Source organism: Flavobacterium taihuense (genome assembly GCF_019351435.1).
Taxonomy (GTDB): domain Bacteria; phylum Bacteroidota; class Bacteroidia; order Flavobacteriales; family Flavobacteriaceae; genus Flavobacterium; species Flavobacterium taihuense.
This window is the reverse complement of the sequence record NZ_JAHWYN010000005.1, coordinates 1-57671: the sequence shown is the minus strand read 5'-3', so window position 1 is coordinate 57671 and position 57671 is coordinate 1. Positions and strand designations below refer to the sequence as shown.

Below are 57671 nucleotides of genomic sequence, written 5' to 3'. Positions count from 1 at the left end.
ATATGGTTTCGTATAATTTTTGCAGTTCGGGAATAGTGAACTTTTCAGGAAGTAAATTATAACCTATTGGCATTAAATTCAATTCGGTTCTTAAAGTTTCCAAGGCTTTGTCCAAAATTTCCCTGTGATCCAAGATCAATTTTGGAACTTCATGATGATCAATCCATTCCACCATTTCCCCGGGATTATCGGGTTGTGGAATTGCTTTTGAAAAATTGACTAACGCATAATAACCAATGGTCACAAACCTACTCTTATACCATTTTTCCTCCTCTAGAGGTATTCCAAAATAGGCCAAAGCATCACTGCTAAAATGGTTCTGATTTCTCTTGACAGCGCCAAAAGTGGCAAATTGCCTTAGAAAAATACCCTTAAGACCGGTTCTGGCCTGCAAGATGCTGACAGCAGCAGTATCAATATCCTCATCAATAGAAACAAATCCGCCCGGCAAAGACCAACTGTTATCATATCCTGTTTTAATCAGTAAAACTTTGAGTTGATTGTCATCAAAACCAAAGATTACACAATCAATAGACAATCCGGGCTGATACTCTTTACTGCTTTTTAGATGTGTTTTTAACATGATTTTGTGGTATTGATATTCCTATTCATTATTACGCCGCAATTTAGTTCATTTTTAGTATAGAAAATAAACTAAATAAATCTTTGCCATTGAAACTTACTTTGACTGCGAAAATTGTTTCCTGACTGATGATGAATTTCAAAAATTGATTCCAAAAAATATAAGATTATCTGAAAAAACTGATAAGTTCATGTAAATCTTTATTCAAATTCATTTTTTTTAGCAAAAAAGTTTTTTGTATTAAAATTAAATGTACATTGCGTCATATTAACACATAGCATTTTATTAAAAACCAAATACTTATAATTATGAAAAATACATTTTTGGTTATTATGGGAATTTTCATTTCTATAGCAACATATGCCCAAACGACCGATTATCGAGATAAAGCCAAAAAATTAGTTTCACAAATGACTTTAGAAGAAAAGGCTTCTTTATGTTCTGGTGAAACGGCATGGTCAACACAAGCGATTCCGAGATTGGGAATTCCTTCTATATTTATGACAGACGGCCCGCACGGTTTACGAAAAGCTGTGGGTTTTGATTTTACCAATAGTGTCCCAGCCACTTGCTTTCCTACCGCCTCAGCTTTAGCTTCCTCATGGAATCCTGCTTTGGCTCAAAAAATGGGAGAAGCTTTGGCCATAGAATCTCAAGCTAATGATGTTCAGATTTTGTTAGGACCAGGCGTTAATATGAAAAGATCTCCATTGGGTGGACGTAATTTTGAATACTTTTCGGAAGATCCAATTTTGGCGGGTAGAATCGCAACAGCATTTATAAACGGAGTCCAAAGCCAAGGTGTAGGAACTTCGATGAAACATTTTGCTGCCAACAATCAAGAATTTGAAAGAATGTCCAATAGTTCTAATGTAGATGAACGTACCTTAAACGAAATCTACTTTCCTGCTTTTGAAATGGCAGTAAAAGAAGCACAACCTTGGACAGTAATGTGTTCCTATAATAAATTGAATGGCGTTTATGCTTCAGAAAATAAATATTTATTGAATGATGTTTTAAAAGAAAAATGGGGTTTCAAAGGATTTGTCGTTTCCGATTGGGGAGCGGTAAACGAAAGACCATTGGGAGTAGAAGCAGGTCTGAATTTAGAAATGCCAGCAAGTGGAGGATATAACAATAAAAAAATCATCGAAGCGGTAAAAAACGGAACTTTGAAAGAGTCCAGATTAGATGAAATCGTAACTGAAACCCTTGCGGTTACGCTTAAAGCAAAAGACAGCCATAAGCAAGGAATTGTAGTAGACAAACCCAAACACAATGCACTGGCAAGACAAGTGAGTGGAGAATGTATTGTTTTATTGAAAAATGACAACTCTATTTTACCGCTATCCTCTTCGACTACCAAAATTGCAATTATTGGTGTTTTCGGAAAAACACCGCGTTACCAAGGTTCAGGAAGTTCACAAGTAAAACCAACCCAAATCGAAAATGCCTACGATGAGTTGCAAAAACTGTATAAAGGAACTACCTTTTCGTATGCTGCAGGGTATGCAACAGACGGAACAACTAATGAAACTTTGATTGCAGAAGCAGTACAAAACGCTAAAAATGCTGAAACTGTTATCGTTTTTGCGGGTTTACCTGACATTTATGAATCCGAAGGATACGACCGCGCAAACATGGATATGCCTGCTGGACACAATCAATTGATCGAAGCTGTTGCCAAAGCCAATAAAAATGTTGTTGTCGTTTTAATGAATGGTTCGGCAGTTTCTATGCCTTGGAAAAAAGACGTGCAGGCCATTGTAGAAGCTTATCTAGGTGGACAAGCCGGTGGTGGCGCAATCGCTGATGTATTGACCGGAAAAGTAAATCCTTCCGGAAAATTATCCGAAACTTTCCCGATGCGTCTGGAAGATACCCCAACTGCTATTGATTTTCCTTCGAAAGATGGAAACGCTAATTACGGAGAAGGAATATTCATTGGATACCGTTATTATGACAAAAAGAAAATCGAACCAAATTTCCCTTTCGGATATGGATTGAGTTATACGACTTTTGTCTATTCTGATATTAAAGCCAATACAATGCTTGCCAAAGATACCGATGACATTATCATTTCATTACAAGTGAAAAACACCGGTAAAGTGGCTGGTAAAGAAGTAGTAGAATTGTATGTGCACGAACAAGCGACTGAAACTTCCAGACCTGAAAATGAATTGAAACATTTTGAAAAAATAGCACTTAATCCAGGTGAGGAAAAAACGGTTAACTTTCATTTAACCTCTCGTGATTTTGCTTATTACAGCACAACTGCTCACGAATGGGTAATAAAATCAGGCAAGTTTGACATTCGTGTAGGATCTTCTTCAAGAGATTTACCTTTGCAACAAACCATTGAAATTCAATCGACCAAAACAGCCAAAATTGCTTTCACCCGCAACTCCATGTTCAAAGAATTCAAAAACACACAAAATAGTGAAGCTATATACGAGCAGCTTACCAAAAGTTTTACTGGTGGTAACAAAAAAGCAGTAACGGAAGAGGAGAAAAAAGCGGAATCCTTTTTGCAAGCGATGTTGGGCGATATGCCAATCAGCAAATTTATATTGCTTTCTGGAGGGAAATTCACGGAAGAAAACTTGCAAGCTATTTTAAAAAGCGCCAATGGCAATTAAAAAAAGAACCTGTATTATTTGATTATTTATTAGTTGTTAGTTGTTAATGTTTGAGGCTGTCTCTGTCGGACAGCCTCATTTTAAAAAAAAGCCAATTTATATATGAAAAAAACTACTTCATTAATTTCAAAAAAACATTATCCTATACTTGACGGCTTACGCGGTGTGGCGGCAATTATGGTAGTTGCCTTCCATATTTTTGAAGCTCATGCAACCAGTCATCTGGATCAAGTCATCAACCACGGCTATCTTGCGGTTGACTTTTTCTTCCTGCTTTCTGGTTTTGTTATTAGTTATGCTTATGATGATCGCTGGGGCAAAATGAGTATCACTGATTTTTTTAAAATTCGCCTTGTCAGACTGCAACCGATGGTGATTATGGGAATGATTATTGGAGCCGTTTGTTTTTATTTTCAGGATTCGGTGCTGTGGCCAACGATTCACGAAGTGCCCATTTGGAGAACCTTTATCGTCATGCTTATCGGATTTACGTTGATTCCTTTGCCAATATCAATGGACATAAGAGGGTGGCAGGAAATGCACCCATTAAATGGCCCAGGTTGGTCGTTGTTTTTTGAATATATAGGCAATATTCTTTATGCATTATTCGTACGCAAATTTTCGAATACAGCACTTGCCGTTTTGGTATTTTTGTCGGGTTGTCTTTTAATCCATCTTGCGGTAACAAGTCCAAATGGCGATGTCATTGGTGGTTGGTCGCTAGAACCTGCACAACTTCATATTGGTTTTTCACGTTTGCTATTTCCTTTCTTTGGAGGGTTATTATTGCATCGCATCGTAAAACTGACAACTATTAAAAATGGTTTCTTTTGGGCTAGTTTATTGACGATTGCTGTGCTCGCAATACCAAGAATTGGCGGAAGCGAAAATTTATGGATGAATGGTTTATACGATTCTTTGAGCATCATTATCATTTTTCCATTAATAGTATTTATAGGAGCAAGTGGTGAAGTAACGGGCAAGTACTCTACAAAAATCTGTAAATTTCTAGGTGATATATCCTATCCCATTTATATAACTCACTATCCGTTGATCTATATTTATACGGGTTGGGCTGTTGGCAATAAACCTTCCTTTCAAGAAGCATTTCCCTTTGCTTTATTGACATTAACAGGGGCTATTCTACTTGCTTATGCGTCTTTAAAATTATATGATGAACCGACAAGACTTTGGCTAAAACAGAAAATGCTAACGTATAAATCAGCATTCATCACAGTCAAATAGTTATATACTACCATTGGCAAAAAAGTTCTTTATAAATACCACATTATCTCCCCCGATACTATCTTCAAAAGAAGAAAAAAATATTGAACTTTTTATAAACGCCAATGGTAACTTTTTACAAAAAAGCGATACGATTCGGAGGAATTGTATCGCTTTTTTGTTTAACAAGGTTAGAGGCCACTTTGATTAGTATATCTTTTGCAACCAATACTAAATAAATTTATAATATAATAGCAACATCATTGACAACAATAAAGAACTTAATATTATTGAATGTAAGCGATTTCTTTTATTTGAAAGATATAATGAAATTGAAAAAACAACAATTGAAATATAAACTGTTATTATATCAATATGTGAACAAACAATTGTATAAGGCAATCTAGATAAAGCTAAGGACACAGAATCATTGAGTACTAAATCTGAAAGTTCATCGTCCAACAATATCCATAATAAAGAAAACTTAGCTATTCCAAAAATAATATCAACCGCTAATAAATTTACCCACGCTCTAATTAAAAAAGAATAACCAAAATCATCCTTAAAGAGTGCAATATATAAAAATGTAAATGTCATCGATAACAACACTACTATAAACATAAATATTGTGGAGAAAAATAAACTAAATCCATTTATAACATTTGATATTGATTGGTAAGATTCTGGAAGAATTTTTGAAATCATATAATTTCTAATAATACCATCAACCAATAACAATAAAATATATCCAACAAGAACTATTGTCAATTCTTTCCTTTCATTTTGCATAACAAAGTATTAAATGGCTTCAATTAAAGCTGCTATAAACAGTAAAATCATGGGTTTCCAAACGCTTTTAAATAGATACAAATCATAGAATAAAATCTTTTCTTTTTTCAAGAAACGCGAGAATAAAGTTGCTCCCGATAATCCAATACTTGCAAACCAAATAAGAGCAACAATTTCAAATGGGGCGTGCCAAAGCCTTGACAAAATAAAAGTTAATTTTTGATAATTAGAAACATAAAGTATTGTTGATGTAGCTAAAAATCCATTATATACAAGCACTATAATACTTAAACTACCCGCCGTAAACAAGCCTCCTATTGACAAAAGAAAAGCAACACAAAGGTTATGAATAAAAAGATCAGAAACTCGACTAAAATAAGGGTATTCTGCTGATTTATTTATATTTGCAAAAACCTTATTTTTTTTATGGTTATTAGATATTATTTGCTGGTTTTCACTAGCTTTCATAAAAGAATGGTACATATTAAATGCTATAAAGACTCCCAACAACCAAGCAAACAAGCATATTGACACCTTCATCTTTTTACTTTTTAGTCCCGATTATATTATCAATACGCTTTATAAGACTTGGATGTGTCATACCTCCTTTATCAATAAGATGTTCAGTGAAAAATGATATTTTTCTTAGCGCTTCAACCATTGAATTATTACTCGTGTTTTGGGCACTAAAAGAATCTGCATTATACTCTGCATTATGGCTTATACGAGAAAAAATTATACTAAAAATTAAGCCATAAAGTCCTCCGTAAATTGCAATTGCAAGCCCCTCATTAATTAATGGTAGTATACTTTTCAGCAACATCATAAAGTTTTCCCTGAAAAATAAAAAAAATAAGCATGAAAAAATAAGAAGCAGATAAAAATGTATTAGATCTTTGTTTTTATGATGTGCATATTCATGGAATAAAATTGCTTCAATTTCATCTTCATCACAATTGGCTATAAGCTCATTTCCCAATACAATAATCTTATTTGTTGAAAAAAAACCAATTGCGAAGGCATTAATACATTTTTTTTTAGTTGTATAAACAGGAATAACCGCGCCAAATTTATTTTGCAACAATTGACTATATTTTGGCAGTACCTCTAATCGATTGGTTTGATTTTTTAATATTATTGGAAAAAGAAGTGCAAAGAAACTATTAGCCAATGTCATAGCAAAACCTCCAAGCATAAAATATAAAACGGGGTGCTGAGTTTTAAACAAACTATTATCATCCACAATTCCTAACAATTGAAAAATGAAAATCACAATAAATAGATAAATACCTGAAAGAATAAAATCAAAAACATTAAAAAACAGAAGTTGGCTAATAATCTTTCTTTTAATTTTACCAATAAAAAGATAAGGAATATAAATCACAATGACTTGTAGAAAAGTAAAAGCGGAACTTATTTTTAACGATTTTAGTAACAAGGTTATTATTGTTTCACTCATTTTTTATGTTTTAGATGTATTGAAATAAATAGAGCGAATATTTCAAGAACCAGATTTTATTCGCTCTATCTAAGGTCTCAATTAATGAATTTTATTAATATGCCCCTGCACCAGCACCCAGGACCATGCCTACATAGCCTCCCCATGGGCCGCCAATATAAGTTCCAGCTGCTCCACCAATAAGCCAACCAGCTGCCCCTCCAGCGCCTTGCCAAAAAGAACCGCCACCTAAAGCATATGCAAGTTTTGCATTTTTTGAGTCTTCAACTAACTGATTTCCCATTTTTTGGTAATTACCCGTGGACATTTTACCCACTGCCACCAAGTTTAGCCCAAGCAATGTGGCTAATCCAATCTTTTTTAATCTGTCTCTCATTTCTTTTTATTTAGAGATTACACTTCATCTTTCTAACAAAATAGCGTTAAGGCATACAAGCAATATCCAGTTTCGTAAATATGTTTTTATGATGTAACATCAAATTGTTTATAATACATGTGTCTGATTTTTTTCCCGTCTGTCGTAATAAAACATTCTTTATTATCAACTATTTTACCAAACTCAACAGTAATGTATTGTTCCTTAATTAGAAATTTTAAGCTGTCCTCTTCATATATGAGTTTTTCCACTTCATCATTTGCCTTAACATAAATTGAGTTATCTTTTTCTAAAATTATGATTTCTGTATTGAAATTTTTATACCGCCCAATTATCTTATCCAAACATTTAACATCACTTTTTTGCATTATGGGAGTTGCTTTTTTACAACGTTTTAACCAATTCATATGGAAACTCACGAGAAAATTATATTTTTTAAAAGATCCTTTTAATCTTTGAGATAATGCTAGTAGAGAATATTGGTTGGGATAAATATAAATACCACTTTTTCCAATATAGAAGTAGTTTTTAATTACTTTTTCTTTTGATGGAATTGTTAAATACGGCTCTTTTTTGAAATGATATAAATGATAGGCTATTGTCTCTATCTGATTATTATATGTTAATATTCCATTATTCCATCTAATATCACCTATAAGAGGCTCAAGTAAGCAAAAATTAAAGAAGGCGTTTATCTCTTTAGATTCATGCTTTTTTTTGACAATATGTGTCATACTTTCTATCTCAGAAGGAATATCCTGTAAAGATTTTCCTATTGAGAGAAAATAATTCAACCCATTACATTCATCAAAAGCATAACTGTGATCTGTTGAAAAAACTTTTTTAAAATCTTGACTAGACCTATATAAAGTATTAATGTTTTGCTTGTTTTTATAAAGTGCAAAACAACCGTGTATGTAATCTTTATGCACACTTATTACATCATGATTTTCTAATACTTCTTCATCGATAAAATTTCTAATACTTCCAAATATAATATCTATGTCACCATGTCCCCAAAAATCATACTCTTTCAAGTAACTATTGAAAATTTCCCCATAAGCAGGTTTGAAATCACAAAGTTTATATGCTGATCTAAGTGATACTTCAAACCCCATTTTTTCAGTCGCTAGCTTACGAATATCTTCTAAGGATTTTTTTACCAGTTTAACATTAACTGGCAAATCATTTAAAATAGTTTCATCGGTAACTATTAAAAAATCAATTGACGGGTTAAATTTTACAGAATGCAAGAAAAATTTAAAATACCATGGCCAAGCACCATACCAACAAATTATTATTCCTATTTTATGTTTAAATTCTACATTCTGATTGATTATTTTTTGTTCGCTTTCTGCGTACTGCTGATCCATGATTTTCAACTTGTTAGATTACTCAAAATAATCACATTTACTTCAAATCATTTTATGGTTTTTATGTTAAAAAATTACGGTTTTATGTTAAAATCAAGTCAGATTAAACCTGCTTTTTTAGCCTGAATAATTATTTCTCTATCATTACCTTTGTCTTTTAATAGTCTGCTTTTAATATTAGCTTTTCTTTTCTCAATACAACTTAAAGAAATATCAATATAGTTTGTCATGTTTTTGGTTTTGATTCGCCGAGAAATCAAATCCAATATCTGACAATCTGTAGCATCAAAATTTAATTCTTTACTTATGATTTCGCTTTGAACTCTTTTAATGGTTGTGCTGTAAAACGTATTTCCGGCAAGAATAGACTGAAATACTTCAATAAATAAATCAGCCGTAAGATCATTTTTTGAAACAAATCCTTCTGGATTTATTTTTTGAAAAGCATTTTGTACTAGAACAACTTCGCTATGCATGCTTAAGAGTATTATTTTGCAATCAGGAAAATGTTTTCTGATCAAAAGTGCTAAATCAATCCCAGAATATATATTTTTTTCTTCATAAATTGGCAAGCTAATATCTAAGCAAGCAATTGCAAAGTATTTTTGATTTTTATAAGCATTTATAATCTTTATGTATGCATCCTGACAAGAAAAAGCAGTAATAACATCTATCAAAAAAGAATTGCTTTCTAATTTAGAAAGTATGCTAACATAACCATCAACAGTCATTGGATGGTCATCAACTAATAACAACTTGGTTTTTAACATTTAATGAAGCGAACAAGATTACATCAATTATTACATTTGAAATTTTATAATCAAACGACTTAATAGATTTTCTTAAAACTGTTAGTATATATCCAATGACCAATTCATAATATCTTTTAACTCATTCAAAACTGTTTCTCAACAGAATATCCGCCGAAGAAGAACCAATCATCAAATCAAAATCACCTGGTACCAAAATAAATTCTAATGCATTATTATATTTTTTTGAAAATCTTTCAATTCAAAGACTCAATTTTAGTCTTTTTTGTATTCTTATTATTCAGAAGGAAAACTGCCTTTGCAAATTCTTTTCCCAAATCAATATAACCGTCACTTTTATAATGATACTTGTCTGTATATTTATAAGTGCTTGTCGTTCGCACAATGCTTACATTTGGTTCGGTAGCGGCAAATTTTTCTTGTCCGTATTGCACCAATTCTCCAAAACCCCAAACTTTACCATCGACATCATCCCCAGAATCGGATATTTTTCCAATAACAATAGGCAAATCATTATTTCTAAATGTCGCTCTCATGAGTTCCATCAATCGTTTCAAATTGGCATAATATTGAATGGCAATTTGTTCTGTTTTATCGGAGTCGCTTTCTCCTTGCATCCAAATAATACCACTTGGAATCAAAACATCTTCAACTCCATCGCTGTTTATGTCTTGCACAGCCATAGCGCTATTTACGGTTCTTAGAAAATAATCGTATTGATTGATTCCTTTTCCTCCTCTAAAATCAGGTTCCCAAGCGCCAAAATAAGCAGTTCCACTGCTATCAATCGAAGATCCATTTCTGGCATATTTTATAATGGCCAGTTTTTGGTTTGGATATAATTCCTGCAGTTTTTTGGCAAACGAAAGCTCCACCCCAAATCGATCCGAAAGTGTATTGCTCTTTCCATCAGAGGCAAATCCAGTTCCGTTACCGGGCTGAAGTACCTCCCATTTTCCTAATCCTCCGTTTTTATCATTATCTCCGACAGGATTTCCTTGGTAAATAAATACATTTTTATTTTTTTTATTCAAAGAATCCGGAAGCTCTTTTACATAACCATACCCTTGCATATTCGACTGACCTCCCAAATAAAATACTCTGACGGTGTCTTTTTTGGCTTGTGCCAAAAGTATAAAGGGCATTAGAAGAAACATTAGAATATCTTTCATTTTACCAATTCAAAACTGTCTCTCAAACGAATATCTGCCGAAGACGAACCAATCATTAAATCAAAATCACCTGGTTCTGAAACAAACTCCAATGCATTGTTATAAAAAGACAACTTTTGATTGTCAATAGTAAACTGAATTGTTTTGGTTTCTCCGCGATTCAAAGTAATCTTTTGAAAATCTTTCAACTCAATTATTGGACGTACTACTGATCCCACTTTGTCTCTCAAATACAGTTGAACCACTTCTTCCCCTTTTACGCTTCCCGTATTTTTTATGTTTACCGAAACCGTAATTAATTCGTTGTTTTTCATTGCCTTTTGAGACAATTTCAAATCCGAATATTCAAAAGTGGTATAGCTTAATCCGTATCCAAATGGAAATTTTGGAGAATTCGGCAAATCAATATAGGCCGATTTATACACTTTATCTTCATTAATAGAAGGTCTCCCCGTACTAAAATAATTGTAATAAATTGGAATCTGTCCTTCGTTTCTCGGGAATGACATTGGTAATTTTCCAGAAGGGTTGTAATCCCCAAAAAGAACATCTGCGATTGCGTTTCCTGCTTCAGAGCCCAACCACCAAGTATACACGATAGTTGGTATATTATCGGCAATCCAATCAAAAACAAGTGGTCTTCCTGCATTAATCAAAATAACAATAGGTTTACCCGTTTTTTGAAGTTCTTTGATTAAATCTTCCTGAACACCTGGTAGATGCAAGTTGCTTTTACTTTTGGCTTCTCCGCTTTTATTGAAGTTTTCTCCGATACTCAAAATGATCACCTCAGCTTGACTGGCAACATTCAACGCATCTGCAAAACCGTCTTTGCTTTTGTCCTCGACTCCACATCCTTTGGCATACAAAATTTTGGTTCTTTTGCCTACTTTATTCTCTAAACCTTCCCATTGGGAAACGATATATGTCGAATCTGCCTCTTTTACATCCACAGCCCAAAATCCATGATTGTCTCTTTTGGGTTTTACCATTGGACCAATAAAAGCAATCGTTTTTAGTCCTTTGGAGAGAGGCAAAACATCTCTTTCGTTTTTCAGTAGCACAATACTTTTGGCAGCCATTTCTCTAGCGGCTTTGGTATGTTCTGGATTATTTAGTTCTTTTTGTTCTCGTTCTGGATTGCAAAATATATACGGATCATCAAACAATCCCAATTCAAATTTCTTGCGCAAAATTCTTTTTACGGCATCATCAATTAAGGCAACTGGAACTTTGTTTTCTTTTACCAATTGTTCCAAGTTATAACGGTAGGCATTGCTTTCCATATCCATATCACTTCCCGCACTTATAGAGGCTAGAGCCGCTTCTTTATTGTCTTTTACGTAACCGTGATTCACCATTTCGCCGATCGAACCCCAATCGGAAACCACAAAACCTTGGAAATTCCATTTTCCTTTTAAGATGTCTCTTAGCAAATAAGTATTGGCACTCGCTGGTATTCCGTTAAGGTCGTTGAACGAATTCATGAAAGTGGCAGCCCCCGCATCCAGAGCTGCTTTGAAAGGAGGCAAGTAGGTTTCCCAAAGCATTCTGTTACTCATGTCAACCGAGTTGTAATCGCGTCCTCCAACGGCTGCTCCATAAGCCGCAAAATGTTTAACGCATGCCATAACCGAATTCACATCACCCAAGTTTCCTTGAAATCCTTTGACTCTTGCATAGGCAATTTTTGAACCCAAATAGGTGTCTTCTCCTGCACCTTCCATCACTCTGCCCCAGCGCGGATCACGAGAAATATCAACCATTGGCGCAAATGTCCAATGAATTCCAGAAGCTGCTGCTTCGGTCGCAGCAATTCTGGCCGAAAGTTCAATCGCAGTCAAATCCCAGCTTGCCGCTTCGGCCAGTGGAATAGGGAACGTCGTTTTGTATCCATGAATCACATCCAGACCAAACAACAATGGAATTTTCAATCGGGATTGCATCGCCAAATCTTGGTACTGACGCGTGTATTTGGTTCCCATAATATTCAACATCGAACCGATTAGGCCTTTTTTGATTTCGCTTTGTTTGTTGGCATTAATCGTAATTGGTCCTGTAGCGGCATTGTCTCCTGTGTATTGGTTGAGCTGCCCTATTTTCTCTTCGAGTGTCATTTTCTTTAGCAAAGTTTCCACTTTCTGATCTATCGTCTGTTGCTGCGAAAAGGCAGAAAACGAAAGGAATAGTATTGCTAATGTTATTGATTTTTTCATTTTTTAAATTTTATTTAGCCGTTTTAAACTCTAAAAAATTAAGATTAAAATTTCCTCCTTCAAATTGAACGCGGATTTTATTAATTCCTTGATTCATCTTTACATTTTTTAGCACAATTGTTTCCCAAATTGTTTCTCCTCCAGTAACTGGAAGCTCTATTCTTTCCGAAATTTTATTTCCATCCTGTTCCAAATACAATTTTCCGCCCGCTTTTTCGCTGGAATACCGAACTATAACATCAAAAATGCTTTGTTTTTTTACATCAACTGTAAATTGCAGCCATTCATTATCTTCAATAAAGGAGACTTGAAAACCGTTTGTTGATTTATCCGTACAGGCTACGATATCAACAGCGTCGTTTCTTATTTTGCCTCCTTTGTTCCATTGTGTAAATTTAGTTCCATCATAATTTGCCACATCTTTATCAGAGTAGGCAAAACCATTTTGCCCTAAATCGAATTCGGTTGCAAATACTTTTCCAGGTAAACTGTGTTTTTTGTATGGTTTGACAGCTGTAGTTTGCACTTGTCTGAACATCGCATCAATCACATCGTATCTGATGGTCAGATGTTCCATTTTATAGTTCTCAGCCGTTTGCAACAATACTTTTTTGGCAAAATCTGGTTTGGGTTTTTCTCCACCATTTTTCCAATAATTCAATAATTTATCATAATCCGGAGCTTTTGTAACCGAAGTAACTCCTGCTAAATTTTCAATCTTTTTCATTGGCCAAAAAGCCCAACCAATATTATTGGATTCCATCAAAGAGATGGCTTCCCTAAACCACACATTCGAGTTTTCCCCGCTTTCGCCCAACCAAATTGGAACATTGTACTGGGTTCGGTAATTCAACATCGTTTGAATTGAAGCAGTGTCATTTTGATTCCAATATTTATGAAAACTCAATGCGATATTTTCATCCCAAAGCGGGAACATACCCTTGTAATTATTCCCCCAACAATTCCCTTCAATGATAATCATGTGATGGGTATCAATAGCTCTTATTGCATTTGTGATTCTAACCTGCAACGCTTTTAAAGGAGCGTTTGAAGTTTCGTCGCAACCGTTTTGATTGGTTCCGGTAAAATTCCAATTGGGCTCATTGATAATATCATAACCCCCAATCCAAGGATTGTCTTTGTAACGCTGCGCTAATTTTTCCCAAAGCGCCACCATTTTGTCCTGATTTGCAGCACTCTCCCAAAGTGATGGTTTTGAATCATCATAGTCGGATATTGCAGCATCTTTCCCTTGGCCTCCGGGAGTCGCATGCAAGTCAAGAATTAAATATATTTTATTGGCAGCACACCATTTTACTAAATCATCGGTCATCTCGAACCCTTCTTCTAACCAAGTATTTTGTCCGCCTTTCTCGGTTTCAATTGCTGATGTGTATAAATTGTAATGCATCGGCAATCGAATAGAGTTAAATCCCCATGCCGCCAAAGAGTCAATGTCTCTTTTGGTTATTCCGTTTGCTTTGTAGGCCTTATAGAATTCTTCCGTACCTTTTTCGCCAATTAAATCTGTAATTTTTTGTTTGATTTTATATTGAGGACCCGCAAATGCACCGGTCTGAATCATATAGCCTTCCTGAACCATCCAGCCTCCAACTCCCAAACCACGCAAAACGACATTTTTACCGTTGCCATCTACAATTTTTTGTCCGTCTCTATGCAAAAAACCTTGCGAGTAGCAATTACACACAAAAAGTAAGAAAGTAATAAGTATTGATGAGAAAAATTTCATGAAAAAAGATTTAATTTTTACAATAAAAAATTGCAATTTCATAACCCTTTGAAATTGTGTATTTTTATAAATAGTTGTTTTACTGATAAGATAATAACATTTTTTTTTTGAAAAAGAATAAAAATTGCTACTCTAATAATTGTTTATCAATTATTCTTCTTTATAATAATTGAAGATTTAACTTCCCGGTTATTGTCCAAGCGTAAAACATAAACACCATCAGATAAATTACGTGTGTCTATCGAATTTGTTGTTTCGTTTGAATCGATTTTTGTGATTGAATATTGTTTTCCAGTAAGGTCAAAAATTTGTGCAGTGTATTTGGTAAAGCCTTCTGGAACGCTAAAATTCAATTTATCAGAAACCGGATTTGGATAAACAGTAAATTCATTATCTTTTATTTGACTCTTTTCAACCGATAATTTCGCAGTAGTTGAAGCGTAATTAAAAGATTCCCAACCAGACACAGATTCTCTATTACAATTCATTCCTGAAGCTGCACCACCTTCAGAACAAAGAAATTTTCCATTAAATCCTTTTAAGGCAATTTGCTGCCCTACATTAATCCATTCAAATGACTCCCATCCATTCACAGCGGTACTGTTGGACGTAACAGGTGAAGCTCCGTTTTGCGAATTCATATATTTCCCATTACTGTCTCTTAGTGCAATTTTATTGTCTCCCGCATTAACAACGGTGAATTTTTCCCAACCCTGAGCTGTGCTTCTATCAGCAGTTACCACTCCAACACTATTGTTTGACGAAACATATTTGCCGCTATTCTGGAGTGATATTACGCTTCCAATTGGAGCAATAGGTCTGAGCCTGTCTTGTAATGAGCTTACCAAATTACAATTGGATAATAAAGATTTATTACAAATTTCATTAGTTGCCGTTACAGCATCAGCTATACTAGGTTTGGCACTTCCAAATTTCACATAATTACAAAGTGCATCCCATTTTGGAGTACCTGGAAAGGAGTAAATAGATCGATCTGTATATTGTCTTTTCCAAGCCCAAAATGCCCAGCCAACATTGGCAGCATCATAATCTATTCTGGCATCACGAATCCAATCCAATGTATTCTCTCCGAATTCTCCTGTCCAAACAGGAATATTCAATGCCGTACCTTGTCCTTTTATTAAATTTAAATCAGGATTTGGATCTGACTGACCTTGAGGTCCATAATAATGATTTTCGAATACTAGATTAGAGTCCCATCTTTGTAACATATCATAAAAATCACTCCCATAATAATTCCCTTGAGCAAAAATGAGATGATTTGAATCGACCTCTCTAATTCTTGCAGTCATTACTTTATATGACGCCATTAGACTACTTTTTTGACCATTTCCATTGTCCAAAAGAGGTTCATTAAGCAAATCATAACCTGCAATCCACTCATTACCAACAAAATTTTTATAATGATTTGCTATATGATTCCAAATACTCGCAGCTATGTTAACATTATTCCAGTTGTTCCAAAAATTTGGTGTTCCTCCGTTTGGATTGTCGCAAGTATAGCTTGTACTTTGATATCCTGGGGCTGTGTGCAAACAAAGTATTACGTGAATATTATTATTTTTGGCCCATGATACCGCTTTATCTAGCCAAGTGAACCCATCATTTGTAAGAGTACCTGTACTTTGATTCCAAAACATATTGTATGCAAAAGGGATTCTAACAACATTATAACCTAGCGCTTTTGCTTGTGCAAAATCAGAATTTGTGATATATGAATTTCTCCAATTATTTTCAAAACTTACCGTTTTCCCTTCATCATTTCCAAATAGATCTTTAAATAATCCTCTAATTTGAGTAGGTGATTTTTCTCTTACACTACCTCCAGGTTCAATATTCATCATATATCCCTCCCAAACAAGCCAATTCCCAAAATTCACACCTCTTAAGGTTATAGGGTTTCCGTCTTTTAGTATCTTGGCTCCTGTGCTTGAAACGGTTAGCCTCTGAGAATTTACTTGTATACAAAATAATAAAAGCATCGTGCAAATCGCGCTTTGCAAAAGTTTAAGTTTCTTGTTTTTTATAGTTTTTGGTTTATTATTCATGATTTTTGGTTAGTTAATATTAGATAGAGATTATACAAAAGAATTTATATCAAAAAAAAATTACTTTTTAAACAAACATCAATAGATTCAATGATAAAAATAATTAGTGTTAATAAAAATCATCTTTAAGGAGCAATCCTAAAAGGTCTTATTGACCTTTTAGGCTATATTTTGTAATTAGTTTTATACTTAAATCGATGAGAAAAAAGATCAATCTATTGACTTAATACACCAAAGTTTGAATTGCATTTGGCAAAATGGTAATTTGGGTAGCTTGAGTTCCTACACACAAATTATAAATTACGGTAGCCTCACTTTGGTTCATCACAACCGTTACCATTTTTCCGTCTTTATTCAAAAATGAAGTGCTCAACAAGCTGCTTCTGCTCACGGCAGTGCTAACTCTTTTGGCTTCAGGACGAATAAATTTTGAAAAATGTCCAATATAATAATACGAAGGAGTATAAATTAATTCTCCCGTTTTGGTGTCGGCATGAATAGGAGCAAAACAGAAGTTACCTACATGATTTGGACCGCCATTTTCATCCAAAAGAATATTCCAATCCGTCCAGCCCACTGTTCCATTATTGAAATCATTTATCATTGAAGTTCCATAACGTTCCCCATTCGCCCATAATTGGTAATTTTTGGAGTCAAATTTTTCTACACAACCCTCTGTAAACATTAAATTTTTATTAGGATAGGCTTCATGAACTCTAGCAACATTCTCAAACATTGGATTACCACCTGCCCAAGTTTCATACCAATGGAATCCCATTCCCCAGATATATTTTGATGCTTCGGGATCAGAGAAAACAATATTGGCTCTTTGTACCATCAAATCACGGTTGTGATCCCAAGCAATAATTTTTTTATCCCCCAAACCTTCCTTTTTCATAGTTGGCCCAAGATAATTTTTTACGAAATCCCTTTCTGCTTCAGCTGTATAAACACAAGATTCCCAGGTTTGTACCGCCATTGGTTCATTCTCTGTACTGATTCCCCAAATAGGAATTCCTTCTTTCTCATACGCCTTTACAAATTTGGTGTAATACGTTGCCCAAGGTTGGAAAAACTCGGGTAATAATGTACCGCCTTTCAACATGTCTTTATTGCTTTTCATAAAAGCAGGAGGGCTCCATGGAGTTGCATACACCGTCATTTTCCCGCCTGTAGCAGCAATTGCTTTTTTAATCAGTGGAATTCTATATTTTCTGTCGTGTTCAATTGAAAAAGTTTTCAATGCCGTATCACCTTCATCAATGTAAGTATAACTTGCCGAACTAAAATCAGAACTATGAATCGTAGTACGCACCAAATTGTAGCCGATTCCTTTTTCTGCACTATAATATGCATTAAGAAATTCCTGTTGCTTCTCATTGGATAATTTGGCAAAAACTTCGGCACTCGCATCTGTTATAGCTCCTCCAATTCCCATAAAAGACTGGAATGTTTTATCTGGATTCACAAAAACACAAATCTGTCTTTCGTTGGGTTGCGCCAATTCTGAAAATGTAAGATTGTCTGTTTTTGCCAATCTCAAGTTAGTACTTTCGGCCGTGGTGTACACCGCAACCGTTTTATCCTTTGTAGAAAAAGGATGCACTTGCGCTTTATTTTTTTGCTGTCCAAAGGCAAAAAAAGAGGCTAGTACTAATACTGTGGTGGTTATTTTTTTCATAATCTATAATGTGGTGGTTATTTTTAATTTTTTGAAGCTAATCAATTACCAAGTATACGTCCCTACAGCTCCAGCATCAAGAGAAGTAGTAATCCATTTCCCATTGTATTTAATATTGAACAATGCGGCAGTGTTTCCATCATTTACAACTAATAAAACTATTTTTCCAATTGGCGTTTTGAAAGCAACATTTTGCAAATTACCACTAATTGTACTGGAAATCCTAACAGATCCCATTGGAACAAATTTGGACGCATGTGCCGCTACATAATATCCCACATTTCGAACAAATGATTCAGTACTACTAACTGTTAGTGCCCCTTTACAAGTTGTACATCCTCCTGAAGTATGGGGCCCAAAAGCACCATCATTGGCCAAATTCCATTGCAATGCATTTTTACTCCAATTGCGCATCGAACCTATAATTACGTTTCTGACTTGCCATCTCAAATCACCGTCAAACGCTCCTGTAGATGATGTATATTGTTCCGTAAAGTAAACCTCTTTATTAGGGTATGCATTATGTACCGTGGAAAGAGCACTAATATCACCACCATACAAGTGAAACGCTGAACCGGTTACAAAAGGGTAAGCTGCTGCATCTTTTAGAATCGTAATTGGATATTGGGGGTTATCACAATTATGATCGTAAGTAATGATCTTTGTAGAAATACCAGCTGATTGAAATGCAGGTCCCAAATTATTTTTTATAAAATCGGCTTGCTGCAAGGCTGTCATCACCATACTCGGATTGTTACCCCCGTGTAAAGGTTCATTTTGAGGAGTAATAGCGTCAATTGTGATTCCTTCGGCTTTCATTTTTTGAATAAATTTGACAAAATATTGGGCATAAGCCTCATAATATTGAGGTTGCAAACTGCCTCCCACGAAATTATTATTGTCTTTCATCCAAAGTGGTGCAGACCACGGAGAACCCATTATTTTAATATTGGGATTAATTGCCAGAATTTCTTTAAGCAACGGAATAACATCAGTTTTATCAGGAGCTAGGCTAAAATTTGTCAAACTTACATCTGTTTGTCCAGTTGGCATATCATCATAAGTAAATGGTGTCGCATTCAAATCGGATGCGCCAATACTAATTCTTAAATAACTTAGTCCAATTGAATTATCTCCAGAACCAAACAATTCTTGCAATAAATCATTCTTTTTTTGAGTAGCCAATTGATTGATTACTTGTGCGCTTCCGCCAGTTAATGTAAAACCAAAACCATCAACGGTTTGATAGGTTTGAGCATCGTCAATTTCAATATTTGGATAAATATTTATTCCATTTGCAAAAGCTAAAATACCGGTTTGTTTTTGCAAGAGCACTGTTTGATCCCCTTTGGTCAACCAAAAATCAACTTCATTTTTTACTACAGGAGGCTTCGGGGTTGGTTTTGGAGCTGGTGAATCGCCTCCTTCATTAGAAGAAGAACAACTGATATGTATGACTGAAAAGGCTATTGCAAAAAACAGCTTAGTTACTTGATGAATATTTTTCATTATTTATTTGTAATTAATTTCGATAAAAACAGGGAAATGATCCGATGGGTATCTCAAATCTTTAGCGTCCGATATAACAGCATATTTATTAACTGTAATGCGGCTGCTTTTTGATAGAAAAACATAATCAATCAAATGTGTTGATACTTCGTTGTATTTAAAATTATTAAAAGTTCCATAGGGTCCAAAAGGTTTTTCTTTAGAAATTGTTTTGGCATCATTCATTTTATTTTTTAATGCAATAATCCGTTCTGTTTCGGGTTCTGAATTAAAATCACCCATCAAAATAACGGGGTATTTATTACTATTTAATTTTTCTATTCTTGAAAGTATAAGTTCTAATCCTTTGGTTTTTGATACTTCTCCAATGTGGTCCAAATGAGTATTAAAAACCCAAATCAATTTATTCGTTTCCTTATTTTTTAAAAGTGCGAAGCTGCAAACTCTGTTGCAAGCGGCATCCCAGCCTATTGAAATGGTATCAGGAGTTGCCGATAACCAAAAAGTATTGGATTCGATCATTTTGAATTTTTCTTTGGCATAAAAAATATTCGAGGATTCCCCCTTTCCTATTCCGTCTCTTCCTATTCCTACATAATTGTACTGCGGAAGCGCATTTGCTATATCCAATACTTGATTGGGTTTTGCTTCTTGAACCCCAAAAATATCGGGAGCATAAAATTGAATCTGTGAATTAAAAAAATCTTTCCTGTGTGTCCAGTCATTTTCTCCATCACTTTCCACATCCAACCTAATATTGTAAGTCATCACTTTCAAGGTTTGGGCATTAGAAAAAAATCCCATTAGAATGAAAATGATTGAAATTGCTATTTTTTTAGAAAGATCCATGTGTTCTTTTTTTGATTAGTTTTCGTTAGTCTTACGATAAATGTACTAAGATAATTCTTCACTAGAGCTTCTACCCAACTTAAAAAAAGCAGAAGCTGCTAATGAAGACCAAACCACTTAACTTAAACAAAACGATTCTAATTATATACTCTAATATAGTCTACCTCCAAAGTAGAGGAAGTGAAATTTGGATCTACAGGCCCTCCCCAACTACCTCCCATTGCTAAATTTACAATTAAGTAAAAGTTTTTATTGAATGGGAATTTATCTGAATTTATAAAAGTGTAAAATGGCTTGTCATCCACAGAAAACTTTATATAACTTGCTGTCCATTCTGCAGTATAAATATGAAATTCGGTATTGTCATTCGGCACGTTTATTATTCCTGTATCCGGAGTATTTCCTGAACGTCCAGGAGAATGCAATGATGAATGATTTACATTCGGCTCCTTTCCAACAGATTCTAAAATATCTATTTCTCCACATGCGGGCCATCCAACACTACCAATATTACTGCCCAGCATCCAGACTGCAGGCCAAGTCCCAACTCCAGTAGGCAGTTTTGCTCTGATTACAACTTTGCCATAAGTAAAATCGAATTTTCCATTAGATTCTAATCTGCCAGAAGTAAAATCACCTTTTCCGTATTTTTCTCTGATGGCTTTTATTTTCAAAACACCTCCTTGAACAATTGTGTTTTCAGGACGATTGGTGTACGATTGAAGTTCGTTGTTAACATTCCCAGGATCCCAAATTTGGAAAGTCCATTTGGAAGCATCTGGGGCACCATCTGCATTAAATTCATCAGACCATACTAATTTTGAACCAACAAAAACTGTTATGGAGAGTGTTTTGCTAACAAATTGTCCCGCATTATAAGCAGACACATATAACACATAAGTATTAGTACCCGATGCATTATAGGTATAAGAAAAGCTTCCATTTGTCACTTCCTTTGTTTCTCCATTGCCAAGGACTATTTTATAGGATGTTGCGTTAGTAGCCGACAGTTTAAAATTCACAACACCGCTTCCGTCTCCATTTGGATTTTGTGCATCTGTACCAACTATTTCAGAAGAAACTTTTAGATTTGTAGGTGATTGATTTACGACAGACTCTTCTGAATTTGACCCACTACAGGAAATTAAAAAAAAGTAATTCAGTACAATCAATAAATTAATTCTGGAGAGATATTTTTTCATTTATGTTTTTTTAAATACAAACTTATTGTGTCATTTTTTAAAAAATAGCCCATAATCAATAGAGAATGGGCCATTCTACCAACTCAAACCTAACTTAAGCTTAACTTATTTTTTCATGAGGACATCATTTACAATGATGGTCTCATTTCTATATTTTGAATTTTGATACCAGCCTTCATGTCTTCTCCTCCACCTCGGATTACTAAATAAGCAACGCCTGTTTTTGTAGCGGTGAATATTCCTAAATTATTTTCTGGTTTACAACCAACAACTGAAATCTTACCAGAAAAAGGAGCTGTTGCACAACCATCCCAAGTACTTAAGGCTCTCAATTTCCCGCCTTCGGAATAATCTGTTCCTGGTACCGGAACTGAGTAGCCACAATACACTTCAAACCAAGTATTACTGCAGCCTGTTGTAGATGAAGTAACCATATCAATCATGTATTTTTTACCTGCTATAACATTAACAGCCTGATACATTCCTTGTCCAGCCCATCCACTTGCAGTTAAGAGAGCATATCCATTTGCAAAAACTAGACTGGCATTCGAAGCAGGATTTGCTATTGTCCATTGTTCCCAATCTGCTGCATCTGCTAGTTTACCACCTTTAAGAAGATTACCAGCCACTGGATCTGGTGTAGCTATAACAATATTTTGAGTAGTAGTATTAACGATACCCCCTCTTCCAATAGCACCATGAGTAATGACATAAGTACCCACATCAGGAAGAAAAATGCTTTCAGTCATTTTACCAATATACATTCCTGCACCATCACCTAAATCCCATTTTGAACCCAATGCATCTTTTGTTTGAGCAACCAATGTAAATCTATTAGCTGAACCATCTACAGGTTGTATTGTAAATGCAGGATCTATATTTTCATCCGACAATCCATTATCTACGATATCTTCAGATTGACAACTTCCTAATGAACTTAATGTTATAATAGCCAACATTAAATAAATACATCTATTTAAAACTATTTTTATATTCATAATATGTTTTTTTTTTAAATATTAATAATTAGGATTTTGAACCAATTTTGTATTTTTTAATTCACCAAAAGGAATTGGGAAAATTTCATTTTTTCCAGCAATAAATCCTCTACTAGCAAGTACTGAAGCCGCTTTACCAGTTCTTACCAAATCATACCAACGGTGACCCTCACCTGCTAATTCCAATCTTCTTTCATTCATAATTGCTGTTTGTGAAACAGGCACAGACGGCAATCCTACTCTAGTTCTTACTGCATCTAAAAGTGCTTGAGCTCTAGCTCCAGTTCCACCCAGAGCTTCTGCCTCCAACAAGTAAGTATCAGCCAAACGAATTGCATAAGTGTCTTGCTTATAATTTAAAGGCTGAGCTCCAGTACCTGTTGTTACATCTGCCTGTCTTGGTAAAAATTTATTTAGAAAATAACCTGTATCCTGATATCCTGCAATGTAAGCATGAGTTGGAGGGTCTTGCGCCTGAGCTTCAGCCTCATAAGGTAGTACATCAAAAACAGTAGCGTTAAAACGAGGGTCTGTTTTAATAAAATTATACAAATCGACCGTAACTGGATTAAAACTCCATCCAGAAGGTAAATCTGGTGCTCCTGTCATTCTGTTATATCCTCTAGGCCCTACCATTACATTCACAGTATTCCCTTCATCTCTTCCAGATCCCCAAAATCCCCAATCCGAATTTCCTTCACTTGTATGTGAAATTTCTAGTATAGACTCTGAATTAAATTTGTTACTTACAACCCATAAATCACTGAATTTTGACAATAATTTATAACCATAAGGACTTGTTGCCCCTGGTGTAGGTCCGTTAACTAATGCCAATTGTGCAGCAGCTTCAGCATTTTTTTTCTCATACAAATACACCTTACCCAACAAAGCTGTTGCAGCACCTTTTGACAAACGACCAGACTCTTTAGAAGTTATTGTTATTGGCAAATTTGGAATTGCCTCAGTTAAATCTTTTTCGATTTGAGCATAAACCTCTGAAGGAGCCGCCTGAGTTACTGTATATACTTCTGAAGTAGTAATAGGAGTTAATATCAATGGTACATTCCCAAACATTCTTACTAAATCAAAATAATAATACGCACGCAGTCCTTTCAATTCCGCAATGTATCTCGTTTTTGTAGCTTCATCCAGTGGAATATCCGGTAATTTTACTAATAAGATATTAGCATTAAAGACCCCTTGGTAAGGAACACTCCAAAAACTACCTGGAATATTGTTTGCATCTAAAGTATATTTTGAGAAAGCTTGTATTCCAGCACCATCTGTTGCTGATCCACCTCCTGCATAATGATCATCAGAACCTGCATTCAACATCGTTATATAATTTTCAAAACCTCCAGAATTTTTTCTGATAGGATCATACGCACTAACAAGAGCTGCATAAGCATCCTCTGGAGTTTTATAGTAATCATCAACAGATACACTCCCTGATTTGTCTACATTCAAAAAGTCTTCGGAACAGGAAACCATTGTAAGTACAATTGCAGTAGCAATTAATATATACTTATTTCTATTTATTTTCATAATTATATTTTTTATTAAAACTGTAAATTAGCACCAAAGATGAAACCTTTAGCTTGAGGATAAAGTCCTTTATCAACACCTGAAATATCACCACCAATTTCTGGATCATATCCCGTGTATTTCGTAAAAGTCAATAAGTTTTGACCCGTAACATACATTCTTATTTTTGTAGCTCCAATTTTACTAATCGCATTTTGTGGCAATGAATACCCTAAAGTCATTAATTTTAGACGCACATAATCACCATTTTCCAAATAGAAATCAGAAGATTTTTCAAAATTTCCATTAGTATCACTGATAGTTAATCGAGGATAATCATTAGATGTTCCTTCTCCTGTCCAACGCCCTAGCGCATCTGTTTGATAATTTGCATTTCCTACATCCAAACGACGAAGTCCTTGAAAGATTTTGTATTTTGAAGCTCCTTGGAAAAATACTTGAAAATCAAACCCTTTATAATCTAGATTAAGTGTTAAACCATAATTATAAGCTGGCAAGGAATTTCCAAGGAAAGTTTTATCGTCATCATTTATTTTTCCATCATGATTATTATCTACCCAACGGAAATCCCCTGGTTTAGCTCCTGGTTGAATTGGTGTTCCAGCCGAACCTGTGTAAGCATTTACTTCTTCCTGTGTCTGGAAAATTCCAGCTGTTTGATAGCCATAGAATGAATTATAAGATTGCCCTACAGCAGTTCTTGTAATATCACCCATTGATTGAAAAGTAGCAGTTCCATTTGATATAAAAGCTTTTCCATTACCTAGGAAAGTTACTTTATTTTCAAGATAGGATATGTTCCCATTTGCCGAAAAATTTAACTCTCCAAATTTATGATGGTATCCCAATTCAAATTCAATCCCTTTGTTTACCATATCAGCAACATTCCCAACAGGGTTTTTTATTGCTCCTACATAACCTGGAATCTCAACTACTTGCAATATATCAGTAGTTTTTTTATTATAAAGACTAAGGCTCAGATTAAAATCATTAAACATTGTAGCATCAAATCCTATATCGGCAGAGGCTGTCGATTCCCATTTCAAGTCAGGATTGGCTGGTGAATCTGGACCATAACCAGAAACAATGCTGCCTGGATTACCCATGTAATAATTACTCCCTCCAATAATATTAGATTCATATCTATTTGATTCAATAGCATCACTACCATTTATCCCATAATTTGCACGTAGTTTGAAGATATTAACAATTGAATTCTCTTTCCAAAATCCTTCTTTAGAAACTACCCAACCTCCAGATACAGAAGGAAAATTACCATACTTGTTATTTCCCCCAAAATTGGTAGAACCATCACGACGAATTACCCCCGTAAGCAAATATTTTTCTTTATAATTATAATTCAAACGGGCAAAATAAGAAACTACACGATGAGGATCATTTGAATAAGCAGATCCCGTTTTTTTACTAGCTGGAATATCCCAGTTAAAAGATGCATCTTGAAAATTGTTCACTGGCAATCCTTGATAAGTTACAGTAGTACCGATGTTATTATTGTCTTCATATACACCTTGTCCTAACAATGCAACAAAATTATGTTCTCCCAATTGTTTTGTATAAGTAAGTGTGTTTTCCACATTCCAACCAAAACTTCTATTATTTGTACGATATAAACTATTCTCTGTAACGTTATTATTAGAGTTTAGGAACGCTTTTGGAGTAAAAGTTTCTTCTCCCCAAGTAGACAACTTGCCACCAAATGAAGCCTTAAAAACCAAATCATTAATAGGTTTAATTTGCAAGTAGGCATTCCCCAATAAATTATCAGACCATCTATAGTTTCCTAATCTAGTTTGGATATAAGCTAATGGGTTTGTTATTTCCTGACCCACTACGCTTGAAATTCCATAAGGGTTTCCGTTTGCATCTCTTACCACTAGATTAGTACTATAGGGTGAAGTATTAGCAACTGTTGGATCTGTAACTACTGTTGGAGTCGTTGGATCCAAATTGATAGCAGAACTCAATGGCCCTCCAAACTCACTATTTGTATTACCAATTCCTTGAGATTTATCATGGGCATAGCCAACAGATTCCCCAATTGTAAAGATTTTTGATATTTTATGAGTAGAGTTCAAGCGCATATTCAATTTTTTGTAATTCGAAATATCCGTTGCAACAATTCCTTCTTGATCTTGATAACCAATAGAACTGTAAAAGCTCGAAACCTCATTTCCCCCACTAAAACTGATCTCATGAGAAGTACGAATAGAACCTTTATTGAAAATAGTAGATTGCCAATCTGTTCCCGTTCCCAAAGCAGCCGGGTTTGGATAAATTAAACCTCCACCTCCGGCAACAGATTTCTCATTCATAATTGTTGCATATTGAGTTGCATTCAATAAGTCTAATTTTTTTGCTGGAGAAAAAGAACCTGCAAAACCAGTATAAGCAACATTAATTTTACCTTGCTTTCCTTTCTTTGTTGTTATCAAAACAACTCCTGAAGCAGAACGAGAACCATAGATAGCCAATGAAGCTGCATCTTTAAGAACCTCAAGAGATTCAATATCCGATTGATTGATTGAACCAATACCACCATTATCAACAATGACACCATCAACAACCCAAAGAGGATTATTTCCTCCTTTGTCACTATTAAAAGTAGTTATACCCCTAACTCTAATTGTTGATGCAGCTCCTGGTTCTCCAGAATTAGCAATAACTGTAACACCCGAAACCCTTCCTTGCAAAACTTGTCCAATACCAGTGTTTGGATTATCTGTCAGAGCTTTTGCCTTAAGACTAGATATGGAACCTGTTACATTAGACCTTTTTTGAGTACCATACCCTACGACTACAACCTCATTTAAGTCTTGTGTTGCAGAATACATTTTTACCTGTAAATCTGTTTGACCGTTAATAGGCATTTGAACCGTTTTATACCCCATAAAACTGATCGCTAAAATTCCATCTTTTGGAGCTTTAATTTGAAACTTACCATCAAAGTCTGTCGCCACTGATGATGATGTTCCTTTTAATACTATGGTTGCCCCTGGAATTGGCAAACCTTTTTCATCAACTACTTTTCCATTTATGGAAGCTTCCTGTGCATACCCATAAACTGAGAATAAGATTGACGAAATACAAAAAATAAATACTTTTAATAATTTCATTTTTCTGATTATTTTGGTTAATTAATTAGTTATTTACTGCAATAGTAAGCCTAAAAATTCTACATCAATAATTTAAAACTACTACAAAAACACATCAAAAACGTTGTAGTGATATTACAAAAACACATCAAAAAAAAATTAAAACATTATTTATCAACAATTTAAAAACAAAAAATTATTACTTAAAAAATTATTAATTAAAAAAAACCACTACAATTGTGATAAATTAGATACTTTAGCTTAAAATACATCAAGAGCTACTAAAATTCAGCTTTAAAACCCGCATACTAACAAAAAAGCATACCAAAAAAAATTGTGTATCCCTATAAAAAAACACACAATTACATACAATCAATAAAGAACAATCCATGAAATTAATTAGACTATTTACGCTATTTGTTTTAATCACTATACCTTCCTGTTTTTTGGGACAGGTAAAAAAAATTGGACTGCCTCATATTAAAAACTATAGTCGCTCTGAGTACAAAGGAGGGACTCAAAACTGGAATATTGATCAAGATAAAAATGGAAATTTATATTTTGGAAACAATGATGGTCTTTTACAATTTGATGGCTCAACATGGAACAAGTACAAAGCAAAAAACTCAAATGCAATCAAATCTTTAAAAGTAGATTCTACAGGAAAAATATACGTAGGTTGTTACAATGAGTTTGGTTATTTCAAAGCCAATTCAAAAGGGAAGCTTGAATACTTTTCTATTGCTGATTTATTAGATAAAAAAACAATAAATACTATTGACTTTATTTGGAAAATACATCTTTTTAAAGACGAAGTTATTTTTCAATCCTTTAATAGAATCTTTATTTATAAGAATAATAAAATTAAAATCATAAATGCCCCTAAAAGATTTCAGTTTTCATTTATTTCCAATTCACGGCTGTATATTCAGGACATTTTTTCTGGAATTATGGAGTACAAAAATGGAAAACTTGTTTACATTAACGGAACTAATAGTTTGAACAATACCGAGGTTTGGGGCATTATTCAATTACAGAAAAATACAACCTTGGCAGCTACTTTAGACAAAGGATTATTTCTACTTATAAATAATGAAGTAGTACCCTGGAATACCGAAGCCAATACATTTATCAAAAAAAATGGCTCTCTGGGATGTATTCTTTACAAAAACAAATACATAGTAATAAATACGGTACTTAATGGAGTTATTGTTTGTGACTTAAATGGAAATATTATACAACACATAAATCGAAGTAAAGGGCTTCAAAACAATACTGTGCTTAGCTCGTTTATTGACAACAGCAATAACCTATGGTTGGGACTGGACAATGGTATTGCTTATGTAAACGAAAATTCATTTTTAACCTATTTCGGATTTAGCTATAATTTAGGAACTGTGTATTCCTCCGTTGTATATAAAGGCTACTTGTATGTTGCCACGAATCAAGGCGTGTTTTATCATCCATGGAATACCGATTTCAAGGAAGGCTCATTTAATCTTGTCGAGGGAACTACTGCGCAAGCTTGGAACGTACAAATAATAAGCGGAGAGTTAATATGTGCCAGCAACAAAGGAGCGTTGGTTATACAGGATGGCAAAATGATTAAAAATATAGACCCTAAAGGCTACTTTGCATTTAAAGCAATCCCTAGGCATTCCCGCTTTTTTATTGGCGCAAATTACAATGGCTTTTCAGTTTTTGAAAAAACTAATTCAGGAATGAAATTCAGGAATAAAATAGAAGGCATCGATAAATCTTCAAATTCATTTGAAATAGATAATGGTTATTTATGGCTAAAAAAAGATGCCTATATTTATCAAATCACTATAAGCGATGATTTGAAAAAAGCAAAGTCCATAAAAATATTCTCACGCTTTTCAGAAGATAACCTAGGTATTGGAAGCCTTCAAAAAATAAATAGCAAAATTTATTTTCAATCCAATAATATATTTTACACCTACTCTACAACTCAATCAACATTTATAGAAAATCCGGCCTTAACCCATATATTCAAGACAATTCCAAAAATAAAGGAATTAACGCAAGACACTAATGGAAACCTTTGGTACATCTTTAATGAATCTATGGGAGCATTAATGAAAACAGGAAGCAACAAATACAAACATGTCGTAGCTCCGCTATCTAACTTGACCGGAAATCTAGTAGCAAATTACATGTCGATAAACACAATCGATTCCAAAAACACTTTCATCGGACTAACTGATGGACTGGCCCACTATGACTCCACCATCGAAAATAGATCTCTTTCTAAACCAAAAGTCCTCATAAGAAGTTTTTCCTTTCCGGGAGATACCATACATCTGGGTAATAGTCAGAATATAAATGAGGAGTATAAATTACCTTATGCATCAAATCAAGTAAAATTTACATTCTCTTCTCCTTCGTATGAAAATCTTGAAAACCTAGAATTCTCATATCAGCTGGAAGGCTTTGAAGAAAATTGGAGCGCATGGTCTATTAGCTCCATAAAAGAATATACCAATCTAAAAGAAGGTAATTACACAATGAAAGTAAGAGCGAGAAACAGTTCAGGAATTGAATCAGACGAGACTTCAATTGCCTTCAGAATCTATCCTCCTTGGTACAGACATTCATTAGCGTACTTGTTCTACCTATTATTAGTCGCAGTATTTGTGTATTATATCCGATTGCGAATAAAAATAAAAATCAGAAAAAATAAGCATTTTGAAACACTTGAACAACGAAGGTTGTATTTAGAAAAAGAAACTAAAATTAGACAGGAACAATATGAACTTGAAAAAGAGATTGAAAAATTAGAAAATGAAAAACTGCAAATAAAAATCCTTTCTAAAGACAAAGAATTAGTAAACAACACTTTGCAGGTAGTAAAAAAGAATAAAATATTAAACGGAATTATCCATAAATTAAAAGATATCAATAGCAATTCATTTGATGAAGCTACGAAAGTACAATTCACTAAATTAAACAGAAGTATTACCAAAGAAGTGCATACTGACAAGAGCTGGAAAGACCTTGAAAAACACCTAAAGAACGTACATTTTGATTTTCTGAAAAAATTAAAAGAAAAACACCCCACAATTTCACCCAGAGAAATGGATCTTTCCACTTATTTATTAATGAATATGTCTACCAAAGAAATTGCCGAATTTATGAATATATCAACAGGAGGCGTAGAACTAGCCCGGTATCGATTAAGAAAAAAATTAGAATTAAATAAAAAAGAAAATTTAATTGGGTACTTGATGAGTATTAAATAAAATAGCTCCTTCAGAAATACTGAAGGAGCTATCAAATTCCAAAGAATTTATTTTATAAATTCCAAAGTTCGTTCTAAAGCCATACCTCTAGATCCTTTAATAAGAATCATGTTTTTTTCAAATTTTTCATTTTTAATAGAAGCTGAAAAAGCATCAAAACTTTCAAAGAAAAAGAAGTTTGCTCTTGCTTTTTTATTTTGATAAAAATCTTTACCAATAAAATAACAGGCAATATCATTTTCATTGATCAATAAATCTACAATCCCTTTGTGTTCCATCAAACTTTCCTCACCTAACTCAAACATATCACCCAAGAAAACAATTTTGTTTTTCTTATCTAAAAGAATAAAATTTTCGATAGCCACTTTCATACTGCTAGGATTGGCATTGTAAGCATCCAGAATAATTTCGTTCGTTCTTATTGTCATTAATTGAGACCTATTATTTTCAGGAACATAGCTTTCTAATGCTTGTTTAATGGCAAGTTCTTCCACACCAAAAAAAGTTCCCATTGCGATTGCAGCATTAATATTATTGGCATTATACAAACCTATCAAATGAGTGGAAATACGAACCTGAGAATAAGATATAACAACAAAAGGGTCAGCTTCTATTTTATTTATATTGACATTGGCCCCAATTTTATTTACTCCAAAAGAAAACGATTTTATACTTGCTGTCTTTTCAACTTGAATAGGATCTTCAAGATTTACAAAAACTAATTTCTCATTATTTGAAAGATAGTGATACATTTCGCTCTTACCTTCTATAACACCTTTAATTCCTCCAAAACCTTCAAGATGTGCCTTCCCAAAATTAGTGATATATCCATAATCCGGTTGTGCGATTTCACAAAGAAATGCGATCTCTTTTTTGTGATTAGCACCCATTTCCACAATTCCTATTTCAGTTTGCTCATCAAAAGACAATAGTGTCAACGGAACACCTATATGGTTGTTTAAATTTCCAATGGTAGCTTTCGTTTTGAATTTTTCCGAAAGTACCACATTGATTAACTCCTTTGTTGTTGTTTTTCCATTACTCCCAGTTAGGGCAATAATAGGAAGTTTCAAAAAGCTTCTGTGAAATTTGGCTAATTCCTGCAAGGCAACTAAACTATCGTGGACCAAAATAGTTCTGTCATCGATATAATATTCCTTGTTGTCAATAATTACATAAGATGCTCCTTTATCCAATGCTTCTTTGGCAAAAGTATTTGCATCAAAATTATCACCTTTTATTGCTACAAAAAATGAGTTAGCCTCAATTTTACGAGTATCTATTGAAACCGAATTGCATTTCAAAAACAAACTATGAACGTATCGAATATCCATAATAAATATAGTTTAAAAAATAAAAGCCCTAATGAAAGGGCTTTTTATTTGTATGGTTTAAAAAATCTAATTTCTTGGTGATCTTTTAGTATTTGATTTAGAACCAACTCTAGACATTGCACATCTGAATCCAATGTAGTCAGTTGCCATATCTTGAGGAAAGAATCTTCTTTGCGCAGGATCCAACCAGTAAGCTCTGTCTCTCCATGAACCTCCTTTGTATACACGAACAGCGTCATTTATCATAGTAGTTCTTTTGCTAGACTTGTCGTATTTTCTTTCCATGTTCCCTAAGCTGTCAATTTTGACATTGTGAACAGGAGCGTTATACATAACTTCTTTTTCCGAAGTTTTACCTTTTTCAGCATCAGATCCTCCAAATTTATAATACTTACTAGACTGCTTATCGCCATCTCGATAGTTGATATTGTCACTTGTACTAAAATTTTGTCTCAAATAAGTCTCATTTTCATCTACCGGAACTTGAGCTATTTCACCGGCTAGGTATTTAGGAACTAACTTACCATTACTTAAAGTATCATAAACGATGTCTTTATTAGTTATGATTTCAATTTTTCCGTCTTTTCCAATTTTATTTTTAGTGTAAACGTTACCTCTAAAGTAGTTAAAATCATTTGTTTCAACATCAACAATAGGTCTGTAAACATCTGCAACCCACTCAGATACGTTGCCTGCCATATCATAAAGACCAAAATCATTTGCTGGATAGCTTTTTACAGCATTAGTGATATCAGCACCATCATCTGACCAACCTGCAATTCCGCCATAATCTCCATTACCTTGTTTAAAGTTGGCTAACTGAAAACCTTTATTCGATCTTTTTCCAGAACGAGTATAACTTCCTGACCAAGGATATTTCTTTTGCCCTTTATAAATATTGTATTCTCTTTGACCTACATCTGCTGCAGCGGCGTATTCCCACTCAGATTCAGTAGGAAGTCTGTATTCTGGCAATAAAATCCCAGAAGATCTTTGCGCGTACACATTTTTCTCTTCAATAACTTTTCCGTCTTTTCCTGGTTTTGGCCCTTTTTTAGATGCCCCTTTTCCTTTTAGAAGAATTTCTTCATTTCCTCCATAAGTCATTGTAGGTGCTGCTAAATATGTTTCAGTATTAAAATTACTTTCGGCAGAAACATCAAGTGATTTAGCATTTTTCTTTAGATATCCATTTTTTTCCAAAACAGCTTCATTTACACGATCAGTTCTCCATTTACTGAATTCAACTGCTTGAACCCAATTAACCCCAACCACTGGATAGTTGGCATATGCTGGATGTCTCAAATAATTATTGGTCATAGTCTCATTATAACCTAATCTATTTCTCCAAACTAGAGTGTCGGGCGAAGCTCCTTCATAAATGTTTTTATAATTTTCTTCAGTTGGAGGATATACTTTTTTTAACCATTCAAGATACTCAAGGTACATTAAATTGGTAACTTCAGTCTCATCCATATAGAAAGACATAACATGTTGCTGATTTGGCACATTATTCCAATCATGCATTACATCATCTTGAACTAATCCTTTAGTAAAAGTTCCTCCTTCTACAAATACCAATCCTGGCCCTGTCTCTTGCGTTTTATGAGTTGATCCTTTTGCAAAACCTCCTTTAGAACTGCTTACATTCCATCCTGTGCCCCTCGAAGCGCTATCGGATTTAGATTTTTTGCTACAACTAGCTAGTCCCAATATTAATGCTAATGACAACATTATTTTTAAGGGGATAGTTTTATTTACTTTCATAGTTTCTAGTAGGTGATTATTAAAATTTAGGTCGTGCAATGTAATAATTAAAGATTAAATCACAAAACCCTTTCCAACTTAATTTTTAACGTTTTTTTTAGATATTATAAAAACGCAAAAATATATTTTTTATTACACAAAACAAGAAAAAAGACTTTTAATATTTTTTATATACTTTTAGCAAATATTTACACTACATAGCATTATCATTTTCCATGAGAAATATACTTCTATACTTTATTGTACTCTTTCCAATTTTAACTTTTTCACAAATAAAAGGAGGTATTACTTTAGATTGGATTGAAAATGGCGGAATTTCTTCTGGAAACCCAAAACTACAAATTCCTTTTTTTAAAGGAAATAGCTATTTTTATGACTCTTACCAACGCTCTCTATATTGCAATATAAATTTGAACACCTCCAATGAACTTGATGAAAAAAGCCTTCAAATCACTAATGTAATTTATGAGCCTCTTTCAATGTCTGAATTTGGAAATTTAAATCCAGCTACCATCCCTTCCACAATAAAAGCAACTCTTTATGCTACAAAGTCAAGAAATAGCATTCAAAATTTCCTTAAAATCACTCCCATAATAAAAGACAACTCAGGGTACAAAAGATTAAAATCCTTTTTTTATGCAGTAAATAATGGATCTACAAAAAAAAATACTTCCATTAAGAACAAAGCTTCTATTGGCAATTCTGTTTTAGCCTCGGGCGATTGGTATCGATTTTACATTGAAAAATCAGGAGTATACAAAATTTCAAAAGAATTTTTAAAAGAATTAGGATTAAACTTAAATGGTGTTAACCCTAAGAAAATAAAAATTTATGGTAATGGTGGAGAAATGCTTCCACTTGCCAATACTGCATTCCACCCAAACGACTTAACCGAAAATGCAATACAAATTCAAGGTGAAAGTGATGGCGTTTTTAACGATGATGATTATATACTGTTCTATGGAAAAGGTGTTTTTAATTGGAATGATGAAAGTCTAACCAATCTTAACCTATACGATACAAAGTCTTATTACTACATAACAATAGATGGAGATGATGGCAAAAGAATTTCAAACACCTCACAACCTATTTCACCTAGCACTTTAAACATAAACACATATGATGAATATCAATTTCATGAAGTAGATCTAAAAAACATAGCTCAGGTAGGCCGTCAGTGGGTTGGCGAATCTTTTGAAATTAATCAAGACCACGAATTTTTCTTTAATTTTCCCAATATAGACACTACTATTCCTGTGATTTTAAACATCTCTTTGGCTGCAGCTGCCTATACTCCCACTTCTTTTATTGTTACCGCCAATGGACTTAATGTTGGAACCGTTTTATTTCCAGCTTTAAATACCAGTTCTGATATACAATATTTTAACGAAACACTTCCTAACAACACATCTTTTCCAGCTACTCCAGATATAAAAATCAAATTATCCTATAACAATAATGGGATTCCTGGTTCTAAAGGTTTTTTAGATTATATTCGCTTAAAAGCAAAGTGTAAATTGCAAGGATTTGGAAAACAATTTCAGTTTCAATATGATTTATCAAGTTCAAGCACAGGTATTGTTTCTTACAATTTTTCAAACGCAACTTCTATTTCTCAAATATGGGACATAACCGATATTTATAATGTTTACAAAATAGAGAATACAAACCAAAGTGTTTTTTCATTCAAAGCTAATCTTGGAGAGCTAAAAAAATACATCGCAATTGACCCAAATGATTACTATACTCCATTAAGGGAAAGCAGATCAAAAATATCAAATACAAATATTAAAGGTACTGTTTTTAAAAACCCACAAGGGCAGTTCCAAGATGTTGATTATGTAATTATTACTCCTGAATTTTTAAGAATTCAAGCAGAGAAATTAGCAAGTTTTCATCAAAAAAAGTCTAATTTAAATGTAAAGGTTCTCACACTCGAATCGATTTACCAAGAATTCTCATCAGGAAAACAAGATATAGCAGCTATACGAAATTGCATTAAATACATTTATGAGAATCCATCTTCTACAGAAAAAAAACTGCGATATGTAAATCTTTTTGGCGACGCTTCCTTCGATTATAAAAACAGAATTACAAACAACTCAAATATTGTACCAATATATGAATCCTTAATTAGCAATACTATTGGAGAAGCCTCTTTTGCTTCTGATGACTTTTATGGACTAATGGATGATTCCGAAGGAAATGTCACTACTTATTACGGAGGAATTGACATTGCTGTTGGCAGAATGCTAGTTAACACAACTCTGCAAGCCGATGAGATGGTTAATAAAGTTATTGAATATTACGATAAAAAATCATACGGTAACTGGAGAACCCATTATGTTGCACTTGCAGATGACTCCGATAAAATTACTGACAACACTTTACAATCGAGACAAAACGCACTTGCGGATGAAATTAGAGATCAAAAACCTTTTTTGAATGTATCCAAAATATTTTTAGACTCCTACACTCAAGAAGCTTCAGCTGGAGGCGAAAGATACCCTAAAGCAAAATCTGATTTTTATAATGAATTCGAAAAAGGAGCTTTAGTTTTTAATTATTTGGGACACGGAGGAGAAGATGGTTTGTCAAGCGAGAGACTTTGGGATAAATCAGACAGTCAAAACGTAAACAATCAATACAAATATCCTTTATTTATAACTATCACCTGTGAATTTTCCCGTTTTGACAACCCTACAAGACCTACAGCAGGTGAATATATTTATTGGAATACAAAAGGAGGTGCTATTTCTCTAGTATCAACAATTAGGTCAATTTCGCAATTTAGCGCCGAAAACTTTAATGATGTTTTTGCTAAAAATCTCCTATCCTATGGCTCTAATCAATACGTTTCCATCGCCGAAGCTTTGAGAATATCAAAAAATGAAAATCCAAATTCAGCAACTAACGTAGTCCTTTATATAGGTGATCCAGCTATATTTCTTGCAATTCCTAAACCAAAAGTCATCATTACTAAAGTGAATGATATACCCATAAACCAAACAATACCTGATTTTAAGTCATTGGCAAAAATGAAAGTAACAGGAGAGATAACCGACGAAAATAACATTTCAATAACAAATTTCAATGGTGTCTTATCGACTATATTATTTGATAAAACAACAACAAAAAACACCTTAAATAATGATGGTTATAGTCCTTCAATGAGTTTTAAAACATTAGGAGAAGCAATTTTTAGAGGAAATGCATCTGTCACAAATGGACAATTCGAATATAATTTTATTGTTCCTAAAGATATTCGTATACCATTAGACAACGGGAAATTAAGTTTTTATGCCAAAAAAAATGAATTACTAGAAGATGTATGGGGTTATGACACTACTATAAAAGTTGGAGGAGTAAATGAAAATGCTGTTGCAGACAATAATAATCCAAAAGTAAAGTTATATATGAATGATGAAACTTTTGTTTCTGGTGGCATTACAAATGAATCTCCAATTTTTATTGCCTATATGGAGGATGAAAGTGGCATAAATACTGCCGCAGGAATAGGTCATGATATTACAGCTGTTTTGGATGGTGATATAAGTAATCCAATCGTCTTAAATGACTATTATCAGACAGAAATAGATAATTACACAAAAGGCAACTTGCATTTTCCTTTTAGAAATTTAAAAGTGGGACTGCATACAATCACTTTTACTGTTTGGGACGTGTATAACAATCCGACAACAAGTGAAATACAATTTTTAGTAGTTGGAAACGAAACGGTAACTTTAACAAATGTATTAAACTATCCAAATCCCTGTGTAAATTATACTGAGTTTTGGTTCACACATAATAAGCCAAATGAACCATTAGAGGTTCAAGTTCAAGTATTGACAATTACAGGAAAAGTGGTATGGACAAAAAATCAAACCATTACAACATCAGGTTTTTTGTCCCGAGATATTTCTTGGAATACGCGAGATGATTTTGGTAATAAAATTGGAAAGGGAGTTTATGTTTATAAACTCACCGTAAAAGCAACTCTATCAAATAAGAGAGTTGAAAAAATTGAAAAGCTTGTAATTCTTTAATATTATAGTATATTTACCTTAAATTAATTTTTTTTTAAATAATGAAAAGAGCGACTCTACTAATAACTTTTTTATATACATTTAACTTTATTCATGCTCAAGAAAATGTAATTACTACTGCAGTCCCCTTTCTTTTAGTAGCTGGGGATGCTAGATCTGCAGGTATGGGAGATAACGGAGTTGCCACATCAACAGATGGATTTTCTCAACAATGGAATCCCTCAAAATATGCTTTTGCAACAGATCAACACGGGTTTGCAGTAAGTTACACACCTTATTTAACTGATTTAGTAAATGATATTTCATTGGCCCAATTAAACTATTATAATAAATATAGTGACAAAAGCGCTTTTGCTGCAAGTTTTCGCTATTTTGGTTTAGGAGACATTGAATTAAGACAAGATTTTGATAGCCAACCAATTACAGTATCCCCAAATGAATTTGCTTTAGACTTATCCTATTCATTAAAACTAAGTGAAAAATTCTCCATGGCAGTTGCAGGTCGTTTCATAAATTCGAACCTTAAAGTAGCTACTGAAAATAATGATGCCTCATCTTCAAATAGTTTTGCAGTAGATGTTGCTGGTTTTTATCAATCAGAAGAAATCGCATATAGCGATTTCAATGGCAGATGGAGAGCCGGCTTTAATTTTCAGAATATGGGACCCAAGATGAGCTATGATAATGATGATCTAAATAATAATTTCTTACCAGCCAACATGAGACTAGGAGGTGGATTTGACTTTATATTAGACGAATACAATAAGGTGTCTGTTAATTTAGAAGCAACCAAATTAATGGTTCCTACTCCTCAATATCCAGAAGATTTAAATGGTGACGGAATAATAGATGAAGCAGAAAAACAACAAAACAGTGATAACTATCAATCGATAGGGTGGTTTTCTGGAATATTTCAATCATTTACTGATGCTCCAGGTGGATTTAGTGAAGAACTAAAAGAAGTTACCTATTCAATAGGATCGGAATATGTATATCAAGATGCATTTTCATTCCGAGCTGGGTATTTTCATGAAAATCCAGATAAAGGAGCTAGAGAGTTTTTCTCCCTTGGTGCGGGTTTCAAATACACCTCCGTTAAAATAGATGTTTCCTACTTATTTTCGGCTTCTAAAGTACAAAACCCTCTTGAAAACACTTTGCGCTTCTCTTTAACATTTAATTTTGGAGAAAAATACGAAACGTTTTAGTTTTTCCTGATTCTTACAAAACAAAAATCCAAACTTCATTATTTTGAAATTGGATTTTTTTCTTTTTAACAAATTACCTAATCAAAAAAATCAGTCTATAAAAACAAAATAGATCAAAATAACTACAAAAAATATTTTAAAAAAGCAGTCACTTATGCAAGACATAACAATCACTTCACAAATAAATGTTTTTGAAAAAATCCAAGAACTACCTTCTGATATTCAGTATTTAATGGGAAAAGCTATTGAAGTTAGAAAAAATGCCTATGCCCCATATTCGAAATTCAGAGTAGGAGCAGCTATTCTTCTAGACAATGGTGAAATTGTTATTGGATCCAATCAAGAAAACGCAGCGTATCCTTCGGGTCTTTGTGCAGAAAGGGTTGCCATATTTCATGCGGGCGCTGTTTATCCAGAAGCAACCATTTTAAAAATAGCAATCACCGCCGCATCAGAGAGCAATAAAACGGTCACCCCTATTCCACCATGTGGATCTTGCAGACAATCCATCGCTGAATATGAGATTCGACAAAAAACCCCCATAGAAATCTATTTTATGGGCGAAACAGGTGCAATTCACAAATCAGCATCCCTAAAAAATCTCCTCCCTTTTATGTTTGACAAAAGTTTACTTTAAAAAAAAACTAAAAATTAGCTTTTAAATTTTAGTTCTTAGTAGGAATGTCTTATTTTTGCAACCCGACCCCTTCGGGGCGCAAATTTGTGGTGAGGAAACTATTTTGCGTTACTAGGTCATAATTGATAATACAATAACACTTAAGCAAAAGAATTATTTCAGATGAAAGAAGTTACAAAAGAAGTTTATTTAAAGTGGTATGAAGACATGTTACTTTGGAGAAAGTTTGAAGACAAACTTGCGGCATTATACATTCAACAAAAAGTCAGAGGCTTTCTACACTTATATAATGGTCAAGAAGCGGTATTAGCAGGAGCTTTACATGCAATGGATTTGACAAAAGACAAAATGATTACTGCCTATAGAAATCACGTTCAACCAATTGGTATGGGTGTAGATCCAAGGCGCGTAATGGCAGAACTTTTAGGGAAAGCAACTGGAACTTCAAAAGGAATGGGTGGGTCAATGCATATTTTTTCCAAAGAACATCGTTTTTATGGTGGACACGGAATTGTAGGTGGCCAAATTCCATTGGGAGCTGGTTTAGCTTTTGGAGACAAATACAATGGGACAGGCGGAGTTACTATGACCTATTTTGGTGATGGTGCAGCCCGTCAAGGTTCATTGCACGAAGCTTTCAATATGGCTATGTTGTGGAAACTACCTGTTGTTTTTATTGTTGAAAACAACGGATATGCCATGGGAACTTCAGTTGAAAGAACTGCAAATCATACTGATATTTGGAAATTAGGTTTAGGATATGAAATGCCTTGTGGCCCAGTTGACGGAATGAATCCTGTAAAAGTTGCCGAAGCAATGACCGAAGCAATAGACAGAGCAAGACGTGGTGACGGACCAACATTCCTTGAAATGAAAACCTACCGTTACAGAGGACACTCTATGTCTGATGCACAATTGTACCGTTCTAAAGAGGAGGTTGAAGAATACAAAAAAATAGATCCAATCACCCAAGTTTTGGATGTGATTTTAGATCAAAAATACGCTACAGAAGACGAAATCGAAGTAATTGATCAAAGAGTAAAAGATAGAGTTGAAGAATGTGTTCAATTTGCTGAAGAATCTCCATATCCTGAAATTCAACAATTATACGACGTAGTGTACGACCAAGAAAACTATCCATTCACACCTCATAAATTATAAATCAATATGGCAACAATTGTAACAATGCCTCGCTTGAGCGATACTATGACAGAAGGAACGGTAGCAGCTTGGCTTAAAAAAGTAGGAGACAAAATAAGCGAAGGTGATATCCTTGCTGAAATTGAAACCGACAAAGCAACTATGGAATTTGAATCCTTCAATGAAGGAACACTTTTATATATTGGAATCCCAGAAGGAGAAACTGCACCAGTAGATTCTTTATTGGCAATTATCGGAAACGAAGGTGAAGATGTATCAGCTTTAATCGCTGGAGGTTCTGCAGCACCCGTTGCAGCAGAATCAGCTCCTACAGTAGCTGAAGCAAAAACAACTGAAGCTGTTACGACAGCTCCAGTAGCAGCAGCTTTACCAAAAGGAGTGATCGTAGTAACAATGCCTCGTTTGAGCGATACTATGACCGAAGGAACAGTAGCTACTTGGTTGAAAAAAGTGGGGGACAAGATTGTGGAAGGAGATATTCTTGCTGAAATCGAAACCGATAAAGCTACAATGGAATTCGAATCTTTCAATGAAGGAACTTTGTTGTTCATTGGAATTCAAGAAGGAAATACAGCTCCAGTGGATAGCCTTTTGGCAATCATAGGGCCTGCAGGAACAGACATTACGGGAATCGCTGAAAACTATAAAATAGGTGGAACTGCACCAGCAGCAACTGCAGCAAAAGAAGAAGTTAAAGCTACAACATCAGAATCTGCTGAAGTAATTGAAACAGTCAGTGACGGAAAAAGAATCTTGGCATCACCATTAGCTAAAAAAATAGCAAATGACAAAGGAATTCAATTAGCACAAGTGAAAGGATCAGGAGAAAATGGTCGTATCGTAAAAAGCGACATCGAAAACTTCACTCCTGCTACTGCTCCAAGTGCAACAGCATCAAAAGCTCCTGAATCTGCTAAAACAGAAGCTCCAAAAGTATTCGTACCTGCTGGAGAAATTTTCACCGAAGAAATCAAAAATTCGCAAATGCGTAAAATCATTGCGAAACGTTTGGCTGAATCATTGTTCACCGCACCTCATTACAACCTAGTAATCGAAGTAACAATGGACGAGGCAATGCAATCTAGAGCAATCATCAATAACGTTCCAGATACAAAAGTATCTTTCAACGACATGGTAATTAAAGCTTGTGCATTAGCATTGAAAAAACATCCAAAAATCAACTCACAATGGAAAGAAGATGCCATCATCATCAATCACCATGTAAATGTTGGGGTAGCTGTAGCTGTTGAAGACGGATTAGTTGTTCCTGTCCTAAGATTTACAGACGCAATGAGTTTATCTCAAATTGGCACAAGCGTTAGAGATCTTGCCGGTAGAGCCAAAAACAAAAAATTATTACCTACTGAAATGGAAGGAAGCACTTTCACTGTTTCAAATCTGGGTATGTTTGGTATTACTGAATTCAACTCAATCATCAATCAACCAAACTCAGCTATTTTATCAGTTGGAGCAATTGTTGAGAAACCAGTAGTTAAAAACGGTCAGATTGTAGTTGGAAACACTATGATGTTATCATTGGCTTGTGACCACAGAACAATTGACGGTGCGACGGGAGCTCAATTTTTACAAACATTAAAACAATACATCGAAAACCCAGTTACAATGCTGGCGTAATAGATTTATTTTTATAATTTAAATCCCGTTTTGATTCGTCAAACGGGATTTTTTTATTTTATTTACAGTTATAAAATAGTCCTCCATAAAATGAAAAAAACATTCCTAGTTACTATCTTTTTCACCATTTTAGCTTGTCAGAAAAAAGATAATTTCGAAAAAACAACAATCGTCAAAGACGAACATTCTTTCTCAAAACCCAATCATACGGTTGTAAAGCATTTGGATCTTGATATTAAAATTGACTTCAAATCTCAATCCATTTCTGGAAAAGCCTCTTGGCAAATTGACAATAAAAGCAAAGGCAACGAAATACTATTTGACGAAAACAAGTTGAACATTACTAAAGTGACTCTTGGTGATGAAGAAAAAGAAACAAAGTTTGAACTCGGGGAGGAAGTTGAATTCCACGGAAGGCCACTTCATATCACAATTGAACCAAATACGACTAAAGTCAATATTTACTATAATACAACTAAAGACGCTGTTGCATTGCAATGGCTAAATCCTCAACAAACTGCAGATAAAAAGAAACCATTCCTTTTCTCTCAAGGTGAAAGCATCTGGTCACGTACTTGGATCCCTTGTCAGGATTCTCCTGGCATTCGATTTACGTATAATGCAAAAATAACCGTTCCAAAAGATTTAATGGCAGTAATGAGTGCCGTTAATCCACAACAAAAAAACGATACGGGAATCTATACTTTCAAACAAGATAAAGCGATTCCTTCCTATTTAATGGCAATAGCCGTTGGAGATATTGAGTTTAAAGCTATTGATGATCGAACAGGCGTTTATGCTGAACCTTCATTACTTAACAAAGCGGCTTGGGAGTTTGCCTACTTAGGTAAAATGGTTAGTGCTGCAGAAAAACTATACGGTCCCTATCGCTGGGGCAGGTATGATGTACTTGTCCTTCCACCAAGCTTCCCTTACGGAGGAATGGAAAATCCAAACTTAACGTTTCTAACTCCTGGAGTGATCGCTGGAGATCGTTCTTTGACTAGTTTATTAGCACATGAATTAGGTCACAGTTGGAGCGGTAACCTTGTTACCAATGCTACTTGGGACGATATCTGGCTGAATGAAGGTTTTACCACTTATGTAGAACATCGCATTGGCGAAGCAATATTTGGGGTCAAAGAAGCAAAAATGCAGGACGCTTTAAGCCGTAAAGTATTGCTTGATAACATCGTTGAATTTGGGAACACAAACCCAGATACTCGACTTAAAATAAATACTACAGGAAGAAATGCAGATGATGGCTTAAGCGACATTCCTTATGAAAAAGGATATGATTTTCTAAAAGTAATTGAACAAGCGGTTGGACGTGAAAAATTCGATGTTTTTATCAAGAACTATTTCGATGCACATTCTTTTCAATCTATAACTACGGAAGATTTTGTGCGCTATTTAAATGATAATCTTATAAAAAAAGACAAATCTCTTGCCAATAAAATAAAAGTAGAAGAGTGGATATACAAACCTGGCTTACCATCAAATATAACAAAGGTTTTTTCTGAAGATTTTAATGCAATAGACAATATTCAGAAAAATTGGAGGAAAACAGGTGTTAAAGGTTTGGCTCTAAAAATAAAGTCGACCAACGAAAAACAACATTTCATAGATTATCTTCCTGAAGATATTACACCAAAAGAAATGGCCGAAATTGATACCGAATTTAACTTTACAAAAGGCGGCAACTTCGTCATCAAACGTCAATGGTTTGTTCCTGCAATTCGTCATCATTATACTATAGCCTATCCTACAATAGAGCAATTTATGATTTCGACCAGCAGAACGGGCTCTTTGCAGACACTTTACAAAGAAATGGTAAAAACACCCGAAGGAAAAGCTTGGGCAAAACAGATTTTTGAAAAAGCTAAATCAGGATATCATTTAACTACTGTTCAAAGTATTGAAGGATTATTAAAATAAAAATGGCTTAGGATAACTAAAGATCTCGTATTTATGCTATACGCGTGAGGGATAGCAGCTAGCTACCGAAGTAGCGCGGATAGCCCGACCGCAATATAAAATGGGGCCACTCTAGACGCAATCTAAAGTAGCCCCATTTTATATTGCGGTCACGCCCAACTTATTTTGAAAACGAAATTTTGAATTTTACTTCGGACTCGTGGCGATGACAAATTTTAAGTTGTTCTTGACTCCTATTTGCAATACATCGACCAAATCCTGCACTTGCAAATTGAACGGAATTCGAACAATTACCGTTTGATCTTTTTGGGTATTCATTTTAGACATTAAAGTGGTTTCTAACTCTTCGAAAGCAACGGGTTGCTTGTCGATATAGAATTTCTTGTCTTCGGTAACCGATAAACTAATGTATTGTTTGTTCGTTTTTTCATTTGTTTTTGACTTTGGCAACGTCATTTTAATCACATTCGGATTGGCCAAAGTGGATATTATCAGAAAAAAAAGCAACAAAAAAAACATAATATCACTCAAAGAGGAAGTAGCTACTTCGGCGTGAAATCTTCTTTTTCTTTTGATAGACATGACTTATGCTTTTTGAATAATATTTACGAATTCCAATATTTGCTTTTGCACTTTTAGCGCATAATTATCAATCTTCCCGTTCAGCAAGTGATAGGCACTGTAGGCAATAATCCCAACAATAAGACCAGAACCACTGCTGATCATTTTTTCGTACAAACCTCCTGAAATATTACCAATACTGATGTTTTCGGTTACAGAGATGCTATAGAAAATCTTGATTACCCCAGAAATCGTACCGATAAAACCTAATGTGGGCGCGATACCCGCAATCAATCCGAGTTGCCCCAAGTGTTGCTCCATTTGGGCAATCTCGATATCGGCAGCACGATCCATATTCGATTCTATTTCGGCAATGGGACGGCCAATCAATAAAATTCCTTCTTTGATTACATTTCCAGAAGCTGTATTGGTTCTTTCGGTAATAGAACGCGCCAAATCGAAATTGCCTGCCGTCAGATGATCGCGTACGTCACGCATCAAAAGTGGGTCAACTTTGGATACTTTATTGATGAACAAATACCGTTCTATGATTACATAAAAAGTGTAAAATAATAAAATTGCGATGGGAATTAAAAAAAACCCTCCTTTTAGAATGAATCCTAAAACAGAGATTTCGGTATTTGGTGCTATTTTTTCAATAACAACATTGGAGGCAGCCGTGGCAAGAGTATCAGCTTGTAATTGTATGAAACTAAACATATATTATTCTGGGTTTATAATCATTAATTCTAAAAAATATTTCAATTTTGCATTAAAAAATTCAACTGTAATATTAAACTAAAAAAAGCGAAAAATATTTCAATTTACAACTATTTTATCAAAAAATAATGAACTATCAAGAAACCACAAACTGGATGTTTAGTCAACTTCCAATGTATCAATTGCAAGGGGCTTCGGCTTATAAAAAAGACTTAACCAATGTTAATCTACTGGCAGATCATCTTGATAATCCAGAAAAAAAAATAAAATGCATACACGTTGCAGGAACAAACGGTAAAGGCTCTACTTCACACATGCTGGCTTCCATCCTACAAGAAGCGGGGTACAAAGTAGGCTTATATACTTCTCCTCACTTAAAAGACTTTCGGGAACGTATCAAAATTAATGGCACTGAAATCTCCGAGCATTTTGTTTGCGAATTTATTGAGCAACATAAATCTTTTTTTGAAGCCAATGACATGAGTTTCTTCGAAATGTCTGTTGGACTGGCCTTTGATTATTTTGCAAAAGAAAAAGTGGATATCGCCATTATCGAAGTGGGATTGGGCGGAAGACTGGATGCGACAAACATTATTACTCCAATGGTATCGGTAATTACTAATATCGGTATCGATCACGTACAGTTTTTGGGGAATACGTTCGAATCTATTGCCACCGAAAAAGCGGGAATCATCAAACCTGGAATCCCGGTTGTCATTGGTGAATATACGCCAGAAACTCAGCCTGTTTTTTTAGCAAAAGCGTTTGCCAACAAATCTAAAATCTATTTTGCTTCTGATTTGATTTCCGAAACGAATCCTTCTGATTTACTGGGCGATTATCAGTCACATAATAAAAAGACGGTTATCCAAACCATCACAATTTTAAACGAGCAAACTGATTTTAAGGTGAGTATCGAAACCCTTAAATCAGGTTTACTGCATGTAGTCAAAAACACCGGATTACTAGGCAGATGGCAACAATTGGGCGACAACCCAAAAATAATTTGCGACACGGCTCACAACAAAAACGGTCTGGAAATTGTTTTGAAACAAATACAAAAAGAGACTTTTAATAACTTACATATTGTATTAGGAGTTGTCAATGACAAAGAGCTGAATGAAGTATTACCTTTATTTCCCAAAAATGCAATTTATTATTTCTGCAAACCGAATATTCCGCGAGGTTTAGACGCGAATCAATTACAGGAAAAAGCATTGTCCTTTTCACTTATAGGAAATGCATACAATTCTGTAACAGAAGCTTATATCGAGGCTAAGAATAATTCTACAAAAGACGATTTCATCTATATTGGTGGTAGTACCTTTGTAGTGGCTGAATTGCCTTTAAATAAAGAGGTTTAAACAATTCTTAATTTTTTCTTTAAAAATAAATTAATAATTCACAACTACTTGATTAACAATTTATTAAATTTATAAGTGTTTTATGTTAATTAATCATTTAATTTTTATTTTATTATGAGAAAGAGACCTTTTTTTTCGTTGGGAATGTTAATTTTAACATTCCTCCTAAGCATAAATATTTATGCTCAAGATCCCCCCAAACCTGTATTTATTACGATGACAACCCTACACAGAAATTTAGACACTGACGGTAAAGATTGGAAGGCAACGGAACAAGAGTATTTTGATAAAATAACTAGCAAAAATGATTTAATAATTGGCTCGGAAATTCTCACCCACTATTACACCGGAAATAGCACAGAAGTCATTTTGGTAAATGTTTACAAAACCTGGGAAGACATTGAAAAAGCACAAGCTATCTCTGATGAACTTGCGAAAAAAGCGTGGTCGGATGAAAAAGCGAGAACTGCTTTTTTCGACAAACACAGAAGCTATTATGTTCCATTACACTCGGACGAAATTTACGCTTCGATTGAAACAATAGGCATGAAAGAATTCAAACCATCGACAAAAGAACCTATGATTGTTTACATCCGAAAATCGCAAATGTCAATGACCGGGAAAGGGAAAGGAATGAAGGAATACAATGAAAAAATTACCCTGAAAGACCCTTTCATAAAAGGTTATTATCCTTTCCGTCATTCTTGGGGTTCGGACAGCAGAGATTTTATGGAAGCCTATTTTTATGACTCTTTTGCCGATATTGAAAAATCCAATCAAAAACAAGATGAATTAGTAAAAGCTGCATGGCCAAAAGAAGCCGACAGCAAAGCTTTTTTTGATGAATTAAAATTGGTTTTCACTGGTATTCATGGTGATTATATTTACCATAATCTACCAAGTACTTCAAAATAAAAAGAATAAAAAAAGTACAAATTGCTTTGACAAATTTAGCTGAGCAATTTGTACTGTTCTTTATTTAAAAATACAAATTCTCTTTGACATTGCTTTATTTTGACGAAGTCGATTTTTTTGCCTGTTTATCTTTATCCTTAAAATAACCTCTCAATAAGAAACTGCTCTGGGCAGCCTTAAGATCTTCATCTAATTTTTCAGAACTGCTTTCCAAATTCTCTATTGTCTTTTTTAAACTGGCTCCTGATTCTTCATCATGCAACAAAATGCCTATGGTTGAGTTGGGATTACTACTAGCCACTTTTAGATTTTCCATGAATACATTGGCAGTTTTGGTCATCTTTTCTAATTCTGAAACTGATTTTTTAATCGAATTAAAAACAATGGTATCAGATACCAAATCATTCGCGAGAGATCCTTTTATGTTCAATTTAGCACTATATTCATTAAGGGAAGCAATTAATTTATCTGCATTTACAGAGGCATTATTAAGCGACAAGGCCACTGTATTAATATTGTCATATAATACATTGTCATTTAGCAATTTTCCAACAGTTCCGTCATTTGTGGTTAGCTTATGACTAATTTTCTTAAAATCTGTAGTTATTGCCAAAAGGTTTTCATTGTTTTTCTGTAAAGTATTCATCATATTCTCTGTAGAATAAGTGTTACCAACCATCAAGGTATCTCCATCTCTTACCGCTTGCGAATTTTCAGTGCCTCCATAAATTATAACAACTTTATTTCCAATAAGTCCATCCGTTCCTATTTTAGTTTTAGCATTTTTCACGATAAACTCTTGCGCCGTGTTTTCAATATCTAAAGTCACCCAAACATTCCTTTTTTTACTGATTCTAATGCTTCTTACCTTACCGATTTTGACTCCCGAAAGCCATACATTGGCTCCTGCTTGCAATCCGTTTACTTCGTCAAAAACAGAAACTAATTGCATTTTTTTCTTGAAGGTCTCGTGAAGATTTCCAACCATTAGAATGCCTCCAAAAAGAAATACCATTCCTATAAAAATAAAGAGACCTACATACAGACCACGCTTATTTGATGATTCGTTCATAACTTAAAGTGTAAAATTATAAGAGAAAAATTTTTTAATCTGTTCTTCATCAGTATTAAAGACATCTTCAAATGTTCCAATTTTTAAAAATGTTCCATCTATCAACATGGCAATGCGTTCGCAAGTATTTTTTGCACAAGTGAGATCATGTGTAATGATAATAGAACTTGTTTTATACTGCTGTTGAACCTCGACAATAAGGGCATTAATTTCAGCACAAGTAACAGGATCTAAACCCGCAGTTGGTTCATCGTACAACATTATTTCTGGCTTCATAATTAATGTTCGGGCAATACCCAATCTCTTTCGTTGCCCACCAGAAAGTTCTTCAGGATTTCTTTCAATTTTATCAATCAAACCTACCGCATCAAGTGCTTCTTCAACAGCATCATTCACTTGCTTTCGGCTAAGATGTTTTATATTCATGGTTAAGGGAAACGACAAATTATCAAACACACTCATTCCATCATACAAGGCACTACTTTGAAATGAAAATCCCATACGCAATCTCAATTCATCCAATTCTTTTGGTTGCAATTGACCCAGTTGTTTGCCCAACATCGTTACATTTCCTCTATCAGGCTTTAATAAACCAGCCAAAATTTTTATCAAAACCGATTTACCGGAACCTGACCTACCCAGTACGGCTAAATTTTCACCTTTTTGAACCGTCAAATCAACGCCTTTCAAAACCTCAAGTTCACCAAAGGACTTATACAATTCTTCTATTTTTATGACAGTTTCTTCTGGATTGATTAATTGAATTTTGTCTTTTTCCATAATTAAAAGTATCTAATCCAATTAACAATTTGTACTATAATGACCTCTTCAAGAAAGATGAGAAATATCGAAAGTATGACTGCTTGATTGGTTGCCTTACCAACACCTCGCGTACCATGTGTTGCAAAAAAACCTTTGTAACTGCTAACAATCCCAATTGTAAATCCATAAACCAAAGCTTTTGTAACCGATGAAAAAATATCTAGAAAAGAAATGTTAGTAAAAGCATTATGATAAAACACTTGCAAACTTGTCGCCTCTTCGTTCGAAACATTGTAATAAGAACCAATCAATCCAATAAAACTGCAATAAAAGGAAAGTATAGGAATAGATATAGTTGTAGCCATAACCCTCGTAACTACCAGATATTTAAAAGGATTAATAGCCGATACTTCCATTGCATCAATTTGCTCGGTTACTTTCATTGACCCCAGTTCAGCGCTGATACTAGAGCCTACTTTTCCAGCGCAAATGAGTGAGGTTACCAATGGACCTAGAGCTCTCATTATGGCAATCCCCATTAATGATGGAAGCCAAGAAACCGCTCCAAAACTTTCTAAAGATGGTCGCGATTGTTTGGTAAAAACAACTCCAACAATAAAACCTGTAAGTGTTATTAAAGAAAGAGATTTTAATCCAATCTCAAAACACTGATTAATAATTTCCCGAAAATGAAAAGGAGAGGTAAAAGCTTCTTTAAAAAAACGAATTGTAAACCGGTAACCATTATAAACACCTTCAAAATAAGAATCTATTTCCTTTGAAAACAAATATTTTTTTGTGCCTACAGTGTTCATTTTCTCTTTTTTATTAAATTTCCTAGTTTGCGATTCTTCTTATTCATAAAGAGAACACCTTTTTCACTTATACAAAACAATTAAGAAATCTTTATAAATTTACAAAAAAAAGCTACATAATCCAGGCGCTTTTCAAGTAATTTACATCTAGCAAACAAAATGTTGGTTAGAACAAAACAGAAGTCAAAAAAAAGGAGTTAGAAATAAATAAGTATTTCTAACTCCTTTTTTACAATAAAGAAAAAGATTCCCTTTTAAAGCTAATCTATATGTAAAATGCTATTTTTTATTTTAGAAAAACCACCCATCCACATTTCAAACATTGATATGCCAACAAATAAAAAATTACACTCCATGAAAAATTTAATCCACATCTTGAGTTTCCTCAATTTCATCCCCTTTTCTGCCCACTTTTACTTTTGGATTGTCTTTGGTTCCTGTTACTGTCAGCGGAATTCCAATAATTCCTAACGGCGGTAGTCCCAATCTCATTTTGATATTTAATTTACCATCCAGACTTGAGGTACCTTCAATTCTTGGTCTGAAACCTGCAAATTTAAATTTGAATCGTTCAATGGTAATGATGTTGTTTTTCACTGTAGTTTTAATGTCTACTTTGGATAGCTCCGGATTTTTAATAGCTTCATGATCTGTAGTTTTGCTCACAGCATTAAACATTTTCATTCCTTTTACTTTTACATCTTTGATAGAAAGAACCCCGCCTCCTATTAAAGAAGGATAAATAGGCATCATTTGTTGGTTCAGCCTTCCTTTTATTTTATAATCCAAAGAGATAATTCCTTCTGCATTCTCGGCAGCACTAGCCATTTCCCTGAACATTTTTACTTCTTTGTAGGCTCTTTTGATATCAAAATCGGTAGCTTTTATACTGTATTCAAATACTGCTTTTTTAGGATTCATTCCTTGGTAAGCAGCATTCATAACAACATTACAACCAATTAAATTGAATCCCGTATTTTGCATAAGCATTTTTCCATTCTTTATTTTTACGGCACCTTTTCCGTCTTGCAAAATAAGTCCTTGATAATTTATTTTGTGAGCCGTAGCGTAAAATTGCAAATCCAAATTTGATGGAATTAAAATCACACCTGTTTCTTGAGTTGCAAGTTGCGGTGCATTATTAGTAGCTACAGTTGTAACAGGAGATGAAACAACAGGAGTACTCGACATAAATTCATCAACATTGATATACTTTGAATTTAAAGTAAATTCCCCTCTCAAAACTCCATTTTTGGAAGCTATAAAGTTGAATACATTTTGCAGATAACCATTCAATTTAAAATCGGACTGGTCATAAGAAGCCAAAAAAGTATTGAAAGACATTTTGTCTTGCTTGAATCTAAAAATCCCTTCCTTAATTAATAATGATTTTGGCAGGTACTCCGTAGCCACATTTATATTTCTGATTTCAAGGGTTCCTTTGTTTTGCAAACGACTGTAATTTCCTTTTTCGGCATCGCTTTGTATTCCTTTTAGAGCTAAATCAGCTTTTATAAAACCATCTACATCAAGTCCTTTTTGCGAAAATACTTTGTAGATTTTGCTAATATTCAATATCCCTTTAGCCTTGATATCGTAATTCAAATCATCAAAATTTTTCAAATCGGCTTCAACCAAGAAAGGTTCTCCCTCAAAAGAGAAAGTTACCGGTTTCAGAACCATTGAAAGATCCTTGTAGGTACCTTTTTTATCGGTAATCGCAGTATTGACATTGATATCAGTTATTGGATTTGGATAATATGGTGTTTTCACAAAACCATTAATCAAATTCAATCTTCCATTTGTAATTGGAAAAAGACCTCGTTTTTGATCGTATTTACCTTTGGCTTTTACATCGGAAATTAGTTTTCCTTTCAATTCAATGTCAGAAATTCCTAAAGCACGATTCAATTTTTCCAAATCAATATTGGAATTCAAAACCATATCTATGTCTGGAGTGGTCAACCCTTTCATTTTCAATTGGGCTTTCAATTGATTTTTTTCTACGTTTAAAGAAACGTTCCGCACATTCAAATCTAAAAGTTCAGGATTCAAAGACGCCACTTTGGTACTGATATCCACATTCAAATTGGAAACAGGGAAAGCACTTTTATTATAATTGACGAATCCCTCTTTTAGCTTGAAATCTAAACTCAAGTCAGGAGCGATGTTTTGGGAAGCAATGTATTTTCCTTTAAGGGTAAAAAACAAATCTACATTCCCTTTCAATTCGGTATCTTTTAACCAAGTAATGTATTTTGGAGGAAAAGCAGTGAATAGATCGTACAAATTACTTTTGTTTGATTTTATTTTAAAATCAATATCATAACCCTCTTTCAAAAAATCAAATTTTCCAGTAAAATCAACCAGCAATTTATTGATAAAGAGGTCGTTTTGCTCAAAAACAAAAGACAGCGAATTGGTATTTATTTTAGTTATTAAATCTCCATCCACTTTTTTGTTCATCAAATAGGGTTCGTTTTCATAAATGATGTTCAGTTTTTCTATTTTGGCTTTTGAATGCAAAGCAAAAATAGCTTGGCTTAAATCTCCGTTTCCTACATAATTAAACCCTATTGCGTCGATATGCACTTTTGTTGATCGATCATCATAAATAATTTTGCTATTGGTGATTTCAATTTCCTCTAATTTTAATCCCGTTTCTTCTTTCTCCTTTTTTGGTTCAGTTTCTGGTTCGGATATGTAAACATTATAATTGGCCTCTCCTTTTTGGCTAACTTTGACATTAATCAACGAATTTAAAAGAAAAATTTGATCAATTTTTATAGCTTTACCAAAAATAAGACTGCTCAAATTGATTCCAAAAGCTACTTCTTTTGCAGTGATTAATTTTTCTTTTTGAAAAGGAATCGATCCATTAAGACTGAAATCATTTAAAGTCAATGTCAAGGATGGAAAATGAGTAAAAAAGGAAACATTGGCATCCGAATAATTCAGTTCTCCGTTTAATTTTTCATTAGCCGTTTTTTTGACCTGCTCTTTTATTTTGTCGGCAAAAAGTAAAGGTGCAATGAACATCAGCACCAATACCACCACAAGCGTAATTCCTGTGTATTTAAAAACCTTTAAAAAAATTGATTTGTAATTGACTGGAGCCATATGCGCGGTATGAATTAAATAAAAATTTATGAATAGCTACCCATGAACGGTTTCATTTTTACCATAATTGACAATAATCGAGGTTTCGAACTCAATCCATTCCTGCCAACGTTTATCGACATCAAAATTGTCTACATACTTTCTGGCAAAACCAAGGAAAGTAGTATAATGTCCGGCTTCTGAAATCATTAAATCACGATAGAATTTAGATAATTCCTGATCTTTTATGTTTTCGGATAAGACTTTAAATCGCTCACAACTTCTGGCTTCAATCATAGCCGAAAACAGTAGTCGATCCACCAAAGCGTCTTTGCGACTACCGTCTTTTTTCATGAATTTGAAAAGCTCATTCACATAATGATCTTTTCGTTCCCTGCCCAAAGTCAGACCTCTTCTTTTTATTAAATTGTGTACCAATTGTAAATGATCCAACTCTTCTTTTGCAATAACCAATAGTTCAGTCACCAATTCTTCTAACTCCGAGTTGTAAGCAATCAAACTTATGGCATTGGAGGCTGCTTTTTGTTCACACCAAGCATGATCGGTCAATATTTCCTCAATATTGTTTTCTACTATATTTACCCAACGCGGGTCGGTAACTAATTTTAATCCTAGCATAACAGGTAATTTTTAGTTCTGCAAAATTAGTCTTTTCCTTTTGAATTTCCATTTAAAATGATGCTTTAACCACCTAAATTGTATTATTTTGCACCATTATACCCAATTATTATGCTACAAATTCAAAATCTTTTAATCATAGGAACTGTATGGCCTGAACCCAATTCTTCGGCAGCTGGCGGTCGAATGCTTCAGTTGATTACCCAGTTTCAGCAACAAGGATTTACCATTACGTTTGCCAGTCCGGCTATGGACAGTGAATTTATGGCTGATTTGAAGTCCTTAGATGTGAAAAAAAAATCAATTGTTTTGAACTGTTCCAGTTTTGATGTTTTCGTCAAAGAAATGAATCCTACTATTGTTTTATTTGACCGTTTTATGATGGAAGAGCAATTCGGATGGCGCGTTGCCGAAAATTGCCCTTATGCCTTACGAATATTGGATACCGAAGATATGCATTGTTTGAGGCTGGCCCGACAGAAAGCTTTTAAGGAGAAACGCAAATTTGAATTTGTTGATTTATTAAAAGAAGAAATTGCCAAAAGAGAAATCGCCAGTATTTTGAGAAGTGATTTGTCATTGATAATATCTGAATTCGAAATGGATATATTAAAAACGACTTTTAAAATTGATGAAAAACTGCTGTATTATCTACCCTTTTTGTTGGAAACAATTTTAGAAGCTACTTTTAAAAATTTTCCTTCGTTTGAGATCAGAAAGAATTTTGTTTTTATTGGCAACTTTCTTCACGAACCCAATTGGAATGCCGTTCAATATCTAAAAGAAACGATTTGGCCTCTACTGAGAAAACAACTACCCGAAGCTGAACTTCATATTTACGGAGCATATCCCTCTCAAAAAGTAATGCAACTGCACCAGCCAAAAGAAGGTTTTCATATTAAAGGGCGAGCAAACGATGCTAATGAAGTAGCGCAAAACGCAAGAATTGTTTTGGCTCCGTTGCGTTTTGGCGCTGGTATTAAAGGAAAATTAATTGAAGCTATGCAATGTGGCACTCCGAGTATTACCACCACTATTGGCTCCGAATCCATGCATGGACATTTGCCTTGGAACGGTTTTGTAACTAATGACGTTATCAAATTTTCAGAAGCTGCCGTGCAATTATATCAAGACAAAAAACTTTGGACGGCCTCACAACAAAACGGAATTGCCATTATAAATCAACGCTATTCGAAAGAAATGTTTGAAAATGATTTTGCAAGCAAAATTGAATTTTTACGCTCTAACTTACCACAACATCGTTTGGATAATTTCTTTGGAGCATTGTTGCAGCATCACACTTTAAGCAGCACCAAATACATGTCACGCTGGATTGAAGCAAAAAACAATAAAAAGGAGTAATTCTGATGACATAATACCCACGGATTATGATAATCAAAGGGATTAATACCGATTCCTTTACCGTTTAATCGAAAAATTTCACAACAATCCTTAAAATTCATAACCTCTTGGCCGCTTTTATAGCTTAGAATCTTAGCAACTTAGGCTCTTAGCATCTATTTTCCGAATAAAAACCAATTTCACTACAAATTATTTAGATTTTAAAACACTAAATACCAGCAAACTAAATGTTTCCCTAAAATAAAAAGCAAAATTTATTTAAAAATGTTTTGCATAAGCGAAAAACTAGCCTATATTTGCACTCGCAATCACAAAATGATAGCAGCCTAATAAAACAGGGCGATTAGCTCAGCTGGTTCAGAGCACCTCGTTTACACCGAGGGGGTCGGGGGTTCGAACCCCTCATCGCCCACAAAACTTCTCAAGAAATTGAGAAGTTTTTTTTTGCCTTAAACTGAAATATTCGCAATTTTCAGGCATTAGCCCTAAAACAGGATAATGTATCAAGAACAAACCTTTGGGAGCAAATATCAAAATAAAATAAGAAATCTACAATCTAAGCATTCGAGAAGCCCCAAAAGACCTTTTAAAATTAATGCTACCTGATTTTTCAGTATAACACCTTAACGTGGTTTCTACCACTAACACAGAAGAAATATTACATTTGTATTTTGAGGAAAAAACTAAGCCCTCATAAGAGTTTGATGCATTTGCACTGGTATCAAAGGATTTTCAGGATGAGATTACCCTTCAGGGCTTTGCTCTCAGATGTAAATTAAACGATGTTGTTGGAGAAATATAACCTTTGGAGAAATTATTAAAAGAGATTGGCAGCTAGAAACCAAAGAAGCCACATGACTCAGGAGTTTGCTTCTTTTTAAAAAGAGATTAATAGATAAAAGACTACAGACTGCCACACCATTGGAGGTTTCTTGCGAGTTAACGGAAAGGAACTCCAAAGACAGCATAAAAAATACCAGAGCTCCTTCAGCACTTGGGCTTCACGTGAACACGCTTATCAATGGATTCTTTATCCTGAAAATATGAACACATATCTATCAATTGACGAAGTGGCTTTGTCTCAGGGAGAACTTTATACTATTGTGACCAACAAAAAAGCCAAAGGCAAAAAAGATTCCTTAGTGGCAATTGTTGCTGGAACTAAGACTGATCAAGTCATAGAGCACATCTGTAAAATTGATTATAAAAGCAGATGTTATGTCAAAGAAATAACATTGGATATGGCTAATTCTATGAAGTTAATTTCAAAGTATAGCTTCCCAAAAGCCGTACAGGTAACCGATAGATTTCATGTCTAAAAATTAGCCTTGGAAGCATTAAAGGAGATTAAGATCAAACATCGATGGGAAGCTATGGATTATACTAATTAATTGACGTTACAACAAAAAGAGAAAATAGAATATATACTCCAGAACTCTTACCTAATGGAAATTCTGTAAAATAACTTTTGGCCAGAAGCAAATATGTACGTTATAAATCTAGCGAAAAATAGACTGAGAGTCAAAATGAAAAAGTTAAAATGGTATTTGGGTTATATCCTGATATAAAAATAACCAATAACCTAATCCGGCAACCTCGGGGCATCTACAATAACAATAAAGACAAACACATTGCAATGAACAAACTAGGGCATTGGTGGAGGAATCAGCTTTTAAAAACTTTAATATCCTACTCAATACCATATTTTTAACTGCAAGTCAATTTTAAACTATTTTGACAATAGAAGTACGAATGCAGCTGCTGAATCTTTTAATGCAAAAATAAAAGCTTTTAGAAGTCAGTTTAGAGAGGTAAGGAAAGTTGACTTTTTATTATCCAGACTATCTAATCTTTTTACTTAATCCCCAAGTCTCACTTCTGATCCATTTAAGTTTTTAAAAATCTGTTTTTTTAAAACTATTGTAAAACAAAAAACCCCGTTTCTTTCGAAACGGGGTTTTAGTAAAAAAAGGCAGCGACATACTCTCCCACATAACTGCAGTACCATCTGCGCAGGCGGGCTTAACTACTCTGTTCGGGATGGGAAGAGGTGAGC

Annotated in this window: 41 protein-coding genes, 1 tRNA gene and 1 rRNA gene (1 of these 43 running past the window's edge); 15 read left to right on the top strand and 28 right to left on the bottom strand. The window is 34.2% G+C overall.

What is annotated here, in order from left to right; all coding sequences use genetic code 11:
• On the bottom strand, nucleotides 1-583 hold the 5' portion of the coding sequence (locus KZH69_RS06870; protein ID WP_219316718.1) for an NUDIX hydrolase. Its footprint begins 173 nt before the window's first position; 583 of the gene's 756 nt are visible here — the first part of the coding sequence; the start codon lies at nucleotides 581-583; its stop codon lies off the left edge, out of view.
• Nucleotides 584-891: 308 nt separating this feature from the next.
• Between KZH69_RS06870 and KZH69_RS06865 the strand changes: the two genes are divergently transcribed.
• On the top strand, nucleotides 892-3222 hold the full coding sequence (locus KZH69_RS06865) for a glycoside hydrolase family 3 C-terminal domain-containing protein (protein WP_219316717.1): 2331 nt from the start codon (nucleotides 892-894) through the stop codon (nucleotides 3220-3222).
• A 102-nt stretch (nucleotides 3223-3324) separates the two neighbouring features.
• Entirely contained in the window at nucleotides 3325-4467 is a 1143-nt protein-coding gene (locus KZH69_RS06860; protein WP_219316716.1) for an acyltransferase family protein, read from the top strand.
• A 210-nt stretch (nucleotides 4468-4677) separates the two neighbouring features.
• Here KZH69_RS06860 and KZH69_RS06855 read toward each other — a convergent pair whose 3' ends face one another.
• The 17 genes from KZH69_RS06855 to KZH69_RS06775 all read right to left on the bottom strand — a co-directional run bounded on the left by KZH69_RS06855 (nucleotide 4678) and on the right by KZH69_RS06775 (nucleotide 27338).
• A complete protein-coding gene (locus tag KZH69_RS06855) occupies nucleotides 4678-5235 on the bottom strand; it encodes a hypothetical protein (RefSeq protein WP_219316715.1) in 558 nt (185 codons plus the stop codon).
• Between the two features lie 9 nt (nucleotides 5236-5244).
• A complete protein-coding gene (locus KZH69_RS06850) occupies nucleotides 5245-5775 on the bottom strand; it encodes a stage II sporulation protein M (RefSeq protein ID WP_219316714.1) in 531 nt (176 codons plus the stop codon).
• 4 nt (nucleotides 5776-5779) lie between these two features.
• Nucleotides 5780-6694: a M48 family metallopeptidase gene (locus KZH69_RS06845; protein ID WP_219316713.1), complete on the bottom strand. Its 915-nt coding sequence runs from the start codon at nucleotides 6692-6694 to the stop codon at nucleotides 5780-5782.
• 94 nt (nucleotides 6695-6788) lie between these two features.
• Nucleotides 6789-7070, bottom strand: a complete 282-nt coding sequence (locus KZH69_RS06840) for a hypothetical protein (protein WP_219316712.1) — start codon at nucleotides 7068-7070, stop codon at nucleotides 6789-6791.
• Nucleotides 7071-7156: 86 nt separating this feature from the next.
• Complete coding sequence (locus KZH69_RS06835) at nucleotides 7157-8443, bottom strand: DUF6625 family protein (protein WP_219316711.1); 1287 nt, start codon at nucleotides 8441-8443, stop codon at nucleotides 7157-7159.
• 98 nt (nucleotides 8444-8541) lie between these two features.
• Nucleotides 8542-9198 (bottom strand): response regulator, encoded by a 657-nt coding sequence (locus KZH69_RS06830; protein WP_219316710.1) that lies wholly within the window; start codon nucleotides 9196-9198, stop codon nucleotides 8542-8544.
• A gap of 251 nt (nucleotides 9199-9449) precedes the next feature.
• Nucleotides 9450-10385, bottom strand: a complete 936-nt coding sequence (locus KZH69_RS06825) for a sialate O-acetylesterase (RefSeq protein WP_219316709.1) — start codon at nucleotides 10383-10385, stop codon at nucleotides 9450-9452.
• A complete protein-coding gene (gene bglX / locus KZH69_RS06820) occupies nucleotides 10382-12601 on the bottom strand; it encodes a beta-glucosidase BglX (protein WP_219316708.1) in 2220 nt (739 codons plus the stop codon). Before bglX ends, KZH69_RS06825 begins: the two co-directional genes overlap by 4 nt.
• A 10-nt stretch (nucleotides 12602-12611) precedes the next feature.
• Complete coding sequence (locus KZH69_RS06815) at nucleotides 12612-14351, bottom strand: cellulase family glycosylhydrolase (RefSeq protein WP_219316707.1); 1740 nt, start codon at nucleotides 14349-14351, stop codon at nucleotides 12612-12614.
• Nucleotides 14352-14497: 146 nt separating this feature from the next.
• Entirely contained in the window at nucleotides 14498-16420 is a 1923-nt protein-coding gene (locus KZH69_RS06810; protein WP_219316706.1) for a cellulase family glycosylhydrolase, read from the bottom strand.
• A gap of 223 nt (nucleotides 16421-16643) precedes the next feature.
• Nucleotides 16644-18101: a glycoside hydrolase family 30 protein gene (locus KZH69_RS06805; protein WP_219316705.1), complete on the bottom strand. Its 1458-nt coding sequence runs from the start codon at nucleotides 18099-18101 to the stop codon at nucleotides 16644-16646.
• 45 nt (nucleotides 18102-18146) lie between these two features.
• Nucleotides 18147-19610: a glycoside hydrolase family 30 protein gene (locus tag KZH69_RS06800; protein WP_219316704.1), complete on the bottom strand. Its 1464-nt coding sequence runs from the start codon at nucleotides 19608-19610 to the stop codon at nucleotides 18147-18149.
• Between the two features lie 3 nt (nucleotides 19611-19613).
• Nucleotides 19614-20459, bottom strand: a complete 846-nt coding sequence (locus tag KZH69_RS06795; RefSeq protein WP_219316703.1) for an endonuclease/exonuclease/phosphatase family protein — start codon at nucleotides 20457-20459, stop codon at nucleotides 19614-19616.
• A gap of 137 nt (nucleotides 20460-20596) precedes the next feature.
• Complete coding sequence (locus KZH69_RS06790) at nucleotides 20597-21661, bottom strand: glycoside hydrolase family 16 protein (RefSeq protein WP_219316702.1); 1065 nt, start codon at nucleotides 21659-21661, stop codon at nucleotides 20597-20599.
• 128 nt (nucleotides 21662-21789) lie between these two features.
• Complete coding sequence (locus KZH69_RS06785) at nucleotides 21790-22659, bottom strand: hypothetical protein (RefSeq protein WP_219316701.1); 870 nt, start codon at nucleotides 22657-22659, stop codon at nucleotides 21790-21792.
• A 21-nt stretch (nucleotides 22660-22680) separates the two neighbouring features.
• Complete coding sequence (locus KZH69_RS06780) at nucleotides 22681-24204, bottom strand: RagB/SusD family nutrient uptake outer membrane protein (protein WP_219316700.1); 1524 nt, start codon at nucleotides 24202-24204, stop codon at nucleotides 22681-22683.
• Nucleotides 24205-24218: 14 nt separating this feature from the next.
• Nucleotides 24219-27338 carry a SusC/RagA family TonB-linked outer membrane protein gene (locus KZH69_RS06775; RefSeq protein ID WP_219316699.1) on the bottom strand — a complete coding sequence of 1040 codons (3120 nt, stop codon included), beginning with the start codon at nucleotides 27336-27338 and terminating at the stop codon, nucleotides 24219-24221.
• A gap of 368 nt (nucleotides 27339-27706) precedes the next feature.
• Between KZH69_RS06775 and KZH69_RS06770 the strand changes: the two genes are divergently transcribed.
• Nucleotides 27707-30580: a triple tyrosine motif-containing protein gene (locus KZH69_RS06770; protein WP_219316698.1), complete on the top strand. Its 2874-nt coding sequence runs from the start codon at nucleotides 27707-27709 to the stop codon at nucleotides 30578-30580.
• Between the two features lie 47 nt (nucleotides 30581-30627).
• Here KZH69_RS06770 and KZH69_RS06765 read toward each other — a convergent pair whose 3' ends face one another.
• Nucleotides 30628-31914 carry a UDP-N-acetylmuramoyl-tripeptide--D-alanyl-D-alanine ligase gene (locus KZH69_RS06765; RefSeq protein WP_219316697.1) on the bottom strand — a complete coding sequence of 429 codons (1287 nt, stop codon included), beginning with the start codon at nucleotides 31912-31914 and terminating at the stop codon, nucleotides 30628-30630.
• Between the two features lie 66 nt (nucleotides 31915-31980).
• The gene (gene gldJ / locus KZH69_RS06760; RefSeq protein ID WP_219316696.1) at nucleotides 31981-33681 is read right to left on the bottom strand and encodes a gliding motility lipoprotein GldJ; all 1701 of its coding nucleotides are present in this window, start codon (nucleotides 33679-33681) and stop codon (nucleotides 31981-31983) included.
• Nucleotides 33682-33896: 215 nt separating this feature from the next.
• On the opposite strand from gldJ, the gene porU reads away from it, so the two are divergent.
• From porU to KZH69_RS06730, 6 genes are all read left to right on the top strand, one after another.
• Complete coding sequence (gene porU / locus KZH69_RS06755) at nucleotides 33897-37727, top strand: type IX secretion system sortase PorU (RefSeq protein ID WP_219316695.1); 3831 nt, start codon at nucleotides 33897-33899, stop codon at nucleotides 37725-37727.
• A 41-nt stretch (nucleotides 37728-37768) separates the two neighbouring features.
• Nucleotides 37769-38935: a type IX secretion system outer membrane channel protein PorV gene (gene porV, locus KZH69_RS06750; protein ID WP_219316694.1), complete on the top strand. Its 1167-nt coding sequence runs from the start codon at nucleotides 37769-37771 to the stop codon at nucleotides 38933-38935.
• Nucleotides 38936-39068: 133 nt separating this feature from the next.
• Entirely contained in the window at nucleotides 39069-39572 is a 504-nt protein-coding gene (cdd, locus tag KZH69_RS06745; protein ID WP_369410647.1) for a cytidine deaminase, read from the top strand.
• A 162-nt stretch (nucleotides 39573-39734) separates the two neighbouring features.
• Nucleotides 39735-40733 (top strand): pyruvate dehydrogenase (acetyl-transferring) E1 component subunit alpha, encoded by a 999-nt coding sequence (gene pdhA / locus KZH69_RS06740; protein WP_219316692.1) that lies wholly within the window; start codon nucleotides 39735-39737, stop codon nucleotides 40731-40733.
• Between the two features lie 6 nt (nucleotides 40734-40739).
• Nucleotides 40740-42368 (top strand): dihydrolipoamide acetyltransferase family protein, encoded by a 1629-nt coding sequence (locus KZH69_RS06735; protein WP_219316691.1) that lies wholly within the window; start codon nucleotides 40740-40742, stop codon nucleotides 42366-42368.
• A gap of 90 nt (nucleotides 42369-42458) precedes the next feature.
• Nucleotides 42459-44306: a hydrolase/aminopeptidase gene (locus tag KZH69_RS06730; RefSeq protein ID WP_219316690.1), complete on the top strand. Its 1848-nt coding sequence runs from the start codon at nucleotides 42459-42461 to the stop codon at nucleotides 44304-44306.
• Nucleotides 44307-44492: 186 nt separating this feature from the next.
• Here the strand turns inward: KZH69_RS06730 and KZH69_RS06725 are convergent, their stop codons facing one another.
• Together KZH69_RS06725 and KZH69_RS06720 are read right to left on the bottom strand one after the other, a co-directional pair.
• Nucleotides 44493-44888 (bottom strand): ExbD/TolR family protein, encoded by a 396-nt coding sequence (locus KZH69_RS06725; protein WP_219316689.1) that lies wholly within the window; start codon nucleotides 44886-44888, stop codon nucleotides 44493-44495.
• A 3-nt stretch (nucleotides 44889-44891) separates the two neighbouring features.
• A complete protein-coding gene (locus KZH69_RS06720) occupies nucleotides 44892-45587 on the bottom strand; it encodes a MotA/TolQ/ExbB proton channel family protein (protein ID WP_219316688.1) in 696 nt (231 codons plus the stop codon).
• A gap of 128 nt (nucleotides 45588-45715) precedes the next feature.
• On the opposite strand from KZH69_RS06720, the gene KZH69_RS06715 reads away from it, so the two are divergent.
• Both KZH69_RS06715 and KZH69_RS06710 read left to right on the top strand, forming a co-directional pair.
• Complete coding sequence (locus KZH69_RS06715) at nucleotides 45716-46951, top strand: bifunctional folylpolyglutamate synthase/dihydrofolate synthase (protein ID WP_219316687.1); 1236 nt, start codon at nucleotides 45716-45718, stop codon at nucleotides 46949-46951.
• A 216-nt stretch (nucleotides 46952-47167) separates the two neighbouring features.
• Nucleotides 47168-47866 (top strand): hypothetical protein, encoded by a 699-nt coding sequence (locus tag KZH69_RS06710; RefSeq protein ID WP_219316686.1) that lies wholly within the window; start codon nucleotides 47168-47170, stop codon nucleotides 47864-47866.
• Nucleotides 47867-47960: 94 nt separating this feature from the next.
• Here the strand turns inward: KZH69_RS06710 and KZH69_RS06705 are convergent, their stop codons facing one another.
• From KZH69_RS06705 to KZH69_RS06685, 5 genes are all read right to left on the bottom strand, one after another.
• Nucleotides 47961-48938 carry an MlaD family protein gene (locus KZH69_RS06705; RefSeq protein ID WP_219316685.1) on the bottom strand — a complete coding sequence of 326 codons (978 nt, stop codon included), beginning with the start codon at nucleotides 48936-48938 and terminating at the stop codon, nucleotides 47961-47963.
• A 3-nt stretch (nucleotides 48939-48941) separates the two neighbouring features.
• Entirely contained in the window at nucleotides 48942-49718 is a 777-nt protein-coding gene (locus KZH69_RS06700; RefSeq protein ID WP_219316684.1) for an ABC transporter ATP-binding protein, read from the bottom strand.
• A 2-nt stretch (nucleotides 49719-49720) separates the two neighbouring features.
• Complete coding sequence (locus tag KZH69_RS06695; RefSeq protein WP_219316683.1) at nucleotides 49721-50515, bottom strand: MlaE family ABC transporter permease; 795 nt, start codon at nucleotides 50513-50515, stop codon at nucleotides 49721-49723.
• Nucleotides 50516-50878: 363 nt separating this feature from the next.
• Nucleotides 50879-53635: an AsmA family protein gene (locus KZH69_RS06690; protein ID WP_219316682.1), complete on the bottom strand. Its 2757-nt coding sequence runs from the start codon at nucleotides 53633-53635 to the stop codon at nucleotides 50879-50881.
• A gap of 36 nt (nucleotides 53636-53671) precedes the next feature.
• Nucleotides 53672-54253 carry a MiaE family protein gene (locus tag KZH69_RS06685; protein WP_219316681.1) on the bottom strand — a complete coding sequence of 194 codons (582 nt, stop codon included), beginning with the start codon at nucleotides 54251-54253 and terminating at the stop codon, nucleotides 53672-53674.
• A 111-nt stretch (nucleotides 54254-54364) separates the two neighbouring features.
• Between KZH69_RS06685 and KZH69_RS06680 the strand changes: the two genes are divergently transcribed.
• From KZH69_RS06680 to KZH69_RS20660, 4 genes are all read left to right on the top strand, one after another.
• Nucleotides 54365-55615 carry a glycosyltransferase gene (locus tag KZH69_RS06680; protein ID WP_219316680.1) on the top strand — a complete coding sequence of 417 codons (1251 nt, stop codon included), beginning with the start codon at nucleotides 54365-54367 and terminating at the stop codon, nucleotides 55613-55615.
• Nucleotides 55616-55952: 337 nt separating this feature from the next.
• Nucleotides 55953-56027 (top strand) — tRNA-Val (locus KZH69_RS06675).
• Between the two features lie 631 nt (nucleotides 56028-56658).
• Nucleotides 56659-56934, top strand: a complete 276-nt coding sequence (locus KZH69_RS06670; protein ID WP_255557661.1) for a transposase — start codon at nucleotides 56659-56661, stop codon at nucleotides 56932-56934.
• 384 nt (nucleotides 56935-57318) lie between these two features.
• A complete protein-coding gene (locus KZH69_RS20660; protein ID WP_369410646.1) occupies nucleotides 57319-57477 on the top strand; it encodes a transposase in 159 nt (52 codons plus the stop codon).
• A 105-nt stretch (nucleotides 57478-57582) separates the two neighbouring features.
• On the opposite strand, the gene rrf is transcribed toward KZH69_RS20660, so the two are convergent.
• A 5S ribosomal RNA gene (rrf, locus tag KZH69_RS06660) occupies nucleotides 57583-57671 on the bottom strand; the annotation flags it as partial.

Excerpts from the sequence above, each read along its gene's own strand:
- KZH69_RS06825 (WP_219316709.1), bottom strand. The coding sequence starts at position 10,385 with ATGAAAGATATTCTAATGTTTCTTCTAATGCCCTTTATACTTTTGGCA.
- KZH69_RS06730 (WP_219316690.1), top strand. The coding sequence starts at position 42,459 with ATGAAAAAAACATTCCTAGTTACTATCTTTTTCACCATTTTAGCTTGT.
- KZH69_RS06795 (WP_219316703.1), bottom strand. The coding sequence starts at position 20,459 with ATGGATCTTTCTAAAAAAATAGCAATTTCAATCATTTTCATTCTAATG.
- KZH69_RS06690 (WP_219316682.1), bottom strand. The coding sequence starts at position 53,635 with ATGGCTCCAGTCAATTACAAATCAATTTTTTTAAAGGTTTTTAAATAC.
- gldJ (WP_219316696.1), bottom strand. The coding sequence starts at position 33,681 with ATGAAAGTAAATAAAACTATCCCCTTAAAAATAATGTTGTCATTAGCA.
- KZH69_RS06770 (WP_219316698.1), top strand. The coding sequence starts at position 27,707 with ATGAAATTAATTAGACTATTTACGCTATTTGTTTTAATCACTATACCT.
- KZH69_RS06850 (WP_219316714.1), bottom strand. The coding sequence starts at position 5,775 with ATGAAGGTGTCAATATGCTTGTTTGCTTGGTTGTTGGGAGTCTTTATA.
- KZH69_RS06790 (WP_219316702.1), bottom strand. The coding sequence starts at position 21,661 with ATGAAAAAATATCTCTCCAGAATTAATTTATTGATTGTACTGAATTAC.
- KZH69_RS06695 (WP_219316683.1), bottom strand. The coding sequence starts at position 50,515 with ATGAACACTGTAGGCACAAAAAAATATTTGTTTTCAAAGGAAATAGAT.
- KZH69_RS06785 (WP_219316701.1), bottom strand. The coding sequence starts at position 22,659 with ATGAATATAAAAATAGTTTTAAATAGATGTATTTATTTAATGTTGGCT.
- KZH69_RS06705 (WP_219316685.1), bottom strand. The coding sequence starts at position 48,938 with ATGAACGAATCATCAAATAAGCGTGGTCTGTATGTAGGTCTCTTTATT.
- KZH69_RS06800 (WP_219316704.1), bottom strand. The coding sequence starts at position 19,610 with ATGAAAAATATTCATCAAGTAACTAAGCTGTTTTTTGCAATAGCCTTT.
- KZH69_RS06680 (WP_219316680.1), top strand. The coding sequence starts at position 54,365 with ATGCTACAAATTCAAAATCTTTTAATCATAGGAACTGTATGGCCTGAA.
- KZH69_RS06810 (WP_219316706.1), bottom strand. The coding sequence starts at position 16,420 with ATGAATAATAAACCAAAAACTATAAAAAACAAGAAACTTAAACTTTTG.
- KZH69_RS06775 (WP_219316699.1), bottom strand. The coding sequence starts at position 27,338 with ATGAAATTATTAAAAGTATTTATTTTTTGTATTTCGTCAATCTTATTC.
- KZH69_RS06700 (WP_219316684.1), bottom strand. The coding sequence starts at position 49,718 with ATGGAAAAAGACAAAATTCAATTAATCAATCCAGAAGAAACTGTCATA.
- bglX (WP_219316708.1), bottom strand. The coding sequence starts at position 12,601 with ATGAAAAAATCAATAACATTAGCAATACTATTCCTTTCGTTTTCTGCC.
- KZH69_RS06670 (WP_255557661.1), top strand. The coding sequence starts at position 56,659 with ATGAACACATATCTATCAATTGACGAAGTGGCTTTGTCTCAGGGAGAA.
- porU (WP_219316695.1), top strand. The coding sequence starts at position 33,897 with ATGAGAAATATACTTCTATACTTTATTGTACTCTTTCCAATTTTAACT.
- KZH69_RS06835 (WP_219316711.1), bottom strand. The coding sequence starts at position 8,443 with ATGGATCAGCAGTACGCAGAAAGCGAACAAAAAATAATCAATCAGAAT.
- KZH69_RS06855 (WP_219316715.1), bottom strand. The coding sequence starts at position 5,235 with ATGCAAAATGAAAGGAAAGAATTGACAATAGTTCTTGTTGGATATATT.
- KZH69_RS06780 (WP_219316700.1), bottom strand. The coding sequence starts at position 24,204 with ATGAAAATAAATAGAAATAAGTATATATTAATTGCTACTGCAATTGTA.
- KZH69_RS06685 (WP_219316681.1), bottom strand. The coding sequence starts at position 54,253 with ATGCTAGGATTAAAATTAGTTACCGACCCGCGTTGGGTAAATATAGTA.
- KZH69_RS06735 (WP_219316691.1), top strand. The coding sequence starts at position 40,740 with ATGGCAACAATTGTAACAATGCCTCGCTTGAGCGATACTATGACAGAA.
- KZH69_RS06715 (WP_219316687.1), top strand. The coding sequence starts at position 45,716 with ATGAACTATCAAGAAACCACAAACTGGATGTTTAGTCAACTTCCAATG.
- KZH69_RS06860 (WP_219316716.1), top strand. The coding sequence starts at position 3,325 with ATGAAAAAAACTACTTCATTAATTTCAAAAAAACATTATCCTATACTT.
- KZH69_RS06845 (WP_219316713.1), bottom strand. The coding sequence starts at position 6,694 with ATGAGTGAAACAATAATAACCTTGTTACTAAAATCGTTAAAAATAAGT.
- KZH69_RS06805 (WP_219316705.1), bottom strand. The coding sequence starts at position 18,101 with ATGAAAAAAATAACCACCACAGTATTAGTACTAGCCTCTTTTTTTGCC.
- KZH69_RS06720 (WP_219316688.1), bottom strand. The coding sequence starts at position 45,587 with ATGTTTAGTTTCATACAATTACAAGCTGATACTCTTGCCACGGCTGCC.
- KZH69_RS06710 (WP_219316686.1), top strand. The coding sequence starts at position 47,168 with ATGACAACCCTACACAGAAATTTAGACACTGACGGTAAAGATTGGAAG.
- porV (WP_219316694.1), top strand. The coding sequence starts at position 37,769 with ATGAAAAGAGCGACTCTACTAATAACTTTTTTATATACATTTAACTTT.
- KZH69_RS06865 (WP_219316717.1), top strand. The coding sequence starts at position 892 with ATGAAAAATACATTTTTGGTTATTATGGGAATTTTCATTTCTATAGCA.
- KZH69_RS06815 (WP_219316707.1), bottom strand. The coding sequence starts at position 14,351 with ATGAAATTTTTCTCATCAATACTTATTACTTTCTTACTTTTTGTGTGT.
- KZH69_RS06765 (WP_219316697.1), bottom strand. The coding sequence starts at position 31,914 with ATGGATATTCGATACGTTCATAGTTTGTTTTTGAAATGCAATTCGGTT.
- KZH69_RS06725 (WP_219316689.1), bottom strand. The coding sequence starts at position 44,888 with ATGTCTATCAAAAGAAAAAGAAGATTTCACGCCGAAGTAGCTACTTCC.
- pdhA (WP_219316692.1), top strand. The coding sequence starts at position 39,735 with ATGAAAGAAGTTACAAAAGAAGTTTATTTAAAGTGGTATGAAGACATG.
- KZH69_RS06840 (WP_219316712.1), bottom strand. The coding sequence starts at position 7,070 with ATGAGAGACAGATTAAAAAAGATTGGATTAGCCACATTGCTTGGGCTA.